Annotated in this window: 45 protein-coding genes (1 of these 45 running past the window's edge); 27 read left to right on the top strand and 18 right to left on the bottom strand. The window is 43.5% G+C overall.

The annotated features are described in order from the left end of the window. The first annotated feature begins 223 nt into the window (after positions 1 to 223). On the top strand, positions 224 to 2,239 hold the full coding sequence (locus D1614_RS20115; RefSeq protein WP_162304584.1) for a putative porin: 2,016 nt from the start codon (positions 224 to 226) through the stop codon (positions 2,237 to 2,239). Here D1614_RS20115 and D1614_RS20120 read toward each other — a convergent pair. The 3 genes from D1614_RS20120 to D1614_RS20130 all read right to left on the bottom strand — a co-directional run bounded on the left by D1614_RS20120 (position 2,236) and on the right by D1614_RS20130 (position 5,237). Beyond that, positions 2,236 to 2,865, bottom strand: coding sequence for an NUDIX hydrolase (locus D1614_RS20120; protein ID WP_119439785.1), 630 nt, complete (start codon positions 2,863 to 2,865; stop codon positions 2,236 to 2,238). The two genes, D1614_RS20115 and D1614_RS20120, sit on opposite strands and share 4 nt — an antisense overlap. A 65-nt stretch (positions 2,866 to 2,930) precedes the next feature. Then, a complete protein-coding gene (locus D1614_RS20125; protein WP_119439786.1) occupies positions 2,931 to 4,184 on the bottom strand; it encodes an ABC transporter permease in 1,254 nt (417 codons plus the stop codon). Positions 4,185 to 4,223: 39 nt separating this feature from the next. After that, positions 4,224 to 5,237: a lysylphosphatidylglycerol synthase transmembrane domain-containing protein gene (locus tag D1614_RS20130; RefSeq protein ID WP_162304585.1), complete on the bottom strand. Its 1,014-nt coding sequence runs from the start codon at positions 5,235 to 5,237 to the stop codon at positions 4,224 to 4,226. 184 nt (positions 5,238 to 5,421) lie between these two features. On the opposite strand from D1614_RS20130, the gene rsmA reads away from it, so the two are divergent. Further along, positions 5,422 to 6,195 carry a 16S rRNA (adenine(1518)-N(6)/adenine(1519)-N(6))-dimethyltransferase RsmA gene (rsmA, locus tag D1614_RS20135; protein WP_119439788.1) on the top strand — a complete coding sequence of 258 codons (774 nt, stop codon included), beginning with the start codon at positions 5,422 to 5,424 and terminating at the stop codon, positions 6,193 to 6,195. Next, the gene (mgtE, locus tag D1614_RS20140; protein ID WP_119439789.1) at positions 6,192 to 7,550 is read left to right on the top strand and encodes a magnesium transporter; all 1,359 of its coding nucleotides are present in this window, start codon (positions 6,192 to 6,194) and stop codon (positions 7,548 to 7,550) included. The genes rsmA and mgtE overlap by 4 nt, the downstream gene beginning before the upstream one ends. Here mgtE and D1614_RS20145 read toward each other — a convergent pair. Continuing rightward, entirely contained in the window at positions 7,547 to 8,800 is a 1,254-nt protein-coding gene (locus D1614_RS20145) for an ABC transporter permease (RefSeq protein ID WP_119439790.1), read from the bottom strand. The genes mgtE and D1614_RS20145 overlap by 4 nt on opposite strands. 217 nt (positions 8,801 to 9,017) lie before the next feature. Here D1614_RS20145 and purH point away from each other — a divergent pair, with 217 nt between their 5' ends. From purH to D1614_RS20180, 7 genes are all read left to right on the top strand, one after another. Continuing rightward, a complete protein-coding gene (gene purH, locus D1614_RS20150) occupies positions 9,018 to 10,610 on the top strand; it encodes a bifunctional phosphoribosylaminoimidazolecarboxamide formyltransferase/IMP cyclohydrolase (protein WP_119439791.1) in 1,593 nt (530 codons plus the stop codon). 51 nt (positions 10,611 to 10,661) lie between these two features. Then, on the top strand, positions 10,662 to 11,684 hold the full coding sequence (locus tag D1614_RS20155; protein ID WP_119439792.1) for a rod shape-determining protein: 1,023 nt from the start codon (positions 10,662 to 10,664) through the stop codon (positions 11,682 to 11,684). A 20-nt stretch (positions 11,685 to 11,704) separates the two neighbouring features. After that, on the top strand, positions 11,705 to 12,541 hold the full coding sequence (gene mreC / locus D1614_RS20160) for a rod shape-determining protein MreC (RefSeq protein WP_119439793.1): 837 nt from the start codon (positions 11,705 to 11,707) through the stop codon (positions 12,539 to 12,541). After that, positions 12,522 to 13,025, top strand: coding sequence for a rod shape-determining protein MreD (gene mreD / locus D1614_RS20165; RefSeq protein ID WP_119439794.1), 504 nt, complete (start codon positions 12,522 to 12,524; stop codon positions 13,023 to 13,025). The genes mreC and mreD overlap by 20 nt, the downstream gene beginning before the upstream one ends. Positions 13,026 to 13,035: 10 nt before the next feature. Further along, positions 13,036 to 14,859, top strand: coding sequence for a penicillin-binding protein 2 (gene mrdA / locus D1614_RS20170; RefSeq protein WP_119439795.1), 1,824 nt, complete (start codon positions 13,036 to 13,038; stop codon positions 14,857 to 14,859). Further along, positions 14,843 to 16,282 carry a rod shape-determining protein RodA gene (gene rodA / locus D1614_RS20175; protein WP_119439796.1) on the top strand — a complete coding sequence of 480 codons (1,440 nt, stop codon included), beginning with the start codon at positions 14,843 to 14,845 and terminating at the stop codon, positions 16,280 to 16,282. The genes mrdA and rodA overlap by 17 nt, the downstream gene beginning before the upstream one ends. A gap of 242 nt (positions 16,283 to 16,524) precedes the next feature. Continuing rightward, positions 16,525 to 17,820: a KamA family radical SAM protein gene (locus D1614_RS20180; RefSeq protein ID WP_119439873.1), complete on the top strand. Its 1,296-nt coding sequence runs from the start codon at positions 16,525 to 16,527 to the stop codon at positions 17,818 to 17,820. Here D1614_RS20180 and D1614_RS20185 read toward each other — a convergent pair. After that, positions 17,817 to 18,437, bottom strand: a complete 621-nt coding sequence (locus D1614_RS20185) for an acyl carrier protein phosphodiesterase (RefSeq protein WP_119439797.1) — start codon at positions 18,435 to 18,437, stop codon at positions 17,817 to 17,819. The two genes, D1614_RS20180 and D1614_RS20185, sit on opposite strands and share 4 nt — an antisense overlap. Positions 18,438 to 18,617: 180 nt before the next feature. On the opposite strand from D1614_RS20185, the gene D1614_RS20190 reads away from it, so the two are divergent. Then, the gene (locus D1614_RS20190) at positions 18,618 to 19,526 is read left to right on the top strand and encodes a PfkB family carbohydrate kinase (protein WP_119439798.1); all 909 of its coding nucleotides are present in this window, start codon (positions 18,618 to 18,620) and stop codon (positions 19,524 to 19,526) included. Positions 19,527 to 19,798: 272 nt separating this feature from the next. Next, positions 19,799 to 20,722 (top strand): DUF1338 domain-containing protein, encoded by a 924-nt coding sequence (locus D1614_RS20195; RefSeq protein WP_119439799.1) that lies wholly within the window; start codon positions 19,799 to 19,801, stop codon positions 20,720 to 20,722. A gap of 17 nt (positions 20,723 to 20,739) precedes the next feature. Here the strand turns inward: D1614_RS20195 and ppk2 are convergent, their stop codons facing one another. After that, positions 20,740 to 21,543 carry a polyphosphate kinase 2 gene (gene ppk2, locus D1614_RS20200; RefSeq protein WP_119439800.1) on the bottom strand — a complete coding sequence of 268 codons (804 nt, stop codon included), beginning with the start codon at positions 21,541 to 21,543 and terminating at the stop codon, positions 20,740 to 20,742. A 61-nt stretch (positions 21,544 to 21,604) separates the two neighbouring features. Beyond that, a complete protein-coding gene (locus D1614_RS20205) occupies positions 21,605 to 22,834 on the bottom strand; it encodes a hypothetical protein (protein ID WP_119439801.1) in 1,230 nt (409 codons plus the stop codon). Positions 22,835 to 23,174: 340 nt separating this feature from the next. Here D1614_RS20205 and D1614_RS20210 point away from each other — a divergent pair, with 340 nt between their 5' ends. Both D1614_RS20210 and D1614_RS20215 read left to right on the top strand, forming a co-directional pair. Continuing rightward, on the top strand, positions 23,175 to 26,303 hold the full coding sequence (locus D1614_RS20210; RefSeq protein WP_119439802.1) for a SusC/RagA family TonB-linked outer membrane protein: 3,129 nt from the start codon (positions 23,175 to 23,177) through the stop codon (positions 26,301 to 26,303). 31 nt (positions 26,304 to 26,334) lie between these two features. Next, the gene (locus D1614_RS20215) at positions 26,335 to 27,981 is read left to right on the top strand and encodes a RagB/SusD family nutrient uptake outer membrane protein (RefSeq protein ID WP_119439803.1); all 1,647 of its coding nucleotides are present in this window, start codon (positions 26,335 to 26,337) and stop codon (positions 27,979 to 27,981) included. A gap of 199 nt (positions 27,982 to 28,180) precedes the next feature. On the opposite strand, the gene D1614_RS20220 is transcribed toward D1614_RS20215, so the two are convergent. Further along, on the bottom strand, positions 28,181 to 29,086 hold the full coding sequence (locus D1614_RS20220; RefSeq protein WP_119439804.1) for a DMT family transporter: 906 nt from the start codon (positions 29,084 to 29,086) through the stop codon (positions 28,181 to 28,183). A gap of 395 nt (positions 29,087 to 29,481) precedes the next feature. On the opposite strand from D1614_RS20220, the gene pgi reads away from it, so the two are divergent. Beyond that, a complete protein-coding gene (gene pgi, locus D1614_RS20225) occupies positions 29,482 to 31,128 on the top strand; it encodes a glucose-6-phosphate isomerase (protein WP_119439805.1) in 1,647 nt (548 codons plus the stop codon). 87 nt (positions 31,129 to 31,215) lie between these two features. On the opposite strand, the gene D1614_RS20230 is transcribed toward pgi, so the two are convergent. Next, the gene (locus tag D1614_RS20230) at positions 31,216 to 32,214 is read right to left on the bottom strand and encodes an NAD(P)H-dependent glycerol-3-phosphate dehydrogenase (RefSeq protein WP_119439874.1); all 999 of its coding nucleotides are present in this window, start codon (positions 32,212 to 32,214) and stop codon (positions 31,216 to 31,218) included. Positions 32,215 to 32,400: 186 nt separating this feature from the next. On the opposite strand from D1614_RS20230, the gene glpK reads away from it, so the two are divergent. From glpK to D1614_RS20250, 4 genes are read left to right on the top strand one after another with little or no spacing between them, the layout of a single operon-like run. Next, positions 32,401 to 33,894 carry a glycerol kinase GlpK gene (gene glpK / locus D1614_RS20235; RefSeq protein ID WP_119439806.1) on the top strand — a complete coding sequence of 498 codons (1,494 nt, stop codon included), beginning with the start codon at positions 32,401 to 32,403 and terminating at the stop codon, positions 33,892 to 33,894. Positions 33,895 to 33,938: 44 nt separating this feature from the next. Continuing rightward, on the top strand, positions 33,939 to 34,691 hold the full coding sequence (locus D1614_RS20240; protein WP_119439807.1) for an MIP/aquaporin family protein: 753 nt from the start codon (positions 33,939 to 33,941) through the stop codon (positions 34,689 to 34,691). Between the two features lie 53 nt (positions 34,692 to 34,744). Then, positions 34,745 to 34,948: a hypothetical protein gene (locus tag D1614_RS20245; protein WP_119439808.1), complete on the top strand. Its 204-nt coding sequence runs from the start codon at positions 34,745 to 34,747 to the stop codon at positions 34,946 to 34,948. An 8-nt stretch (positions 34,949 to 34,956) separates the two neighbouring features. Further along, a complete protein-coding gene (locus D1614_RS20250; protein WP_119439809.1) occupies positions 34,957 to 36,201 on the top strand; it encodes a M14 family metallopeptidase in 1,245 nt (414 codons plus the stop codon). A gap of 12 nt (positions 36,202 to 36,213) precedes the next feature. On the opposite strand, the gene D1614_RS20255 is transcribed toward D1614_RS20250, so the two are convergent. The 3 genes from D1614_RS20255 to D1614_RS20265 all read right to left on the bottom strand — a co-directional run bounded on the left by D1614_RS20255 (position 36,214) and on the right by D1614_RS20265 (position 39,807). Continuing rightward, the gene (locus D1614_RS20255) at positions 36,214 to 37,479 is read right to left on the bottom strand and encodes a DUF819 family protein (RefSeq protein ID WP_119439810.1); all 1,266 of its coding nucleotides are present in this window, start codon (positions 37,477 to 37,479) and stop codon (positions 36,214 to 36,216) included. Between the two features lie 99 nt (positions 37,480 to 37,578). Then, the gene (locus tag D1614_RS20260; RefSeq protein ID WP_119439811.1) at positions 37,579 to 38,973 is read right to left on the bottom strand and encodes an alpha/beta hydrolase family protein; all 1,395 of its coding nucleotides are present in this window, start codon (positions 38,971 to 38,973) and stop codon (positions 37,579 to 37,581) included. A 15-nt stretch (positions 38,974 to 38,988) separates the two neighbouring features. Beyond that, on the bottom strand, positions 38,989 to 39,807 hold the full coding sequence (locus tag D1614_RS20265) for an alpha/beta hydrolase (RefSeq protein ID WP_119439812.1): 819 nt from the start codon (positions 39,805 to 39,807) through the stop codon (positions 38,989 to 38,991). Between the two features lie 183 nt (positions 39,808 to 39,990). Here D1614_RS20265 and D1614_RS20270 point away from each other — a divergent pair, with 183 nt between their 5' ends. Beyond that, positions 39,991 to 40,494: a response regulator gene (locus D1614_RS20270; RefSeq protein WP_162304586.1), complete on the top strand. Its 504-nt coding sequence runs from the start codon at positions 39,991 to 39,993 to the stop codon at positions 40,492 to 40,494. Positions 40,495 to 40,559: 65 nt separating this feature from the next. On the opposite strand, the gene D1614_RS20275 is transcribed toward D1614_RS20270, so the two are convergent. Beyond that, positions 40,560 to 42,341 carry a peptide MFS transporter gene (locus D1614_RS20275; protein WP_119439814.1) on the bottom strand — a complete coding sequence of 594 codons (1,782 nt, stop codon included), beginning with the start codon at positions 42,339 to 42,341 and terminating at the stop codon, positions 40,560 to 40,562. Between the two features lie 150 nt (positions 42,342 to 42,491). On the opposite strand from D1614_RS20275, the gene D1614_RS20280 reads away from it, so the two are divergent. Together D1614_RS20280 and D1614_RS20285 are read left to right on the top strand one after the other, a co-directional pair. Next, positions 42,492 to 44,000, top strand: coding sequence for an NAD(P)H-hydrate dehydratase (locus D1614_RS20280; RefSeq protein WP_119439875.1), 1,509 nt, complete (start codon positions 42,492 to 42,494; stop codon positions 43,998 to 44,000). An 80-nt stretch (positions 44,001 to 44,080) separates the two neighbouring features. Next, on the top strand, positions 44,081 to 44,737 hold the full coding sequence (locus D1614_RS20285; protein ID WP_119439815.1) for an HAD family hydrolase: 657 nt from the start codon (positions 44,081 to 44,083) through the stop codon (positions 44,735 to 44,737). Positions 44,738 to 44,936: 199 nt separating this feature from the next. Here the strand turns inward: D1614_RS20285 and D1614_RS20290 are convergent, their stop codons facing one another. Continuing rightward, positions 44,937 to 45,152, bottom strand: a complete 216-nt coding sequence (locus D1614_RS20290; RefSeq protein WP_119439816.1) for a hypothetical protein — start codon at positions 45,150 to 45,152, stop codon at positions 44,937 to 44,939. Positions 45,153 to 45,182: 30 nt separating this feature from the next. On the opposite strand from D1614_RS20290, the gene D1614_RS20295 reads away from it, so the two are divergent. After that, complete coding sequence (locus D1614_RS20295; protein ID WP_119439817.1) at positions 45,183 to 46,427, top strand: radical SAM protein; 1,245 nt, start codon at positions 45,183 to 45,185, stop codon at positions 46,425 to 46,427. Between the two features lie 145 nt (positions 46,428 to 46,572). Here the strand turns inward: D1614_RS20295 and aat are convergent, their stop codons facing one another. Beyond that, complete coding sequence (gene aat, locus D1614_RS20300) at positions 46,573 to 47,235, bottom strand: leucyl/phenylalanyl-tRNA--protein transferase (RefSeq protein WP_119439818.1); 663 nt, start codon at positions 47,233 to 47,235, stop codon at positions 46,573 to 46,575. 206 nt (positions 47,236 to 47,441) lie between these two features. On the opposite strand from aat, the gene D1614_RS20305 reads away from it, so the two are divergent. The 3 genes from D1614_RS20305 to D1614_RS20315 all read left to right on the top strand — a co-directional run bounded on the left by D1614_RS20305 (position 47,442) and on the right by D1614_RS20315 (position 51,573). Then, positions 47,442 to 48,569, top strand: a complete 1,128-nt coding sequence (locus D1614_RS20305) for a DUF4831 family protein (RefSeq protein WP_162304587.1) — start codon at positions 47,442 to 47,444, stop codon at positions 48,567 to 48,569. Positions 48,570 to 48,678: 109 nt separating this feature from the next. Continuing rightward, positions 48,679 to 50,067: an MFS transporter gene (locus D1614_RS20310; protein WP_119439820.1), complete on the top strand. Its 1,389-nt coding sequence runs from the start codon at positions 48,679 to 48,681 to the stop codon at positions 50,065 to 50,067. Positions 50,068 to 50,115: 48 nt separating this feature from the next. Continuing rightward, positions 50,116 to 51,573, top strand: a complete 1,458-nt coding sequence (locus D1614_RS20315) for an aminoacyl-histidine dipeptidase (protein WP_119439821.1) — start codon at positions 50,116 to 50,118, stop codon at positions 51,571 to 51,573. Between the two features lie 330 nt (positions 51,574 to 51,903). Here D1614_RS20315 and D1614_RS20320 read toward each other — a convergent pair whose 3' ends face one another. The 3 genes from D1614_RS20320 to dsr2 are packed head-to-tail and all read right to left on the bottom strand — an operon-like array spanning position 51,904 to position 57,255. Continuing rightward, on the bottom strand, positions 51,904 to 53,184 hold the full coding sequence (locus tag D1614_RS20320; RefSeq protein ID WP_119439822.1) for a haloacid dehalogenase-like hydrolase: 1,281 nt from the start codon (positions 53,182 to 53,184) through the stop codon (positions 51,904 to 51,906). A 20-nt stretch (positions 53,185 to 53,204) separates the two neighbouring features. Further along, on the bottom strand, positions 53,205 to 53,627 hold the full coding sequence (locus tag D1614_RS20325; protein ID WP_119439823.1) for a VOC family protein: 423 nt from the start codon (positions 53,625 to 53,627) through the stop codon (positions 53,205 to 53,207). A gap of 10 nt (positions 53,628 to 53,637) precedes the next feature. Beyond that, positions 53,638 to 57,255 (bottom strand): anti-phage defense-associated sirtuin Dsr2, encoded by a 3,618-nt coding sequence (dsr2, locus tag D1614_RS20330; protein WP_119439824.1) that lies wholly within the window; start codon positions 57,253 to 57,255, stop codon positions 53,638 to 53,640. Between the two features lie 294 nt (positions 57,256 to 57,549). Between dsr2 and D1614_RS20335 the strand changes: the two genes are divergently transcribed. Next, positions 57,550 to 57,671: the 5' portion of an ATP-binding protein gene (locus D1614_RS20335; protein ID WP_162304588.1), read on the top strand. It continues 598 nt past the right edge of the window; 122 of the gene's 720 nt are visible here — the first part of the coding sequence; it begins with the start codon at positions 57,550 to 57,552; its stop codon lies beyond the right edge, outside the window.

The raw sequence follows: 57,671 nt of genomic DNA on the forward strand, positions 1-57,671 counted from the left end.
GGTACTGCGTAACAGTGGGAGAGTAGGTCGCTGCCAACTTTATTAAAACCTGGTTCCATAAGGAGCCAGGTTTTTTTATGCAATAAACCCGTTAGAAAGAAGAGATACTTACGCACAGCTTCTAATTGTAATGTTAGGTTCGGTTAATAAATGCAAAAAGTGCCTGCTCAATGGCACTCGCTTCAATGCTTTTCTTAGTTTTGTGCAGTTAACGTTGAGTTATATGCAAAGGATACTTATAGCTTTTTTTATCGTATGTGTTTTCCTGTTAACGTCCGTAAGTACGTTTGCTCAGTCTGATTTGGATTTTCGCTCTGGCAGTGGAGCGCCGCAGGAAAGTAAGACCAAGACTGATTCGATCAAACCAGAAATCAGACTGTGGTATTTAAAGGGCTACGGAGCGTTTATTGACTCTACCAAGCTCGATACGCTGCAAGATTATGTACACATATTTCACCCGGTTTATAAAAACAATGTAATTACGGCTTCTTATGTGGGGAACTACGGAACGCCCGCATTAGACAACAATTTCTTTAATCGTAACTACCAAACAAATTTCTTTTTTGCTCAGAGCAGGGATGCCTACTTTTTGTCGCCATCAAAGCTGCAATACATCAATACCCATACTCCTTATACCCGGCTTGATTATACTCAGAGTGAGAATAAATCGAAGAACAATGAGACAAGGTTTAATGTGATTCATTCCCAAAACGTAAAACCGTGGTGGAATTTCACATTTAGGGTGGATCTTGCCAAATCAGACGGACAATACATCGCCCAAGAAGCTAAAAACAATTCGGTGGCATTGTATTCGAGTTATACCAAGGATAATGTATTTGTTCATGCGGGCTTTATTACCAACTCGATGAATAACAACGAAAATGGCGGTTTAACTTCCGATTCGTTGCTTTTGGATGAACAAGACGCAGAGTACTGGAATGTGAACTTAAATTCAACTCAATCTCATTTCGCCAGCAGCTATTTCTTTGCCAACGGTGAATATCGCCTGGGGAAGTTTATTGAAACCGAAGAAGATGGGGAAGAAGTATTTCGTCCGATATTGGGCGCCATGTACAATTTTGAATTGAATTTCAACCGGCAGGAGTTTGTGGATGACGAGAAACTCAGCAATACATTCTTCCCGGTTTCTTATTATCCCGACACTTATACAAAAGATTCGATTCGCTACAACCGGTTGACCAATATATTTCAACTGAAGCAATATGAAAATGCGAACAAAAAATACAGCTTTGGTAAGCGCGCCTTTTTGGGAGTTGAAATCAACAGAGGGTCAATGCCGGGGGTGTATGATTTTGTAGAGCGTAATTCACAATGGGAGTACCCGTCTCATCTGTTGGGAACACCTGTTCCTGATAGCATGGTTTACAGAAACGACATTAAATATTCAAACACTTTTGTGGGGGGTGGAATCTTTCGGGAAACCGGAAAATTTTGGAAGTGGAATGCGGAAGGACGTATCTACCTAACCGGAAGAAACGCCGGACAGACCGAATTGAGGGGGATTATTTATAAGCCGATGAATTTTATGGGCGATTCACTGGCTTCGATAAGTTTTTCCGGGGCGATCGAGAATTTGGAGCCCGATTACTTTCAGGAAAAGTTTTATTCGAACCATTACCGTTGGGACCAGAATCTGAAAACGGAGCAACGCTTAACTGCTGGTGGAACCTTTAAAATGCCCGGAAGAAAGCTGGAACTCGGCGCAAAATACGCCGTAATTAACAACTACATATACAACGATACGCTGGGGATTCCGAACCAGACCAGTAACGAAATCCTGGTTTTGTCGGCTTACATCGATAAAGACTTCAATTACCGGAATTTACATTTTCGTACGCGGGTGTTGTGGCAAAAGGCTTCGGAAGAAAGATACGTTCATTTGCCCGAATGGTCGGCCTTTGTTTCGGCGTATTACCAGTTTACTATTTCGAAGGTGTTGTTAACGCAAATCGGATCTGATGTTCGGTACAACACCAAATATTACGCAGATGCTTATGCTCCGTCAACCGGAATGTTTTACCTGCAAAATGAAAAGGAATACGGCAATTACCCTTACATTGATGTGTATGCAAGCCTTCGCTTAAAACGAACCCGTGTGTTCTTTAAATTTGTGAACATCGGAACAAGATTCCTGAATGGAGAATATATGACGGTGCCGCATTATCCAATGAATCAGTCTACATTCAGACTGGGCGTTTCGTGGGCATTTTACGATTAGATATGTTTTTCCTCGGCAATGTCCTGAAGTACATCGTAGAATTCCGAAAGAATCATGGCTGTGGCTCCCCAGATAATTTCATCTTTATAAATGATGCAGGGAACATCCAGTCTCCCGGTTAAAGTTTCCAGTTGAAGTTGCTGATAAGGAGGCCTGAAAAGTTCAATGGGGAAGTGAATGATCTTTTCCACTTCTTCGTTGCAGAGCTGACAGTCAGGCTTTTTGTGCAGCCAACCTACAATGGGCTTTATCTGAAAACGACTTACTTCCACATAAAACTCCGATAGCTCTCCCAGAATTTCAATGGCTTCCTTTTTTACCCCGATTTCTTCCCATGTTTCACGTAAAGCGGTATCAACAGCAGTTTCACCCGGTTCAATCCTTCCACCGGGAAGTGCCATCTGACCGGCATGGTGTTTCATGTGTTGCGGGCGTTTTATAAGCAGCACATTTAAACGGTTTTCTTCCTCAAAAAGCAGGAGCAAAACGCTACTGTGCTTTATTCTGCTTTTGTCTTCCGGAGCTGCCTTCAGCGTGCGGTGGGGAGGCAGCAATTTGTAATGCGATCCCAGGCCCGGAAGTTTCTTGTGCAGTGCATCCTTTATATTGTCTTTTAGGAAGTTCATAGAGCAAAAATAATCAAATCAGCTTCATTTCGGCAATTATAAGCGTGCTTCTTGCCTTCGTCTGCCTAATCAAAACGAATGGTCTTGTCGGGCGAAATACGGCTGATCAGCCAGCTCGGAATAATCAGAATTAGCGAAGTGATGGTAATGGTTCCCAGGTTCAGCAACACCAAATGCAGTACCGAGAAATTCATGGGAACATAATCAACATAATAAGCGGCAGGATCGAGTTTGATGATGCGAAAAATGCCCTGAAGCAGCACAATCGAAATCCCGATGACATTTCCCCACAACATGCCCCGGCTTGTCAGAAATACCGAGAGATAAATAAACACCTTCCGGATACTCCAGTTGGCGCTTCCCATGGCTTTTAACACCCCAATCATTGAGGCGCGTTCGAGGATCAGCACCAGCAAGCCGGAAACCATGTTAAACGAGGCAACGATTACCATTAATAAAAGGATGATCCACACATTCATATCAAGAACCGAGAGCCAGTCGAAGATTTGCGGATACAGCCGGGTGATGCTTTCGGTGCGCATAATATCGGCATCGGCATCGCGAAACTGGATAACGCTGTTGCGGATTTCCTGCTCAATATTATCAATCTGGTTGAAATTGTTGATGGCTACTTCAAAACCACTGATCTGGTCGTTTCGCCAGTCGTTAAGTCGTTGCACCTGTTTCAGATCGCCCAGGATAAATACTTTGTCGAATTCCTCAAAACCACTGCGGTAAACGCCGCAAACGGTGAGTTGCAGCAAGCGCGGAATAGCATCTTTTTCGTTGATGAAATAAACCACTACCCGATCGTTCAGTTTTATATTCAGGAGTTTGGAAAGATGCTCTGAAAGGATAATCTCGTTTACCCGGCTGCTGTCGTTAAGGAGGGGAACATGCCCCGCCACCAGGTTTTTGGCAAAAAAATCCCAGTTGTAATCTTTGGTTACCCCTTTGAAAATAATTCCCTGGTGATACTCATCGGTTTTGATCATTCCGGGCTTTGTGGCAAAAGGCTGAACATATTTTACTCCTGCAAGCGAACGAACCGTTTCAAGAAATGGCTGATCGGCTGATACCGGTCGCGTTTCGTACGAACTGTTCGAATCGTAATTAATGATTTGTATGTTGGAGCCAAAACCGATTACCCGGTCGCGTATTTCTTTTTTAAAACCGGTAACCACGGCTACCGAAACAATCATTACCGTCAGGCCAAGAGCAATTCCTATCAAGGCAATGCGAATAATACGCTGCGAAAGCAACTTACGTGTAGCCTTATCCGAAAAAAGGCGTTTTGCTATAAAAAGCTCGGTATTCATGGGGCTGAATTTACATTTTTATCAGCACAAAATCCTTGTTTATATCTGTACTTTCTGAATTTCCATCACATCCTTCCTACGGTTTATAAAGGGCAAAACCAGCAACGATATAATACCGATGAAAATGATCATAACCGTCATGGAAGTATGCGCAACAAAGGCGAAAATAATACCGTTTTCGTTGGCAACGCCATACAGCGACAGCGCTTCTTTGGCCATAAAATGCCAGGCTCCGATACCTCCCTGAACGGGCGCAACCATTCCGAAACTGGCCAGTACAAAGGTGGTCAGCCCGGCAATCGGAGTAAGGTTCGATGTAAAATCAAATGCAAAAAAGATAACATAAAGCATCAGGTAGTACATAAACCAGATAAAGGCCGAATGAAAAAAGAACCAGCCTTTCTGCTTGATGTTGCGTATGGAAATAAAGCCTTCCTTAAAGTTTTGGATCACTTCCATCATTTTCCGGAAGATAGTTGTGTGTTTAAATGCTTTTCGGAACACGATAAACAGAATAACGGCAACCGCCAGCGCGATAAGTAAAACAGGAGAACTGATCACCGCCATCAACTTATCTTTAATCTCCGGGTTTGACTCGATAAAATGGATCATTTTTCCAAATTGCGAGAAAATGACGACACCCAGTAAAATCAACAGCGAAATCATGTCGACCAATCGCTCTGCAACCACTGTCCCGATAAGTTTCGTAAAAGAAATCTTTTCATACCGTGCCAGCACTCCGCAACGCGACACTTCACCCATTCGCGGAAAAGCCATGTTCATCAGGTAGCCGACCATAACTGCCAGAAAGGTATTGATAAACCTGGGTTTATGCCCAACCGGCTCAATCATCAAGCCCCAGCGCAGGGTTCGGCTAATGTGGCTAAGCAATCCTATAAAAAGCGACAGCCAAACCCAGCCGTATTTAACATCGTTTTTTAACACCGATTTAATGTGTTCAATATCCTGATCTTTGTAGATGAGCCAGAAAATAAAAGCTCCCGCTGCGAAGAAGGCCAGAAACTGGAGAATCTTTACAATCGTTTTTTTCAAAATACAGATTTTTTAAGCTTTCTGTAGCTAACAACCCATACTCCCTAAATTTTTACTACTTTTGGGCTGCAAATTTACCGTCTGGTAATAGCTGTTTGTAGCGAACAAAAATAAAAATTTGTTTTATTAATCGACGTAAAAAAGAACAAGAAGTATCGAATAGAAATGGACGACACGGAAAGTAATGAGTTTTGTCAAACCCAAAAAAGGTCTGGGTCAGCACTTTTTGACGGATCAGAATATTGCCCGTAAAATTGTTGACAGCCTGGGGAGCGATGTTCCGGATATTTTGGAAATCGGCCCCGGAATGGGAGTACTGACTCAATACCTCTTACAGCGTCCCGAACTGAATGTTCATGTTATAGAGATCGACCGGGAATCGGTCGCCTATCTGCAGCAGCACTTTCCCACACTTCAACACATTTGGTCCGAAGACTTTCTGAAAGCGGATGTTGCCGGCAGGTTCGATGGGAAATTTAATGTGATCGGAAATTTTCCCTACAATATTTCATCGCAGATATTCTTTCGCGTTCTGGCCTGGCGAAACCGGATTCCGGAAACGGTTGGAATGGTGCAAAAAGAGGTGGCAGAACGAATTGCAGCTTCGAACGGCTCCAAAGTATATGGCATTTTAAGTGTTTTATTACAGGCATTTTTTGATATTGAGTACCTGTTTACGGTTTCTGAAAACGTATTTAACCCGCCGCCAAAAGTAAAATCAGCGGTTATTCGGTTACGGCGAAACCAGGTAGAAACACTCCCCTGCAACGAAAATTTATTCATTCAGGTAGTGAAAGCAGCTTTTAACCAGCGGCGAAAAATGTTGCGGAATTCATTAAAGGATTTGTGCGAAGCACTGCCTGCCGAATTTGCCGAAAAACGCCCCGAACAGCTTAGCGTGAGTGATTTTATCCGGCTGACCGGAATGATTGAGAACCTTAAAAACAATAAGGCATGAGCTTCGAAAATACAAGAGAATTTGTAGATCGGCTAAAGACTCTTATTGAAGAGGACAACCAACAAGGCGTAGCTGAATTATTGGAAGATCTTCACCCGGCTGACATTGCCGAGATGATGGAAGACCTGACAATGGAAGAGGCGAAGTTTATTTACCGTTTGCTGGATGGTGAAACTGCTTCTGACGTGTTGGTAGAGATGGATGAAGCCGACCGAAGACGCCTTCTTCGCGAACTGCCTTCTGAAATTATTGTTAGCAAGTTTATCGACTTCATGGATTCGGATGATGCCGCTGACGTGGTGGCCGACCTGGACGAAGATCAACAGCGCGAGGTTCTTAACGAAATCGGGGACATTGAGCAAGCCGGCGATATTGTCGACCTGCTGGAGTACGACGAAGATTCGGCCGGTGGTATTATGGCAAAAGAGCTTGTGAAGGTGAACGAAAACTGGAACGTTGCCACTTGCCTGAAAGAGATCAGCAAACAAGCCGAAGAGGTTGACGAGATATTTTACATTTATGTGACCGACGACGATGATAAACTAAAAGGAGTATTGTCGTTGAAAAAACTCATTCTGAGTAACACCAACACGAAGATTGCCAATTTATACAATCCCGAAATCAAAAAAGTGATTACGGATACACGCCAGGAAGAGGTGGCCGAAATTATGGACAAGTACGACTTGGTTGCGATTCCGGTAGTAGACGATATTGGCCGTTTGAAAGGACGGATTACCTGGGACGACGTGATCGACATTGTGCGTGAAGAAGCTGAACGCGACTACCAGATGGTGTCGGGTATTACCGGCGACGTGGAATCGAGCGACAAAGTTTGGCCGCTGATCCGCGCTCGTTTTCCCTGGCTGATGGTGGGCTTGTTGGGGGGAATTGTGAGTGCTACCATTTTGAAAACACATGGAGATTCGCTTTCAAAAGTTACCCAGCTTGCCTTTTTTATTCCCTTAATTGCCGCGATGGCCGGGAATGTGGGAGTTCAGTCGTCGTCGATTATTGTAAAGACAATCGCCAGCGGGGTGAAAGACATGGAGACACCCACGCGTAAATTACTGAAAGATATTTCGGTAGCCTTTCTTACTGCTACGGCTTTTTCGGTGCTTATTTTCATTTATAATTTTTTTACCGCAGGAGACTTACGTTTGACGTACGCTGTTTCCATTTCCCTTTTTATTGTGATTTTGTTTGCTTCGTTGTTTGGAACGATCATTCCTTTGGTTTTGCATAAGTTCAAGATTGACCCGGCTTTGGCAACGGGGCCCTTTATTACCACCATGAACGATATCCTGGGAATGTTTATTTACCTGGGGGTGGCAAGTCTGTTTTTTAATCTTGGTTAAAGCGAATTTATCGCGATTACCGGGTCGAGCCGGGCAGCCGAACGGGCGGGCATAAATCCGGCGAGAAATCCGATAACACTTGAGATTACAAGTCCTTTAATGATGTTCACCACTGTGAGTGTTATTTCAAATTCGGTGGAATAAGTAATGATCAGAGTGCCGATGTAAATCAGCAGCAATCCCACAAGTCCTCCGATTACGGATAAAACAATGGCTTCAAAAATAAATTCAAGCAAAATGAAGTAGCGCTTGGCGCCCAGCGATTTCTGGATGCCGATAATTTTGGTACGCTCTTTTACCGAAACAAACATAATATTGGCAATCCCAAAACCTCCCACCAGGATAGAAAAGCCACCAATGATCGCTCCCGCCAGATTGAACACTTTGAAAAACTGATCGAAACGGGACGAGATCAGGCTTACTTCATTCAGCGCAAAGTCGTTGTCTTCCACTGGTTTTAACCGGCGCAGCGTGCGCATAATGCCTTCTATTTCGGCTTTGAAGCGTTCGCTGTCGACATTGGGGCGGGCTTTAATACAAATGGTTTGCCCGATATCGCGGTTGCGAATGTCCACCATGTTCATGGATTTTATCACCGATATGTGAATGTTTTTGTCCATGGTATTTCCAAAGGCATCCTGTCCCTTTCTTCGGTAAACGCCAATCACCCGGAATTTATGTCCCTGGATTTTCATTACCCGGTCCAGCGCATTCATCCCTGCAAACAACTCTTTTTCAATATCGGCGCCAATGACGGCAACCGGTGCGCCGTTCCGCATTTCTGACTCAGTGAAATAGCGGCCTTTCTCCACATCCAGGTTCCATACGTCGTACATGGCATGTGTAGTAGCCATAACGGTGACGTTGTCCATGTTGTCGCTTCCGGCCTGGACGGTACGCGAAAAGCCAAACAAAAATGCGGCGTTTTCAACCGTATTGGCACGCCGTACAATTTCTTCGGCTTCTTCCAGTTCGGGAGAAGGGCGGTTCATGTATCGCCACCACGGGTACTCGGTTTCTCCTTCGGGCGGTGTCCATGGCCACTTGGCAACATAAATCATGTTACTCCCCAGGCCTGAAAGCGATTCGCGGATGCCGCGTTCCAGCGAGTCGATCACCGTAAAAACCGAAATAATAGCAAAAATACCGATGGTGATGCCCAGTAATGACAAAAGAGTACGAAGCTTGTTGGCCCGTAACGAATTAAAGGCAAACGATAAACTCTCATATGTGAGGCGAATCAGCAGCATCGGTTCAATTTATTTCTGTAAAAATAACACTAGTTTTTTGATAAAAACGTTTACACCTAAAATCCTTTGGCATGTTTTATTAGTGTCGAAATAAATAAATGATTACACTTTTCGTTCTAAATAAGAATTGCCGTATAATAATATTTTTAAAGTACTGTTATAATAGTAAATAAACGGTTTTTTTTATCTTTGCGAGCGAATCCGAAAAATCCAATAAATGGCTGATAATAAAAAAATTAAGACTGCGTTGGTTTCAGTCTTTCACAAGGAAAATTTAGATAAGATTATTTATAAACTAAACGACTTGGGTGTTAAGATTTTAAGTACCGGGGGGACAAAAAGTTTTATCGAGTCGTTAAATGTAGAGGTAACTTCGGTAGAAAGTTTAACAGGTTATCCGTCTATTTTGGGTGGAAGAGTAAAGACTTTGCATCCGAAAGTATTTGGGGGGATTTTGTCGCGCCGTGATAATCAGGGCGATGTGAGCCAGCTGAACGAATACGAGATTCCGGAGATTGACCTTGTAATTGTAGACCTTTATCCTTTTGAGGACACGGTTGCATCAGGAGCAGATGAACAGGACATTATTGAAAAAATAGATATAGGCGGGATTTCGTTGATCCGCGCCGCTGCCAAAAATTTCAAAGACGTGGTGATTGTTCCTTCGCAAAAGGAATACCAGCCGCTGTTGAATCTTTTGGAAGAGAAAAACGGAGCGTTTTCGCTGACGGATCGTAAATGGTTTGCCAGCCGGGCTTTCGGGGTTTCTTCGCATTACGATTCAGCGATTTTTGGATATTTCAATGCAGGAATTGGAGAAGCCACCGAGCGTGTTAGCCTGAACGGCGGACAGGTTTTGCGGTATGGCGAGAATCCGCACCAGGCGGCTTCGTTCTATAAATTCAACAATGGCGGAAATTCAGCAACTTTGGCCGATGCCGAAGTTTTGCAGGGAAAAGCACTTTCGTACAACAATATGTTAGATGCCGATGCTGCCTGGAAATCAGCCAGCGATGCTTACCATTCGGTAACACATCTCGAAAGCAAGGTGGCTGTTTCGGTGGTAAAACACCTGAACCCTTGCGGATTGGCAGTGACCAATAACATTATGGAGTCGCTGGAACTGGCTTGGGCCGGTGATCCGATCAGCGCTTTTGGCAGTATCATTTGTTTCACCGATACCGTAACGGGAGAAGTGGCCGAATGGTTGGGGAAAAAGTTTGTGGAGATTTTGATTGCTCCGACTTATACCGACGAGGCTTTGGAAGTTTTGGGTAAGAAAAAGAACCTGCGGGTATTGGTGACACCGATTCGTGAAGCTGTGCCGGGAGAAAAACTATACCGTTCGATCAGCGGAGGTATGCTGGTACAGGACGAAGACGAAGGTTTGGACCAGGAATTCAACACCGTTACTGAAAAGGAATTTGAAGGATCAAAAATGAACCTGGCTAAATTTGGAACTGTTGCTTGCAAACACCTGAAAAGTAATGCCATTGCAGTGGTTACTGAAAATGCTGACGGAGGATTCTGGTTGACCGGAGCAGGAATGGGACAACCCAACCGTTTGGATAGCTTGCGTTACCTGACCATGCCGCGCTTCGAGTTAAAAGGCGGGTTGGATATCTCCAATTCAGTGCTTATTTCGGATGCATTTTTCCCGTTCCGCGACAGCATTGAAGCAGCCAACGAATACGGTGTGAAATACATTGTTGAGCCGGGAGGAAGCATCCGGGACGAAGAAGTGATTGAGGCCTGCAACGAATTTGGCATTGCCATGGCATTTACAGGAAGAAGACATTTCAGACATTAATATTAATTATATCTTTATAACATCAAAACCACATAGATAAACAGCAAATTAATGGGTTTATTTTCATTTTTAACACAGGAAATTGCCATTGACCTTGGCACTGCAAATACCATTATCATACATAATGATAAAATTGTAGTGGACGAGCCCTCGATTGTTGCCATCGATCTGAAATCAGAAAAAATGGTTGCAATTGGTGAAAAGGCACGGCAAATGCAGGGGAAGACACACGCCAACCTGAAAACAATCCGGCCTTTACGCGACGGTGTAATTGCGGATTTTAACGCGGCGGAACAGATGATTCGGGGAATGATTAAAATGATTAACCCAAAACCGAGAATGTTCTCGCCGGCGCTGAAGATGGTGGTTTGTATTCCTTCCGGAAGTACAGAAGTGGAAATCCGTGCGGTGCGCGACTCTTCGGAGCATGCCGGCGGACGCGAAGTGTACATGATCTATGAACCTTTGGCAGCAGCCATCGGGATTGGTTTGGACGTGGAAGCCCCCGAAGGAAACATGGTGGTGGATATAGGTGGCGGTACCACTGAAATTGCGGTTATTTCGCTCGGAGGTATTGTTACCAATAAATCGATACGAATTGCAGGCGATGACCTGACGGCCGATATTATGGAGTACATGCGTCATCAACATAATATTAAAATCGGGGAACGTACAGCCGAGGAAATCAAAATTCACGTGGGATCAGCGCTTTCTCAGCTGCCAGAGCCTCCGCAGGATTTTGTAGTACAAGGCCCGAACCAGATGACGGCTTTACCGATCGAGGTGCCCGTGTCGTACCAGGAAATTGCACACTGTCTGGAGAAATCGATTTCAAAGATTGAAACAGCCGTGTTGAGTGCCCTGGAGCAAACGCCTCCCGAACTGTATGCCGACATTGTTACGAAAGGAATCTGGCTGGCAGGTGGCGGAGCTCTGTTAAAAGGTCTCGACAAACGTTTAACCGATAAAATAGGAATTCCGTTTCACATAGCCGAAGATCCGTTGCGTGCGGTGGTTCGCGGAACCGGTATTGCCTTGAAAAACGTAGATAAGTTCTCGTTCCTGATTCGATAAAAGCCTTCTTGATACTGTAAATGCGAAGTTTATTCAGACTACTGGTTAAAAACTATCCGTTTCTTCTATTTCTTTTTTTAGAAGTTGTGTCAGTAGTATTTATCGTAAACTACAACAGTTTTCAGCGGTCCAGGTTTCTGAATACATCCAATGCTGTAAGTGCATCGCTTTATAGTTCCTATAGCGCGGTTGTTCAGTATTTTGGATTGAAGAAAGTGAACAAGCACCTGATGGAGGAAAACTCATTCCTGCGGAACCGGCTTGATCGTTATGAAAATGTGTTGCCGGACTCAATCCCTGGATTCGTGGCCTCCGACAGTACCTTTCATTATATTTCAGCAAGGGTGATCAACAATTCAGTGAACCGGCAGCAAAATTATATTACGCTTAACCGGGGGCGAAAGCACGGTGTGAAACCCGACCAGGGCATTATCACCAGTACCGGTATTGTTGGTATTGTTACTTCGGTTTCCGAATCATATTCCATGGGCTTGTCGGTTTTGAACCCGCGCTGGAGTGTTTCTGCAAAGCTCAAAAAGAACGGTTACTACGGATCGTTGATCTGGGATGGGAAAGATCATAGGTTTGCCGATCTTAACGAAATCCCGTTTCATGTGGATGTTGCCGTTGGCGATACCATTGTAACCAGTGGCTACTCGTCGGTATTTCCCGAGGGAATTATGGTAGGTACGGTGAAGTCATTCACTCAACCTCCCGGCGAGAATTATTACGTGATCAATGTGGCGCTTTCAACTGATTTTAAATCGGTGACCTGGGTGGAAGTAATCGATGGCCTCAAATCGGAGGAATTGGAAAAATTAAAACAGGCAACATTAAATGGAGAGGCTGGGATTTAGATATTTTGTAATGTTTATTGTACTGCTGGCAGTTCAGGTGTTGTTTCTGAACCAGATTCAGTTCAGTGGTTACATAAATCCTTACATTTATGTGCTCTTCATTATGCTGCTTCCCGTGAATACGCCAAAGTATGCACTTATGCTGCTGGCGTTTGCACTCGGAATCAGTGTCGATATTTTTTCCAACAGCCTCGGAGTGCATTCGGCCGCTTCGGTTTTTGTAGCCTATTTGCGGCCGGTGATTATCCGGGTGATTACCAACCGCGAAGAAGATTTGAGTGAATATCCCGGATTGGCACAAACCGGTTTTCAGTGGTTCCTGGGTTATGCGGTCATTATGATCCTGTTGCATCACCTTGCTTTGTTCTACCTCGAAGTATTTACCTTCGCCAATTTCCTAAACACATTGTATCGTGCAATTTTAAGTTCTGTATTTTCGTTTTTTGTGATAGTTTTAAGTCAGTTTATCATTTTTAGAGAGTAGGGAACAAAAAGTGAACGATTATTCGAGAAGGAGTTATATAATCATTCTGGTTTTTATACTTGTAGCATTGGTATTCCTCATCAGGTTATTCAACTTACAGGTAATGGATTCCACGTATAAACAATACGCTACGAATAACGTATTGCGCGAAGTGGTGCAATATCCCGCGCGCGGGCTTATATACGACCGCAACGGCGAGTTGCTGGTGTACAACAAAACAGCTTACGATTTATTGGTGACTCCACGCGAGGTAAAGCCGTTTGATACCACCCTGTTTTGCCGTTTGCTCGACATTACCCGTGAAGATTTGGAGGCCGGGATTCAAAAAGCCCGGAAGTACTCGTCGTACAAACCTTCTATTCTGGTGAAACAAATATCACCTGAGAACTATGCCATACTTCAGGAACAACTGTATAAGTTTGAAGGGTTTCATTCGCAAACCAGAACCCTGCGCGAATATTCTGCACCGGCAGCAGCACATGCACTTGGTTACGTTAGCGAGGTGACACAGAGCGATATTAATAAAGATTCGTACTACAAATCAGGTGATTATATCGGAGCCAGCGGAATTGAAAAAACATACGAAGCACAGCTCCGCGGAACGAAGGGAGTGAAGAAAAATCTGGTGGATGTCCACAACCGGATTCAGGGCAGTTACCTGGAAGGAAGCGAAGATGTTCCGGCGCAAATAGGAAAAAACTTAGTAACTACGCTCGATCTCGACCTTCAGTTGTATGCCGAAAAATTATTCAAAAATAAGAAGGGCGCAGTGGTTGCGATTGAGCCGTCAACCGGCGAGGTTTTGGCCATGGTAAGTGCCCCGGTTTACGATCCGGGCTTGCTGGTGGGAAGGGTGCGTGGTGCCAATTACAAAGTGCTTGAGTCCGACTCTTTGATGCCATTGTTCAACCGGGCGCTTCAGGCAAAATATCCACCGGGCTCTACTTTTAAAACCATTAATGCTTTGATTGGCTTGCAGGAAGGCGCCATCACGCCAGAAACCCGTTTTTCCTGCGCCGGCAGAGGCTCCACTCCGATTCGTTGTACGCACGATCACATCAGTCCGGCCAATGTAGTGGAGGGAATTCGTGAATCGTGTAACCCTTTTATGTGGAACACTTTCCGAAGCATTATTGGTCGAGCAAAGACTGCTGCCGAAGGATTCAGAACATGGCGGCAGTATGTGCAGAACTTTGGACTCGGAACCATCCTTAGCGAGGATTTTGCCAATACGCTGAAAGGTGATTTACCCAGCGAAGAACTTTACAACAGAATATACGGAAAGGGGCGCTGGAATGCACTTACGGTGCGTTCGCTGTCAATCGGGCAGGGCGAGCTGGGAGCCACCCCGCTGCAAATGGCCAATGTGGCCGCCATTGTTGCCAACCATGGTTTTTACTACGAACCGCACATTGTAAAAGAAGTAGAAGGCGACACAATCCGGAGTTCGTACCGGAAAAAGCACGAGGTGGGAATCGACGAAAAATATTTTGCCCCGATTATTGAAGGGATGCGGCAATCCATTAAAAATTATTATTACATCCCGGGGTTGGAATATTGCGGCAAAACCGGAACGATACAAATTGGACGGGGACTGGAGCACGGAGCTTTTGAAGCTTTTGCACCCCGGGAAGAACCCAAAATTGCGGTTTTTACCTATGTTGAAAACAGCAAGTGGGGCTCGCAGTATGCAGCGCCCATTGCGAGTCTTATGATCGAAAAATACCTGAACGATACCATAGCCAGCAACCGGCTTCATATTGAGGAAAGAATGTTGAACTCCAATCTTTTGGACCCTAACAAAATTGTAATTACAGATGGTGCAGCGGAGTAAAATATGGGCAAACATCGACTGGGTGACCGTACTCTTGTACCTGGTGCTGGTTTTTATGGGCTGGTTCAATATTTACGCGGCTGTCTACGATTCTGATCATCAGAGCATATTTGATATTTCGCAACGATACGGTAAACAGCTTTTATGGATTGGTGCTGGCGCTGCACTGGCAATAATCATCATGTCGATAGAAACCAACTTTTATGTGTTTTTCTCTTATGTTATCTATGGTGTAATGGTTTTTTTGCTGCTGCTTGTACTGTTAATTGCCAATGAAGTAAATGGTGCCCGGTCTTGGCTTGAGATAGGCGGATTTAAAATACAACCCTCCGAGTTTGCCAAGTTTGCAACGGCCCTGGCATTGGCGCGGTACATGAGTACTTTCGACTTTAAATTAAAGGACTTTAAGTCGCTGGCAATAATGGCCCTGATAATTTTTACACCTGCCGCACTTATCCTTTTACAAAACGATACCGGCTCGGCGTTGGTATATTTTTCTTTTGTGCTGGTATTGTTTCGCGAGGGGCTTTCGGGGCTGGTATTGTTTCTCGGTACTTTGGTTGCCACTTTGTTTATCCTGGCATTGATCCTGTCCAACTTCACGTTGATATTGGTTTTGTTGGGAGCCGGCGTTCTGATGTACCTGATCCTGAACCCCAAGTTTAACCAATTTCTTCGGGTTCTTATGTTTTTTGCAGGTGGTGTTTTGTTGGCCTTTCTGCTAAATGCAATTATGGGGCGGAAGTACGAGAGTGCGGATGTAGTTATTTTCGGAACTGTTTTGGGAGCGCTGGGCACCCTGGTGTATTCGCTTCAAAAGAAATTTAAAAGCTATGTAGTTATATCGCTCTTTTTTATTGGTTCTGTGGCGTTTACCAATTCGGTTGGCTATGCTTTTGATAATATTCTCGAACCACACCATCAGGTCAGGATAAAAGAACTTTTGGGGATCGAATCCAATCCGTACGGAGCAGGCTACCACGTAAACCAAAGTAAAATAGCCATTGGTTCGGGTGGAATGTGGGGAAAAGGTTATTTGAACGGTACACAGACCAAGTTCAATTTTGTGCCCGAACAAAGTACCGACTTCATTTTCTGCACGGTTGGCGAAGAATGGGGCTTTGCCGGGACCTTTATCGTGATTGCCCTGTTTGTATTCTTTCTAAGCCGGCTGGTTTGGCTGGCCGAACGACAACGATCCGTTTTTTCGCGGATCTATGGGTACTCTGTGGCGGTAATTCTGTTTTTTCACTTCATGGTGAACATTGGGATGACCGTTGGCATCATGCCCGTTATCGGGATTCCCTTACCGTTTTTTAGCTATGGAGGTTCTTCTCTGTGGTCATTTACCATTCTGCTTTTCATTTTTATCCGGCTGGATGCAAGTCGTTTAGAAAACTTCCGCGACAGTCGAAATGCCTGATTCATTGTGAGTTCTTGGCCGTTTGCCTGTTTTTTGTTATATTCGCTGGGCTTTTTAAAAATCGAAAGATTTTTAATCTTATTAGGGTAATATAGACAAACAGATATTATAGAGTAGTTCTTCTTTGATCCTGAGGGAAATGCAGAACCACTTTTTTTCTAACTTTTTTGTGGATACTTTTTGAGTGTTCCGGATTTGAACGCTTGCAGGTGTGGTATCCCATTAAACTAAAATTTAATGCGATGATATACAAACCTTATTCTCTTCATAACTTCAGACAAATACCGCAAATGTCGTTTTTGACAGATGAGCAAAAGCTGGAAATTGAGGTGGTGGGAACAGTGCTCCCGTTTAAAACAGATAACTATGTGGTGGATGAACTGATCGATTGGTCGAATTTTGAGAAAGATCCGTTTTTCCATCTTACTTTTCCGCAGCGGGAAATGCTTCATGAAAAAGATTTTAGCCGGATTGCATCTCTGTTAAAAACGAATGCTTCAAAGGAGCTTGTTAAAGAAGAAGTAAACAGGATTCGGCTGAAATTGAATCCCAATCCGGCCGGGCAGGAAAACAATGTTCCTGTTTTTAATGGAAAGCGTTTAAACGGAATTCAGCATAAATACCGGGAGACCATGCTTTTCTTCCCAACCCAGGGACAGACTTGTCATGCCTATTGTACGTTTTGTTTTCGTTGGCCCCAGTTTGCCTTAAACGAGTTTAAGTTTGCGATGAAGGAGGCCGATCAAATGGTGGAATACCTAAAAGCGAATCCTCACATAAGCGATGTTTTGTTTACCGGGGGCGATCCGGCAGTAATGAAAACACGGTTTTTTGAAAGTTACTTCAACGCTTTGCTGGACGCCGATATTCCGCATTTGAAAAACATTCGGATCGGGACAAAATCACTGGCGTACTGGCCTTACCGTTATACTACCGATCCCGATGCTGATGATTTATTGCGTTTGTTTGAAAAGGTGAAAAAGCGTGGAATAAATGTGGCTCTGATGGCACATCTTAATCATCCGGGTGAGTTGAAAACAAAGGCCGTTCAGGAGGCCGTTCAGCGCTTGTTGAATGCCGGTGTGCAGATACGTTCGCAATCGCCGGTAATGCGCAACATCAACGACCGGGCCGACATTTGGGCCGAAAACTGGAAAGAACAGGTTCGGCAGGGAATTGTACCGTACTATATGTTTGTGGCACGCGATACAGGGGCACAGGATTATTTTGCGGTTTCGTTGAACCGGGCCTGGCAAATATTCAGAGGCGCCTACAACCAGGTAAGCGGAATTTGCCGGACGGTGAAGGGGCCAAGCATGTCGTGTAGTCCGGGCAAGGTGCAGATTGTGGGAGTTTCCGAAATCAAAGGACAAAAAGTGTTTGTGCTGAACTTCCTGCAAGGGCGCGATCCGTCGTGGGTTGGAAAGCCATTTTTTGCGAAGTTTGATCCCAAAGCAGTTTGGTTTGATGACCTGGAGCCTGCATTGGGCGAATCGGGATTCTTTTTTGAAGAGGCTTACCTCGAAATGTTGGCTTAGGGAGTTGGCTGTCCCGAAGCCAGGGGCAGTTCCAAAGTCACATCAAATTCTGTTGTTACATAGTGCATCAGTTCCTGCATAAAAGTCTTGAAATTGAGGCCAAGTGTTTCATAATTCGCACGTAAAATGCTTTCGGCAACGGGAGCTTTTGACGGAAGCGATGAATACTTGCCCATGATGTGCATCGACTGTATGATTCCTTCAATGGTAGCGTACGATTCCAGTCTCCGGTTTTGAATCAGAAAAGGTAAAAAGCCTTGTACCCGAAGCGGAAGGTGCTTGAAGTTCGACAACAGGACAGAATGCGATCGTTTGGCAAACCAGCGGAGGGATGTGTCGGAGTAGTTGTTCCAGTTGACGGCCAGAAAATGGTCGTAAATAAAATCAACTACAATTCCGGCATAATGCCCAAAATCTTCACGAAACAAAACTTTTGCTTCCTTGTGCAGGGGGTGAATATCGGTAAAATGATCGATATGGCGATGTAAAAGAATCCCGGCAGCAATTTCGTCCGGATAGCTTTTGTATTGCCTGCCTTTTACGTAATCGCCGATGAAATTGCCAACCAGCATTTTTTCTGATTCGCCCGATAAATACAGATGTGCCAGATAATTCATATGCAATAACTCTCAAACGAATACCTTCCCGAAAAGTTTTTGACGATCGCGTCTACTTTGGGTGTGTAAAGAAAGAAAAATTGTTTTTGGACGGGGCTGAAAATCCTTTAAAATTATGTTGTGTCCGAACTTTGATGCCGATTTATTAATCGTTATTTTAGCGGCCGAATTACAAAAGCTATGGCAAAACGGATTGTGGCATTTGGTGAGATCGTTTGGGATTTGCTGCCTCACGATCGGGTTTTGGGAGGAACTCCTCTGAACCTTGTTTTCCGTTGCAATTCGTTTGGGGAAGAAGGGCATTTGCTTTCGCGCGTTGGTGACGACGAACTGGGAGAGGCCGCATTGGATAAGCTTGTTGAGCTTAAAATATCCGATAAAAATGTACAGGTCGATTCTGAGTTTCCGACCGGAGTAGTTCGCGTTACCTTCGACAAAAACGGGGAAAGCCGTTACGAAGTGAAGGAAGACGTAGCTTTTGACCACATTGAATTCACCGCCGAAGCATTGATACTGGCCCGGCAGGCCGATTGTCTGTTTTTCGGCCTTCTGCCTCAGCGGTACGGCCTTTCCAAAAATACCATTCGCGAACTGATCAAGGAAGCACCCGATTCGCTTCGTTTTTTCGACCTGAAATTGTTTGAGCACTTTTTCAACGTGGAAGTGGTGGAGCGTTTGCTTAACTGTGCACACATTGTCCGAATCAAAGAAAAGGAGATGGAGTTTCTGGCGGGCAAATTGAAAATGAACTACACCGGCCTGGATGATTTTGCCGAACAGCTGTCAGTAAAATACAAGATCGACCTGGTGATTATTACCCGTGGTAACAACGGAATTTCGGCCTTTCATACAAAAAAAGGGCGGTTTTATGATCCGGGATATGTTGTTGAAATGGAAGACAATATTGGTTCCGGAATGGCTTTTTCTGCCGGTTTTCTGCATTATTACCTCAACGGAAAGTCGATGGAAGAGTCGATTCACTTTGGGAATGCAGCGGGGGCGCTGAATACCACCAAGCGAGGTGCCACCGAGTTTTTTGATAAAAATGAGGTGCTGGAGTTCATGAAAGCCACTTCTCAGCAAGCCTGATTATTTACAAAGTTTTTCTTAACAAAACAATACTTTTAAACATCTGCTTAAAAGTAACTTAAATGCCTGTTTAGGTGTTTAATATTTAAAATGAACAATTCAACGGAGCCTGGTTGCCGTAGATAAGAATCATACTGTTCAATGAATGTTTTGCCTGGAGACAGAACTTTATTGGTACTTAACAAATGATGAAATCGAAAAGAATCAGGTGCCGGGGATTGTTGCCGAGATGTAAAAGGTTAAAAGTGAGTAAACAATAAAAGCTGGTAGTGATGAAAATGAAAACACATGAAATTACAGCCATGTTGCTGGAAAGTCTTTGGAACAGTTACATTTCCAGGGTTTCATATGCGAAAAAGTATGTGGACATGGTGCTGGAAAAAGGAGGGAAAGTGGTAAACGACCACATTGCCTTAAGGACTTTTAATACACACACGGGAGAACAACCCGAAGGTATCAGGGCCATTAAACACATCCTGAACTATTTGGGTTACGTTCCGGTAGGGAAATACGAATTTAAAAAGAAGAAACTGACTGCCATTCACTTTGAGCATCCGAGCGAGGCATTTCCCAAGATTTTTGTGAGCCAGCTGGAGGTGGAGCAGTTACCGCTGTGGGCACAGCAGATCATTAACCGGACAGTGGTTGATACGCCTTATCTTATTTCTGACCGAAGCCTTGAATTACTGGCAGTACTGAAAGAAGAAGGTGAGATACCCAAGGTGGCGGCCGAGGCTTTGGTACTCGATCTGGCGCAATATTTCAGGCGTCCCTGGAACGCACCGGTCAAAGAAGATGTGTTAAAGATCAACGACGTTTCGCAATATGCAGCCTGGACGCTTCTGCATGGGAACTCGGTGAATCATTTTACGGCTTTTATAAATCAACAGGAAGTAAAAGAATGGCCTGATCTGGAAGCAACCTGCAAGGCTTTGGAGGCCGCCGGCATTCCGATGAAAGACAGCATTGAAGGTGAAAAAGGCAGCAAGTTGCGGCAATCGGCAACACAAGCTGTAAAAGAAGATGTGGACGTGATGGGCGAGGATGGTCCTGAAAAAATTACCTGGACCTACGCTTATTATGAGCTGGCCGAGCGAAATTACGTGGAGGAGGAGGGAGTGCGAAAACTCTTTTCGGGTTTCCTGGGAGAACAGGCTGCTCATTTGTTTGACATGACAAGAACCCGGGATAACTGATTTTTCCAACTATTTCTTTAATATACCGAAGGAACAAAGGTCATTTCTGAAATGGGGGGGCGGACATAGCCCTTGTTGTCTTTTCGTGGCGGAAGTTCGATTGGTTTGTATTCAAGCTCTTTGTAGGGAACCATTGAAAGTAAATGATGAATGCAGTTCAGCCGGGCGCGTTTTTTATCATCGGCATCTACCACGTACCAAGGGCTGATCTTGGTATCGGTGTAAGCAAACATGTCGTCTTTTGCTTTTGAGTACTCCACAAAAAGCTGCATCGATTTTATGTCCATTGGGCTGATCTTCCATCGCTTGGTGGGGTCTTCAATACGCGACCGGAAACGTTTTTCCTGTTCGTCTTCACTAACCGAAAACCAGTATTTTACGAGTATGATCCCGGATCGGATCAGCATTCGTTCGAAATTGGGGCACGAGCGCAGAAATTCCCAGTACTCGTCGGTGGTGCAAAAGCCCATTACTTTCTCCACCCCGGCGCGGTTGTACCAGCTACGGTCGAAAAGAACCATCTCTCCGGCTGCCGGCAAATGGGGGACGTACCGTTGGAAGTACCATTGTGTTTTTTCGCGTTCGGTGGGAGTCCCCAGCGCTACTACCCTGCAAATTCTGGGATTCAGGTACTGTGTAATACGCGCAATGGTTCCGCCTTTTCCGGCTGCATCGCGGCCCTCAAAAATAACTACTACTTTAAGGCCTTTGGCTTTGATCCATTCCTGAAGTTTTACCAGTTCAATTTGCAGTTTGTTTAGTTCTTTTTCGTAGAACCGGGTGTTGATCTTCTTCCTTTTTGGTTTTTCGTTTGATTCCATTTTTTAGCGTTTGCAAACATTTAAAGGTAAGAAAAATCAAGTAAATCCGGATTGGCTGACTTTAGGGGGCAATAATGTAAGCGCCAAATTTACTGTCGTTGCCGGCATCGGTAAGCGCCAAAAAGCCAGAAGCAATTTTATTGTTTTTTAAAACAAGCGGATGTTTTCTCTCCATTTCAGACTGAAACTTCAGGAAGCTTTTTCCGCCACCATACCAGGTTTGGTACAATGCTTTTTGCCCGGGAAACAGAAACTTTTCGAGATGAAGCGAAAGTAAACCCATGTTTTGCCGTAAATTAATTTCGAGACAGGGATTAACGGCCAGTTGATTATTGGCTGTTTTAAAAATCAGGGCATCCACCCCGAAATTTCCTTCGTATGCTAAAGCCAGTTCGCTGTTTTCCAGTATGTGGATGAGCGGAGAAATGATTCTGTCGGGAAGGCTTTCTGCAAACCGTTTTAGTTCCGGATTCATATCATCGGGAAGGCCGTTCAGGCGGTTGCCAGTGTATTGGCCTTTGTTATCGGTCATGAAATTGCTGATTCCCAGGAAGGAAACTTTGCGGTTTCTTAACTCAAACTGAAAGGCGATATCCAGTTGCTTGTCGAGAAGTGGCTCAACAATTACGTAGCCCTGGTCTTTGATAATTCCCAGAATCTTCTCCCATACTTTCGGGTGAACAGGTGTTTTGGTGATGGGTTGCAGTCCTCGTCCGGAACTGCTCCACGGAGCTTTTATCATCAGCTTTCCCCAACTGCTGAGCAGGGACTCAATGTGTTGCTGCCCGTAACAAACTTGTCCTGTAATTTCTTTCGGAATAAAAATCGTGTCCGGAAATTCCACGATTATTTGTTGCAGAATGCTGAGGGCAAATTTTTTGGAATACAAATCTCGTGTCTCAGCTGACCAGTTAAAAACAGGGGATTTTTGAAATGCCTCCGAACATTTTGTTTTTAAAGGAGTCAGCAATTTATGTGTCGCCGGACTCCAGCCCCAGGGCTTTAGTGAATTTATGTCCTTGAAAGGACATGCTTCTGCATTCAAAGCTTTCTGAAGCTTCATAAAAACGGGAATGTTTATCCCTAACTCCTCAATCGATTTCAGAAATTTCTCCGAAGGAAGTTGCTCCACTAAAACAATACCATTGGAAGTTCCCAAAAACAGAGGGAGTATACTTAAATCGGCCTCCATCTTTTTTAGCAGCTTATTGGGTTGCCAGTTGGGACTTCCGTTACCAATTGCCAGGTCGCAAGTGGGGTTGAAAAGGTATATGTCGGGAAAGCAGTGCACGCACAAAAATAGTTATTTTTTGACGTTCGCTCAGGCAGGTACACATGGTGGGATTTAATCAATCGGGGAATAAATTAGTTCGACTAGTTTGTATAAAAAATCGATTAACAATACCTAAACTTTAAGGAACTTTAGTTGTTTAATGTAGAAATGTTAAAATAATTAATAATTTTTTAATACAATGTTTTATATTAACGCCTTCAAATTATCCATATTTTTTAAAAACTAAATCCTGATTATAAAATTGAGAGTATAAGATTAAGGAAATCTATAGATCAAAACTATCAAAAACCAACTTAAAGAGAGTGTATTTTTAATTTTTCACTTAAACTATTCTTTTATGAAAAAACTTGCAATGTTGCTTGTATGTATTCTTATTCTGGGAGTACATTTTGGGAACGCACAGGTCCGATCCATCAGTGGGACAGTTACGAGCTCCGAAGATGGAACTTCCATTCCGGGAGTTTCTGTGCAACTTAAAGGAACAACCATCGGTACGATTACCAATATCGATGGTCAGTACGAACTTCAGGTTCCGGAAGATGCCAAAACGCTTATTTTTTCTTTTGTAGGCTTACAAACCATTGAAATGCCCATTTCGGGAGCTGTTATTAACGTGCAGATGAAGCCTGACATTTTGGGGCTTGATGAAGTGATTGTAACTGCTTATGGTACAACGACTAAGCAGGCATTTACTGGTTCTGCTGATGTCGTGGGGGCTGAAGAATTATCATCTCGAAATGTTACTTCTCCGATTGCAGCAATTGAGGGTAGAGCAACAGGGGTACAATTTACTTCTGCATCCGGACAACCAGGTTCTTCACCTGGTATTGTTATTCGCGGAGTAGGAACACTTAATGGTAGTTCAACTCCATTATACATTGTAGATGGTATACAGTATGAAGGTTCGTTAAGTACAATTAATCAGGAAGATATAGAATCCTTTACGATCCTTAAAGATGCCGCTTCAACGTCATTATACGGGTCAAGAGCTGCTAACGGAGTAGTTTTAATTACCACTAAGAATGGTACTAAAGGAACTATAAAAACCTCTGTGTCTGCTCAAGTCGGCTTGGTTAGCAGAAGTATCCCAAATTATGATGCAATATCTCCTGGTCAATATTATGAAATGATGTGGCAAGCTTTAAAAAACTCAAGTGCAGGTGGTGGAGATCCTGCCTATGCTACCGCAAATATTTACAATAATTTGGGCTATAACCCATTTAATGTGGCAAATGATCAAATTGTAGGAACTGACGGAAAGCTAAACCCAAGTGCAAGAGTAATTTATAAAAGCTTAGACTGGTACGATGAAATGAATCAAACCGGATTGAGAACAAACTACAATGTTAATGTAGCAGGTGGAGGTGAAAAACATAAAATATTTTTTTCTGCTTCTTACCTGGATGAAGAAGGATATGTGGTTACAACCAATTTTAATCGTATTACTTCACGTTTAAATGCCGAATTTGATGCCACAGATTGGTTGAAAGTTGGAGGTAGTGCAAACATTACTATTACTGAATCTGCCGGACCAACTTCAGCAGGAGAAAGCAGTATCGTGAACCCTTTCGGATTTGCTAAAAACATGGGCTCAATTTACCCTGTGTATGTAAATGACTTAAGTGGGAACTTAGTATTGGATGCCGGAGGAAAGCCTGTTTTTGATAACGGTGAAGGTTATTCTGAATACAATATCGGTTCAAGGCCAATATCTCAAGGTCGTCATGCCCTCCAGGAATTGCTGCTAAATGACGAAACGAAAAGAAATAATACCTACGGAGTTAGATTCTTTGCTGACTTTGAAATAATTGATGGTCTTAACTTTAGATTAAATTACGGTAGAGATATAAATGAAGGCCTTCATAAAGAATATGAAAACCATATTATTGGTGATGCTCAACCAACCGGAAGATATGGAGAAGATAGATATCGGAGAGATGTTGAAAACTTTAATCAAATCTTAACATTCAGAAAAATCTTTAATGATGTTCACAGTGTCGATGTAACTGCAGGCCATGAAAGCTTCCAAAGAATTTATTCCGGTATGGATGCATCAGCAATTAAGCAAGTTGCCACAGGTATCTATGAATTTGACAACTTTGCTGAACCAATTGGTTTAGGGGGAGCTACAACTGAAAAAACTATTGAAGGTTACTTTTTTAGAGCAAATTATAATTTTGACGGTAAATATTATATCAGTGCTTCAGCAAGGAGAGATGCTTCATCTGTTTTTGATGAAAAATCAAGATGGGGTAACTTCTATTCGGTAGGTGCTTCCTGGAGAATGGATCAGGAAAACTTCATGCAGGGAGTAGGTTGGGTTAATCATTTGAAACTACGTGCTTCATATGGTCAGGTAGGTAACGATGATTTGGGTGACTTCTTCTTATCTCAACCAAGATATGGCTTAACATCAAACGCTGGTAATCCTGCTATTTATTGGTCAGAAATTGGTAATGCCGACCTGCAATGGGAAACGGTTGGTAGTTTTGATGTAGCCCTGGAATTTGGTTTATTCAATAATCTTATTGATGGTAGTATTGAATATTATAAGAAAAATTCAACAGATCTACTTTATGATTTACCAATTCCTTTAAGTAATGGTTTAAATACTGTGCCTTCAAACATTGCCGATCTGTATAATTCAGGAATTGAATTAGGTTTAACCGGACATATCATTAAAAAGGGTGAATTTGAATGGGATATGACAGTACAGGCATCGACATTTAAAAATGAAATAACGAGTATTCCTGATCCGTTTATAACTGGTTCAAAAAGATGGGCAGAGGGTAGATCAATCTATGATTTTTATATTCTTCAAACCGCAGGTGTAGACCCTGAAACAGGAGATCAGCTATTCTGGATGTTTGAAATTGATGAAGATGGTAATAGTGTACCGGTTTTAGACGAGAACGGAAAGCAGGAAACCACAAATGACTGGGAAGAAACCGAAAGAGCATACACTGGAAGCAGTGCTATACCTGATGTTTTAGGTTCAGTATCTAATTCATTTAGTTTTAAAGGATTCGACTTAAATGTTTTATTCACCTTTGGTATCGGTGGAGAATACTTAGACTATGGATATGCTGCTATGATGCACAGTGGAACTTATGGTAGATCACTCCATCCGGATATCCTAAATGCTTGGAGTAAACCAGGCGATGTAACGAGTGTGCCTAGAATGGAAAATGGAAATGTTGATTTAGTACAATCACAATCTTCCAGATTTTTAACAGATGCGTCTTTCTGGGCATTAAAGAATGTAAACATAGGCTATTCTTTTAACAGTTCTATTACGAATAAATTAGGAGTTGATGATTTAAGGTTATCGCTTACCGGAGAGAATTTATTTCTAAAAAGTAAGAGGACAGGGCTCGATCCTCAGTACAGTATGTCAGGAACAACTGATGGTAATGACTTTAACCCATCGAGAGTATTCTCGATAGGATTAAATGTTTCATTTTAAATAATAAAGAAATAATTAAAACATAATAATTATGTTTAAAAAGATAATTTTGTTATTTGTAATAGTAGCTATTGCAACAACATCGTGTAACAAAGACTTTTTGGAAACAAAACCAACAGATGCTATTTCTTCTGGAGATGCATTAGCATCTGCCGAGAATATGGCACTAATTCTAAATGGCCTACATCGTTTATTATATGCTCAGCCTCAAACTATGCTTTCTGGGGGAGATAGTTACAGATCAGGAAATCATTATTGGGTTCCTTTAGAAGATAATTTGGCAGGAGGCGTAATTCACAGTGCTAGGGCAAACAATTTGGGTTGGCAAGACGAAACACAATGGATTTCTCATAACCAGGAAACATCTTTGACAACTGAACAGTTGTGGTATCAACGTTACCATATCATTGCCAGTGCCAATGCCATTATAAATAAAGCAGCTGAAGGCATTATCCCTGAAGATGAAAAATTTAAAGAAATTTTAGGACAAGCTTATACTTACAGAGCATATGCCTACCTTTCATTGGTTCAGCATTACGCTAAAGGCTATCTAATTGGCAACCCGGCTTCAGATCCTGGTGTCCCTTTGTTATTAGCTTCTGAAGCTCCTTTTACGAGTGAGCCCAGATCTACTGTTAAAGCAATATATGATCAGTGTATGGCAGATGTTAATAGTGCGATTGATTATTTCAAAGGTGCGACTCCAAGGCCAACGGGTAATGCATATGACAAATCTCAGCTAAACATTGACGTTGCGTATGGTTTAAAAGCTCGTATTGCATTAAATATGGGAGAATGGAGAACTGCAGCCGATGCAGCGGTGTTAGCACGTAAAGATTATCCTATTATGGATCAAGATGATTATTATTCAGGGTTTAATTCAACCTTACTTCCTGAAGTTATGTGGGGAAGTAACGTAATTTCTACTGAAACGACTTATTTCCGTTCTTATTTTTATTTAATGAGTAATACATTTGCTGGAAGCCAAAACCGAAGTAATCCTAAGATAATGGATAAGAGGTTATACGATCAAATTCCAGATACCGACTATAGAAAAGGATTGTTCTTAAAAGATGCTCCAAACTCAAATACTTCTGCGTCTAATGGCGAGGGTGGCTGGAAAAACAACACAAACCCATTATACACAACTGAAGCTGAATTTAAAGCAGAGATTAAGAGACTTACAAGTGTTTACGGGTGGGCTTCCAACCAAAATACGCACCCATATATGCACGTAAAAATGAGAAATAAAGCACCTGGAACTACTGATCCGGATGATATTATTCTAATGCGTTCTTCTGAAATGTATTTGATTGAAGCAGAAGCAGAAGCAATGTTAGATAATGTTGACGCTGCACAAGATGCGTTAAAAACATTAGGCGAAGAACGCGATAGTGCTTATGATGTTACTATGTACGATACGAAAGAAAAATTAATGGAACACATTAAGTTCCAGAGAGCATTGGAATTATGGGGAGAAGGATTCCTTTACGTTGATAAGATACGTTGGGATGAAGGAATTGACCATGCTGCAAACGGTGGTTCCGGAGCATCTCAGGACTTGTATCAAAGCGGGTTTCAACAAGCTAAACCATCAACTAATAAAGAGTGGATATTTAAAATTCCTCAGAAAGAAATTGATGCGAATCCAAATTTAGGTCCTGGAGATCAAAATTAAAGTTATATTTTAATAGACGTTTGAATATTAGATAAGAAGGCTGTCCTAATTGATTAGGGCAGCTTTTTTAGTTAGAACGGATACAAAGTCCCGGTATTTGCACCTATTGGGCGTTCCTACGAATTGTTAAATCCCGGGCAAGCTAGCGTTTATCTCAGACCTTGGTTGGTTGGTAGGATGGATACATACCGCAAATGTGTCAAGCCTTTTGTCTTCTTCTGAAAACCCCTGCCTGAGCCAAAGCCATAATCAGAACTCCCAGAACCGTTATAAATCCGCCAATCAGCTGATGGCGAAGCGGTAGCGTTCCAAAAAACAGGAAGGCTCCGAGTAGCACAAAAACACCCTTTGTGCTTTGTACGATGGACGAACGAGATGCTTCAATGTAGCGGAACGAGTAATAAACGGTTAAAATGGCGGTAAATTCAAGAACGGCTCCAATCAATGTATTTTTGACGGCCGTTGCTGAAAAGACAGTCGATTCTCCCATCACAAAAAACATAATAACTGAGAAGGTAAGGAGCCACACCGAACGGTTTAGGTTCAGTAGCTCGGGACTAAGCTTTTGCACGTGGGCTTTCACCACCAGGGTTGTGATAGTTGCAAAAATGGCATTGAAGAAAACCACTCCTGTCCCTTTGATAAAAATGGTTTCGAGTGTGGTGCCACCACTGTAACTGATCACAAAAGCACCGGCCAGCGCCAGAAAACCACCCATTATTTCGATAGGTCCAAAACGTTCGTGTAAAATAAAAATGCCGCCCAACATCACCATCACCGGGTAAAGATTCCCGAGAAAAGAGGTGACCGAAGGATCGGGGATGATATGAATGGACAGGAAAAACAGAGTGGTAGTGGCAATCTCGAGCAGGCCGAGCGTTAGCAGGGTAACTACCTGTTTGCGGGATAAGTGTGCTACTTGTTTTAGCTTTTTGTTGAAAAGGGCAAACACAAAACAGGAGAGCGCAACCACCAGGTACCACAAACTTCCAAATTGTGCCAGCGGTATCTCATTCAGCGCCGCTTTGCTAAAAATGTAAACATTTGAAAAAGCCAGGGTGGCTACCAGTGCAAAGAAATAGCCCTTAAAAGTATTCGACTTCATTTGTTCAGATTGAGGAGATAAAGATAGGAAAAATGAATTCGGAGTGATACCGGAAGTTCTGATTGGGGGGCGTGACGGATTTTCCTTTTTTATTTCAGAAAAAGAATAGAAGAACTCCGCGTCCTCTGTGGTTAAAAAATCAAAGAAACCGCAGAGTAAAACAGAGAGAAAAGTACAGAGTGCCACAGAGATTCAGCAGGGAGTAAGATTTGCATGCTCTTCCAATTGTAGTCGGTGAGCTTAACTTGGCCTGCTGATTTTAAACTGATTTTTAAACCTTCAGTAAGCCGGGGCCTGTATGTAGCAGTAATTTTCAGATTACATTATCTTTGTTGGTAATTAGAAGTGGGAGCACTTTCGTTAATGATTCCATAAAACCTGATAAATAAATAATTATGTTGCCAAAAATTAATCCGATAGAAACAAAAGCCTGGCAGAAACTCGAAGAAATGTATTTCGATTTCGAAGGCACACATATGAAAGACCTGTTTGCCAAAGACGCCGGCAGGTTTGAAAAATATTCACTCAAATTTGAAGACATCCTGGTGGATTTCTCCAAAAACATTTTGGATGAGGATGTAAAAGCAACATTGCTCGAACTGGCAGAAGAGTGTGGTTTGAAAGGTGCCATTGAAAGCATGTTTACCGGAGAAAAAATCAATGCAACAGAAGATCGTTCGGTGTTGCATGTTGCTTTGCGTAACCGGAGCAACACTCCTGTTTTGGTTGATGGAAAAGATGTGATGCCCGAAGTAAATGCCGTGCTCGACCAAATGAAAGCTTTCTCTGAAAAAGTAATTTCGGGAGAGTGGAAAGGGTATACCGGCAAAACAATTACGGATATCGTAAACATTGGTATCGGCGGTTCAGACCTGGGACCGTTGATGGTAACCGAAGCGTTGAAGCCCTACAAAAACCATCTGAAACTGCATTTTGTGTCGAACGTGGACGGTACGCACATTGCTGAAACCCTAAAAGCGGTTGACCCGGAAACTACCTTGTTTATTGTGGCTTCCAAAACCTTTACCACACAGGAAACCATGACCAACGCCAATTCGGCCAAAGACTGGTTCCTGGCATCAGCAAAAGATATTTCCGAGGTGGCAAAACATTTCGTAGCGGTTTCTACCAACGCGGAAGCTGTTGCTGCTTTTGGAATTGACACTGCCAACATGTTCCGTTTCTGGAACTGGGTGGGTGGCCGTTATTCGTTGTGGTCGGCCATTGGTTTGTCGATCGTACTGGGCATTGGATTTGATAATTATGTGGCTTTGCTCGAAGGCGCTCATGCCATGGATAATCATTTCCGTGAAAGTGATTTTGATAAAAACATCCCGGTAATCCTGGCTTTGATTGGCATTTGGTACAATAATTTTTACGGTGCCGAAACCGAAGCGATTTTGCCTTACGATCAGTACATGCACCGTTTTTCAGCCTACTTCCAGCAGGGGAATATGGAAAGTAACGGAAAATATGTTGACCGCAACGGAGAACAGGTGGACTATCAAACCGGACCAATCATTTGGGGAGAACCCGGAACAAACGGTCAGCATGCTTTTTACCAGTTGATTCATCAGGGAACCAAATTGATTCCTTGTGATTTTATTGCTTCGGCTATCAATCACAACCAGTTGGGCGATCATCATAAGAAATTGCTGGCAAACTTCTTTGCACAAACCGAGGCGATGATGGTGGGTAAAACCGAAGAACAGGTAACAGCCGAATTAAAAGCTGCCGGGAAATCGGATGCCGAAATCGCTGCTTTGTTACCATTCAAAGTATTCCTGGGGAACATCCCAACCAACTCGATTTTGGTGAAAAAACTGACCCCGCATGTGTTGGGTGCTTTGATTGCCATGTACGAACATAAAATATTTGTACAGGGTGTTATCTGGAACATTTACAGTTTTGATCAGTGGGGAGTGGAGCTTGGCAAGCAGTTGGCCAACGCTATTTTACCGGAACTCGACGGTGATGGTAAAGTTACAGGACACGACGCTTCCACCAACGGTTTGATCAATGCCTGGAAAGCGATGAAATAATTTTCTGAACAGAAACGTTTCAAAACATACAAAGACTGGCTAAGATTTTTAGTCAGTCTTTTTTATTTTTTACAAAAGAGTTGTTGTTTAAGCAAGCTTTGTGGTCAGCTTTTCAAATGTTTTTTTACAGGACGCGCCCTCGTATAAAATTTCATAAACCGTTTCTGAAATCGGCATATCTACCTTGTATTTCTGATTGATTTTATGAATGGAAGCAGCTCCATAATAACCTTCTGCAATCATGTTCATTTCCCACTGCGCCGCTTTTACCGAATAACCTTTCCCGATCATGGTTCCAAACATACGGTTGCGGCTAAACTGAGAGTAGGCGGTTACCAGCAGGTCGCCCAGATAAGCCGGGCTTTTAATGTCGCGGTTAATGGGATGAACGGCGTCTACAAAGCGCTTGATCTCCTGAATGGCACGCGAAATAAGTACCGCATGGAAATTATCGCCATAGCGCAGTCCGTGGGCAATTCCGGCAGCAATGGAAACCACATTTTTTAGTACCGACGAATATTCGGTTCCCCAAATGTCGTCGGAAAGGGTCGTGAAAATGTATTCACTCTGAACCAGCTGCGCAAATTTCTCGATGCGTTCGTCATCGGTTCCGGCAATGGTCAGATAAGATAGTTTTTCAAGCGCAACCTCCTCGGCATGGCATGGGCCGGTTATCACGCCCATCATGTCGAAAGGCACGCTAAAGTGCTTGTTCAGGTACTCAACAACCAGCAGGTTCTCTTCCGAAACAATTCCTTTTATACCCGAAAGAATATACTTATCGCTGAGGTCGGTTTTTAGTCCTTCTAAAATAACGGGTAAGAAGGCCGAAGGAATGGCCAGTACCAGGATATCAGATTCGTCGGTGATTTTATTGATGTCGCTGTAAAAGGTAATCCTTGAAGTGTCGAATTCCACGTCTCTTAAATAACGCGGATTGTGACTGTATTTTTGAAAGGCTTCGATGGTTTCTTCTTTTCGGATAAACCAGTTTATCTCCCCCACATTTTCCAAGAGTATTTTTGCTATGGCAGTAGCCCAGCTGCCGCTCCCAATAACGGCAACCTTGTCTGTTTTAATATTCATCTCTTTTCCCCTTTGGCGCAAAAATACAATTTGTAAAGCCAAATCAAGAATGATTGCAGGGAAACAAGCTCGTTTTATTGAATAATAAACCATAAGTTGTTAAGAAAGAAATTCTGCCGGATGGCTTGAATTACCTCATAAAATGTATATTAACGGTCCGAAAATAACGCCAATAAATAATCACCTATGGAGAAATATATTTTGTCGCTCGATGCGGGTACTACCAGCAGCCGCGCCATCCTTTTTAATCATTCCGGAGAAATAATAGAAGTCGCGCAACAGGAGTTCGAACAGATTTACCCAAAGCCGGGCTGGGTAGAACACAATCCTGAAACTATTTGGGAAACGCAGCTGAAAGTGATGCAGGAAGTCATTCGGAAAGCTGCGATAAAAGCAGAGCAGGTGGAGGCCATCGGGATAACCAACCAGCGCGAAACAGCCATCGTTTGGAACCGCGAAACCGGGAAGCCGGTGTGCAATGCGATTGTTTGGCAAGACCGCCGTACGGCTGAATTCTGTGATGAACTAAAAGCGAAAGGATGGGAGAAAAGCGTTGCCGAAAAAACGGGGCTGGTAATCGATGCCTATTTCTCAGGAACAAAAATAAAGTGGATACTTGACAACGTAGAAGGAGCACGTGAACTGGCAGCCAGCGGAAAACTGGCTTTTGGAACCGTTGATACCTGGCTGATCTGGAAACTGACAGGCGGTAAGCAGCATATTACCGATGTGAGCAACGCCAGCCGTACCATGATTTACAATATCCACGACCTGAAATGGGACACCGAATTACTGGAATTGTTAAACATTCCTGAGAGTGTTTTACCCGAAGTAAAACCAAGTAGCCAGGTTTACGGGAAAACGTCGGTGGATTGTTTAGGGATTGAAATTCCGATTGCAGGGATTGCCGGCGACCAGCAGGCGGCCATGTTCGGGCAAATGTGTATGAACGAAGGGATGGTGAAAAATACTTATGGTACCGGTTGTTTTGTGATGATGAATACCGGGGAAAAGCCCATCGCTTCCAAAAACAAACTGCTGACAACCATCGGCTGGCAAATAGGCGATAAAGTTACTTATGCACTTGAAGGCAGTATTTTTATTGGTGGGGCCGTGGTTCAGTGGTTGCGCGATCAGTTGGGAATTATTAAATCTTCGTCGGAAATTGAAGCGCTTGCCCGTGAGGTGGACGATAACGGCGGAGTTGTATTTGTGCAGGGATTTGTCGGACTTGGAGCACCGCACTGGGACCAGTATGCCACCGGAGCTATTATTGGGCTGACACGCGGTACCGGAAAAGCGCACATTGCGAGGGCGGCGCTCGAAGCCATTGCTTTCCGCTCCATGGAAGTAATCAATACCATGGTGCTCGATTCAGGGATTGCCCTGAACGAACTGCGTGTGGATGGCGGCGCAGCGGTTAACGACCTGCTGATGCAAATTCAGGCCGATTCAATTTCAACCACGGTGGTGCGCCCAAAAGTAACTGAAACAACAGCCTTGGGAGCTGCTTACCTGGCAGGTCTGGCCACGGGATACTGGAGCAATGTCGAGGAGTTGAAAAATCAATGGCAGGTGGATAAAAAGTTTGCCCCTTCCAACGATACGCGTTTTATGGAAAAGACCATAAAAAACTGGAACAAAGCTGTGGAGCGCAGCAAATCGTGGAGCATGGAATAATGACCTTTGACAATTAAATTTGAAAACTATTAGAACCGATTTATATGTTAACTGAACTTTTTGGCGAGTTTCTAGGAACAGCCATTCTTATTCTGCTCGGAAACGGAGTGGTAGCCAATGTTAATCTGAAAAATACAATTGGAAACAGCAGTGGCTGGATTGTTATTACTACAGGATGGGCGCTGGCCGTTTTTACCGCCGTTTTTATGACTGCCGGTTTAAGCGGCGCACATCTGAATCCGGCTGTGACGATAGGTTTGGCTGCCGCCAGCCAGTTTGCGTGGATAAAGGTGCTTCCTTTTATTCTTGCGCAAATAGCCGGAGCCATGTTTGGAGCACTTATGGTGTATTTGTTTTACATCGATCATTTTAAAATAACCACTGCTCCCGGAATGAAAAGGGCCTGTTTCTGCACGGCGCCTGCCATTGCCAACACCAAAAGCAATTTCTTCTCGGAAGCTATCGGAACTTTTGTGCTGGTGCTTGGTGTATTGCTGATTACTGTGCCAGAATTTCAATTGGAAGGAATGAACTCCACGAAAGTAGGGTTGGGATCGTTGGGAGCCATGCCGGTTGCCCTGGTGGTTTTTGTTATTGGCCTTAGTTTGGGAGGAACCACGGGGTATGCCATTAACCCTGCCCGTGATCTCGGTCCGCGGATCGTTCACGCCTTATTGCCTTTGAATGCAAAAGACGATAATGGCTGGAAATATGCATGGGTACCGGTAATGGGACCGGTTGCAGGATGTTTTCTGGCCGCTTTTACACATATGTTGATAGTATATTTGCTGCGGTAGTGAGCTTTTTTCACCCATGGTTGTTACTGTAGTTAAACTTAGAGTAAAATAATATGCCACACAATTTAAGCGACAGTTCGATTCGTTTGAGAGAAATGATCGAAAAAGCGATTGAAGACCACAAAATCACCCGCGATGAGTACGACAAGATCCTCAACATTGCCACGGAAGATGGTTTTATTGATGCGCACGAACAAGCCCTGCTCAACGAACTCCAACAGATGATCGAAGACAAGGTAGTGCGTTTCGTAATCTGACAAAAAGTATGAAGCGCTTTCTGAAAAGAATTGGAATTTTGCTGACATTGCTGATGTTGGGTGTATTGGCTTATACCTACATCAGCTTTAACTTTTATGCTCCCAAAGATCCAAACGTGGAAGTTGACACGCAAAGTCTGGCTTATTTTCAGGATTCGTGGGTTGAATGCCGCGATGCGTTTCGTCAGCAGGCAGAAAATATGAAAAGCCGCTTCGACAGTGTCGAGGTTTTTTCTGTTTCGTTGGAAAGCGCAACCGACGACGATCTAACGATTGATTTTTGCTATGTTCCGCCCCGCGATACCACCGAAAAACTGGTGGTGCTAGTTTCAGGCACACACGGTATTGAAGGTTATGTGGGCAGTGCCGTTCAGCAAATGTTAATGGCCGATTTTTTTCAGCCTGAAATGTTCTCAAACACAGGTGTTTTACTTGTGCACGGGCTGAATGCCTGGGGATTTAAACACCAACGTCGCTTTTCGGAAAACAACGTAGATCTGAACCGGAATTTTAGCCTCGATCGTTCGTTATTCGAAACGCAAAACGATGGCTTTGTGGCGCTTTACGATATGCTGACCCCAAAAGGGGAATTGAATATGAACAGCATCGGCAATCGCTTTTTTATGTTGAAAGCCATTCGCAAGATTGCGCAAAAAGGGATGCCGGCATTGTTGCAGGCTTTTGCCCAGGGGCAATACCAGTATCCTGAAGGGATTTATTTTGGCGGGCAAAACTTTGAACAACAGGTGGAAATTCTGACCCGGGTTTTAAGTGAAAAAGCAAGTCCTTACCATATGCTTCTGAATCTTGACCTTCATACCGGTTTTGGCGAGCGCGGAGAGTTACATCTTTTCCCAAATCCGGTGGATGATTCGGTGCTCAAACACAGCATGGAGAAAGTGTTTGATGGTTACCGCATTGATTGGGGAGATTCCGATGATTTTTACACGGTTCACGGACAGATGGTGGAATACATCAGCAGTTTGTTTCCCGGGAAATTATCGATGCCGATGCTGATGGAGTTTGGAACGCTGAATACGGGAAGTACCGTGGGAGCTGTTAAATCGGCACATATTTCGATTGTCGAAAACCAGGGGGCACATTATGGTTACAAAACTCAGCAAGACAGTTTAAAGGCAAAAGCCGGTTATTACGAAATGTTTTACCCGCCGTCGGAAGAATGGCGCACCAATGCACTCCACGTTTCCAAAGCAATGATGGGAAATATCTGGAAAAACTTCCAGGAATTATAATGCTTCTGATTTCTACTTGAGAATATATGCCACAATCACACCCAGGTAGTTTCCAACGGCGTACCCTGCAATTCCCACAAACATACCGGTTAAAATCACTTCCCTGTTTTTAAGAGCCGAAGCTACTACCGGTACAAACGGAGGCGAGCAGATCAGCGCACTTCCGGATATGATAACCGTGTCGGCATCGATCTTAAAAATACGGGCAATGGCTGCGTGAAGGAAATGAGAACCAAACATGGCAATTCCCACATAGTAAAACAAGGAGATGGAAATATCGGCCAGTTTGCTAATATCGGCCATGGATGCAACCGCCACACAGAAAATGAGGATGAGGTACATGCCCAGCTGAAAGGTTTTTTTGATCTTGCGGATACGCGGAACAAACGACAGGGCAATCCCAAAAGTGGTGACAAAAATAACCACGGCGGCATTGGCAAAATCGTCGGAGAAAAGCTTGCTGAGCAAAAAACTTACGCCTAAAATAGCGACCGAAATTCCAAAGGCACCCAGCAAAGGCCAGAAAACGTCTTTCTTAAAAAATCCGTCGTACGATTCATAATCTTCTGCGAGATCAATTTCCTCGACATCAGCTTTTCCTGTATTCTGCGATTTATACGGTGGCAGAAACCACAAAAACACCTTTTGTCCAATGGTGAAGATGAATATCAGGTAAATGGCTCCAAGCGTCATTTCGTAGGTATGCGTGAGGATGTAAATTTCCTGCGAAACATTAAGGGCGGTTTTTATGGCCGCCATATTGGGCGTTCCACCGGTATACACGCCTACGAGCATTCCCGAAACTTTCCAGATTTCTTCAATACTTCCCCTGAACATCCAGAACCCGACAAAAACCATCAGCAAAACCGTGAACAAACCGATAATCAGCGAGCCTACCGCATCTTTTGCCTGACGCATCCATTTTTTTACATCCAGCGAAAACAGGATCAACGGCAGGCAAAGCATAATGGGGATACTCGAAAACAGGTCCTGTAAAAACGAGATCGTATTTCTCGACATATCCTGCTGGGTCACCAATCCTTCGGCCAGGTATTCGCGCATTTTGCCGAAGGGGATGTAAATCGATCCTTCCACCAGCGCATGATAGGCCGGGGAAACTTCGGGGAGTACGCCCACATTCCCGATAAAAATACCGAGCCCGTAGCAAATCAGAACGGCTCCGATTTTTTTGGCCAGCGAATAGTTGTTTTCCAAATAAATAATAATGACAGGGGCTATAACAAACAGAAAGATGATCAGAAAGAAATGTGTATCCATCCTAAAACGTTCAGTTTAATGGGGTGTAAAGATATTAGAAAGAGTGATTCGGACAAACTTTTATAATAGAGTGCACGGCTACTACTTGTTTGAAAAACATTAATTATTCACGGTTTTCAATATCCAGTCACTTATCGATTTTAAAACTTCGGGATCGATGGTTTCTTCAATCTGTGCATACTCAGACGTTGCTCCACTTGTACAAGGCTGAAACAAGTGATTGTGCGCTTCAAAACGAAGCGTATCCACCTGTGCGTTTCCGCCCGAAGCGATTGCCTCGTAGATTTTGGAAAGGTTGGAAGCCGGCACCTGCACATCTTTGGCTCCGTTAAGCGCCAGCACGGGGCATTTAACTTTGGCAAGGGTTGGCTGTGGATCGTAGGTCAGAAAATAACGGAACCAGCGGGAATTTACATAGGCAATCTGATCATCCACTTGTTTTTTCATGCCATCATTCATTCCGGCATACATTCCCTGGGTGAGCTTTGTGCGCAATTGTTCGGCGGCTTTGTCCGCATCCGGTTCATTTCTGAGCACATCGAACATAAGTTTCTGCACCATTTTGTTTTGCTGAATCGAAAAATCGGGCAAGCCTTCCGCTTTTAGCGAGAGGTCATTTTGTTCGTACAGAACTTGTTCTCCCGCGATTCCCGGTGCTGCCAGCAGAACAATAAAAGCTACATCGCTGGAAGATGTTGCCGCCATGGGGGCGATCAATCCTCCTTCGCTGTGTCCGATCAGCCCGATTTCTTTTGGATTGATTTCTTTCCGGTTTTTCAGGAAATCAACACCTGCCAGGGCATCGGTGGCAAGCTCCTGACTGGTGGAAGAAAGGATATCTCCTTCTGAACCGCCCACTCCCCGGTCATCTACCCGCAAAACGGCAATTCCGTGCCGGGTGAGGTAATCGGCAATTACCGCAAAGGGCTTGTGCCCAAGAATCGTTTCATCGCGGTCCTGCGCCCCTGTTCCGGTGATCAGCACTACTGCCGGACAATTTTTTCCATTCAGGGGCAGCGTGAGAGTCCCGGCCAGTTTTAACCCCGTTCCCGGATGCGTGTATTCAACTTCTTCCGAAAGATATGGGTACGGCGGAAGGGGTGTTTGCGGCCGCTTTGGTTCTGCTACTTCCCCTGCTTTTTTCAGGTTCAGGTTGAGCGATAGCCCGTTTTGTTGCCACTTGCCGGTTATGGAATCTGAAGACACAAACTTCCCTGTGTAATTACCCCGAATAGTGGGGATGTTCATTTCAATGCTGTCGCCTTTGGTGGTGATTTCACCCTCAATATTGGCTGCCCCCTGAAGTGGAACATCCATCTTAACATCGTACTTTCCGTCGGCCTGGCTTATCTTGAAAATAAGTTCTAGTTTTCCGGTTGGGAATGACAGTTTCCCCGACCAGTTTCCGGAAACATCAGCATTCTGTGCTTGAATTTTTCCAACAGAAAAAACAAGGAGGATGAGAAAAGAAAACGGACAGAGCAGACTTTTCATCGGAGTTTATTTTGATTATTGTTTTTTCAATGGTTTAATCTCTTTTAACAGGAGTTCCAGCGCCGGAGAAGCCATGCCTCCGTGATCAAATCCATCCAATTCCAAAAGCTTGGTGTGCTGATGTCCGGCCACCTTCATCATGCGGTACATGTAAGCATTTTCTTCGTAACGGCCAAGCATTTCCAGTTCGCGGTCGCCGGTGATTAACACAAGCGGCGGAGCGTCGGCACGAACAAAATAAAGCGGTGCCAGTTCGTCAACAACGGGTTGGGTTCCCTCAATGCCTCTTTCTTTGCGCACCGTAAAATGCGTGATGGTATGCCCGCTAAAAGGTACCAGCAAAGCAATATCATCGGCATCTACGTTGAACTTCGCCAGGTAGTGTTTGTCCAGTCCAATCATCGAGGAGAGGTAACCTCCGGCCGAGTGCCCCGAAACAACGATCTTCTCTTTACTGCCACCGTATTTCTCAATATTGTTGAAAGTCCAGGCAACGGCGGCCGCAGCGTCCTCAATGTAAACCGGGCTTTTTACTTTGGGCGACAAACGGTAATTCACGGCTACCACCGCAATGCCTTTTTCTTTTAATGTTGCGGGAATCGATTTCTCGCCGCCTGTTAATCCGCCGCCGTGAAACCACACCACGGTAACAAAATCCGTAGTATTTTCGGGGTAATAGAGATCAAGTTTACAACGTTCATTTGCATACTCCGAGGTTTCACTTTCAGGAATGTATGAAATATTTTTAACTAAAGTATAGGTAATCTCCTGTGCAATTGAAGATTGGAAGCTAATTGTCAGGAAAATAAATAATAGGAGCAGGTTCTTTTGCATATTAATCGTTTTGATTCTTAACTAAAGTACAAAAGTATTTGTAACATGGGAATGATAATATTCTAAACGCTGAAAGTTTAATCCGGACAGTAATCCACTTTCTAAAAAAAAAATTGTTCCCCGTTTGAAAAGATGTGATAAATTGTAATTTTATGAGTTATAATACATCATAAATATTGGCACGTGAATAAAAACCTTTTGATCTACGTTGTTGAAGATAACAAGCTATTCAATAAGATAGTAGTTGATTATCTACAAAAACAGGGTTTTAGAAGAATCAAATTCTTTTATAACGGACAAGATTGTTTAAATGCAGTAAAAAGTGGAGAACATCCTGATATTGTGATCCAGGATTACCATTTGGAGGATTCGACAGGAATAGCTGTATTGCAGGCGGTAAAAAAGAGAAGCAAATGTTCGGAGTTTATCTTTTTAACAGCGAATGAAGATATGGAAGTGGCTGTGAATTCGATAAAATACGGAGCTTTTGACTATATCATTAAGGACAACGATCTGGCTTTGAAAAAGGTGTACAATAAAATTGAAAAAATATCAAAAATGCTGGAATTAGAGAAGCGTAACCAGCTTATTCAGAGGATGATGGTTGTAATTCTGATTGTTCTTGTTACCATCACAATTCTAATGGTATTACATGGCGTTTTCGATTTGTTTGGTTTAAAGAGATAACAGTTATAATAAAAAATGCGGTAAGTTTTTACCGCATTTTTTATTTGCTATCAATACTGAAGCTTTTATTGTGTAAGTCTTTCCAGACGTTTCATAATCGTAAAAATGAAAGCAGCCGAGAGCAGACAGCAAACCACAAAAATGGCCCACAATTGCCAGATCTCGATCTTGTCCCAGAAGAAACTTCCGATTCCAAGCAGTTTGTTCCCAACGGCTGTGGCAAGCAACCAGCCACCCTGCATCAATCCCTGGAAGCGTGGAGGAGAAACTTTCGATACAAATGAAAGTCCCATCGGGCTCAGGAATAATTCTGCCACGGTAAGGATTAGGTAACTGTTCATCAACCAGTAGGGCGATATTCTTGAAGAATCCGGAACCGGGCTTCCACTCAGTTCAAATGGCGAAACGATATCAAGCGATCCAACTACCATTAACAGGAATCCGAAGGCAGCAATGATCATCCCGATACCAATTTTGCGTGGCGTGGATGGCTCTTTGCCACGGTCAGACAGCCAGGTGAAAATACCCGAAACCAGGAAGGTCAGCGAAACAATAAATAGCGGGTTAAACGATTGGAATACTTCGGGTTGAATGTCGTTGTTTCCTGCTGCTTTGTTGTAGAGGAAAAAAGCCAGAATGCCGAACGCAATGGTCATTGCCAGCCCGATCACACGTTGTTTGGAAGTTCCTTTACGAACCAGCAACACAATACCGGCAATTAAGCCAATAACTGACAATATATTTTCGAGTTCGAAAAACAAATAAGTAAACGGACCAACTGCTTTAACGGTATAGTCGCGGGCAAAGAAGGTCATCGTAAGTCCGTTCTGGTGGAACGACATCCAGAAGAAGATTACCACCCCGAAAACCAGCAATAACGCTGTAATTCGTGGTCTTTCTTCTTTGGTCGAAATACTTACGATCCAGGTAATAAAGGCTGCAAATAAACCCACGGCAAAGCCAATTCCGGTGTCGATTCCCAGGATAAAGAATAACGAAGTTACCGCTGCCATAACTGTCAGTGAAAGGAAGATCTTCAGCAGGCTAACATTGGGCTCGTTTTTGTTTTCTGATTTAACCACTTGCTTGTTCGGAAGAAGACGGTTAAAGAAAATATAAACCGCCAGCGAAATAAGCATGGCACCGGCAGCGACTCCAAAGGCATAATTATACCCTTTCGAGAAAACATCGATGTAGTTTTGGGCAAAAGCCGCAAGATCGGTAACCGGTCCGTTCATATTGGCCGCGTTGGCAAGCTGCTGAAAGGTTTCGGTATCTTTAATCGTACCGTTCAGCATTTGGTGACACATGGCCGGTAAACTTCCATCGTGATGAAGACCGTTTGTTTTTAACCACCAGTTACGGGCTGCATTGGCTGCAAAGGGGGCAAAAAAGGCACCCACGTTAATACCCATGTAGAACAACAAATAGGCTTTGTCTCGTAATTTTTCGTACTGCGGGTTATCGTACATCTGGCCTACAACAGCCTGCAGGTTGCCTTTAAAAAGGCCGTTCCCCAAAGCTATGGTAAACAGAAAGATTACTGTAGTGGTCAGGCTCATTCCCGGAATCGCCATCATAATGTAGCCCAGGAACATAATGACAATTCCCACCATAATAACCAACTTGTAACGTTTGGTTGCGTCGGCAATAATACCTCCCAGCAACGCCAGTGCATAAATGGCAAAATAGAACCAGCTGTAAATACTGCCGGCTGTTTCTGCATTTACATCGTACTTAGCCTGGAGGAAAAGGACCAGGATGGCCATCATGGTGTAAAAGCCAAAGCGTTCTCCCATGTTGGCAAAAAAGGCTACAATAAGCCCTTTAGGATGATTTTTGAACATATAGGTATGGTTTTTGATTTTTATTACAACTTTTCAAAATCGAACAAATATAAAATACTTTTTAAGTTGATACACTGGGTAAAGGTCAGCTTCCACAAATTTCCTGAACCTGATGCCTATATTTTTGTAATTTTGATAAAAAAGCCGTCGATGAAACTTTTCTCCACACAACAAATTGCCCAACTGGATCAATACACCATCCAACACGAACCCATTGCTGATATCGATCTGATGGAACGTGCCTCGCTGCAAATTACGAACTGGATCGTTCAGCACTTTTCTGCCGAACAAAGGATGATGCTTTTTGCCGGGCCGGGAAACAACGGAGGCGACGCACTGGCCATAGCTCGTCAGCTGGCCGGGTTGGATTACCTCTGTGAAGTTTATTTGCTCGATTTTGAAAAGGAACTCAAAGGTTCTCCATCCATTAACTGGCAACGTCTGGAGGAACAGGGCCTGGTAAAACTGTCGCGCATCCGGAAAGTGGAAGACTTTCCCGTGTTACAGGAAGGAGATGTGGTCTTGGACGGTTTGTTTGGTTCCGGATTGAGCCGTCCACTGGAAGGTTTTCCGGCTGAAGTAGTTGATTTTTTGAACCAGGCCACCAACAGCATTATTGCCATCGATATTCCCAGTGGATTGATGGGAGAAGACAATACCGGCAACACCGAGCACATTATCCGGGCCGATTTTACGCTGACCTTTCAGTTTCCGAAAATCAGTTTTTTGCTGGCCGAGAATGAGCAATACCTTGGGCGTTGGAAAGTGCTGCCCATTGGTTTGCATCCCGATGGAATTGAAAAGGAAAAATCCCTTTTCCATTGGCTGGAAAAAGAGGAGGTGCAGAAAATGATCCCGGTGCGATCAAAGTTTGAGCACAAGGGAACCTTGGGGCATGCTTTGCTGATTGCCGGAAGTTTTGGCAAAATGGGGGCGGCTGTGCTGGCTTCAAAAGCTTGTTTGCGGGGGGGAGTTGGTTTGCTGACCACGCATATTCCACGGTTGGGCTATTCCATTTTGCAAACAGCGGTGCCCGAGGCAATGGCCAGTGTCGATCAGCACGATTCGGTTTTTACCGAGTTCCCCAAACTGGAACCTTATTCTGCCATTGGAGTGGGGCCCGGTCTCGATCAGAAGCAAAACACGCGGAAAGCTTTGTGTGCCTTGCTCGAAAGTGCAAAAGTTCCCCTGGTGATAGATGCCGATGCTTTGAACATCCTTTCCCTGCAAAAGGAGTGGTTGGAGAAACTTCCCGAAGGTTCAGTTCTGACGCCGCATCCGGGAGAGTTTCGGAGATTGGTGGGAGAAACCGAAAACTCATACCAGAATATTCAAAAGCAGCTGGAGTTTTCAAAGAAGTACCGTTGCGTGGTGGTTTTAAAAGGTGCCTGCACATCGATTTCGCTGCCCGACGGTCGGCTGTTTTTTAATTCAACGGGTAATCCCGGTATGGCAACTGCTGGCAGCGGCGATGTACTTACTGGTGTGATCCTTGGCTTGCTGGCGCAGCGAATGTCGCCGGAAGATGCTGCACTAACGGGCGTTTTTCTTCACGGTCTTGCAGGAGATATGGCTGCCAAAAAGCGAAGCGAATTTTCGTTGATTGCCGGAGACCTTGTTGAAGAAATGGGGAAGGCTTTCCGAAAAATAATAAATTGAGAACATATTATTTCTTTCCCCTTCGCGTTTAACAATAAAATTGCTGATTATATTTGTTGGCACATCTAAAACTTCTAAAAATGCAAATACAAGGCGTTGTATTCGACTTTAACGGGACACTCTTCTGGGACACCGAACTTCAGAACCGTTCGTGGGATGAATTTCTGGTAAATTACGGTTTGGAACTCAGTGCGGAAGAAAAAGATACCTGGATGCACGGGGTGAATGCAAAAGATACTTTCGAGTACCTGTTTAAACGTCCTTGCAGCGAAGAAGAAGTGGATCGTTTGACGGAAGAAAAAGAGGTGATTTACCGCAGAATGTGCCTGGAGCAGGGCATGGAATGGGCGCCAGGAGCATTGGAACTGATTCACTTTCTGAGAGAAAACAATGTGCCGGTAGCCATTGCCACGGCATCGGCCAAAAACAATGTCGAGTTTTTTATTCAGCACATGGGTTTGCTGGATTATTTCAGCCGCGACCGTATTATTTTCAACGACGGGACCAGCCGCGGAAAACCGCATCCCGATCTTTTTAACAAAGCCATTCTTGCGCTGGGACTCTCTGCTTCCGGTGTAACCATTTTCGAAGATTCAATATCGGGTGTGGAAGCTGCCCGCAATGCCGGGGCTGCCAATGTGGTGGTGGTAAACGGCACGCCCGAACGATTCGGTAAATACAATTATTCCATCATCACGCACTTTGAGCAGGTTGACCGGAATGTTTTTCTGAATTAGGGCTGATCGCAAACTTTCCTGATAGCGGTTTGGATTTTCTGCAGCTTCGTTTCATGCAGAAAAAATGAAAACAACTGAAAATAATGCACCCTTCGACTCCGCTCAGGATGACTGTCAGACTGAGCGGAGTCGAAGTCTGACAACGTTTTTCAATCTGCAATCGTTAATCGATATTCATCATTCATCGCTCCTTTCTGATTCAACCGATTTCGATGGTTTCATTCATCTTTTTCGAAGGTGATTTTTGTATGCTGCTTTTGCGTACATTTGCCTCACTGTTAAGCAGAACATGAACGATAAAAATTACATAGCCAAAACCCGGACTGCCTGTTTCTACAGGGAGAAGATGCTCATGTTCATGTTTATCTTTTCCGAACTCTGATTTCCCGGTTCCACTTCTAACCCCGTTTTTCATTCGTTCATTGTTAAATGCTGAACTGTTTTTATGGAACCTTATTACAACTGGTTGAATTCGCTGGTGAACAGGAACAAAACCGAATTTGCTGCGTGGAGCGATCTGAAATGGCTGAATACCTACAACGCCCGCGAAGCCCAGGAAAGAAGAGACGAACTTACCGCCAAGCTAAACGGTAACCTGCTTTTTAAAGACACAAAACCTTACTACAACCGGATTTCGGGCGGGTGCAAATTGTGCGGTCTGGGGCAGTGGAGTTGTTTGTTTATAACCGGCAAGTGCAATGCTTCGTGTTTTTACTGTCCGGCCTCGCAGCTTTCTGACGATGTGCCCACCACCCAGAACCTGACATTTGCAAATTCGCAGGCTTATGCTGAATACATCAATCATTTCAATTTTAAGGGAGTGAGTTTTAGCGGGGGAGAGCCTCTTCTGTTTTTCGACCGCACGCTGGAGTATTTAAAGCAGGTAAGAAAGAGGTGCAAACCCGAAGTTTATACGTGGATGTACACCAACGGAATTCTGGGTGAAACGCAGAAATTTCGGAAACTGGCGGCAGCCGGGATCAACGAGGTGCGTTTTGATATCGGAGCTACCGGATTCAGCCTCGATAAGTTAAAGCTAGCCAAAGGGATCATTCCCAATATTACCATCGAAATTCCGGCGGTACCGGAGCGAAAAGACCAGCTGATAAAGTTGCTTCCGCAAATGATCGAAGCCGGGGTGACTAACCTGAACCTTCATCAGCTGCGCTTAACTACGCACAATGTGAAACATTTGAGCAAAAGAAACTACACTTACATTCATGCAGAACATCCGATTGTGCTGGAATCGGAATTAGCCGCGCTTGAAATACTAAATGCCGCCCGTGAAAAGAGCCTGGATATCGGCATCAACTATTGCTCGTTCTATTTCAAAAACCGCTTTCAGAAAGCCGGTTTCAGAACCCGATTGGCACATGCTTTGGCCGGCCCCGATGAGGTGCTCACCCCAAACGGCTACATTCGCGAATACGATGGAAAAGCTCTTTCCTACAAAGCTTTCAGAATATTTGATGTGAAGCCTGAAACAAATACCGTGAATGAATTTGAACTGGCAGGGAAGAAATATTTCTACTTAAAAGAGCAAGTGTTGAAACCTACTTTGATTGACGATGAAGACCGAAAGCCGGTGGAGGATTTACTGGCCCGCGAGCCGGAGCAAATTCCAACTGATCCCTTGTTATTCCGGATTTGGCAGCTGGAGTATGTGGAAAGAGGTTTGCGTGAGTATTGATATCGTTGTCAAGGATTAGCTTTCACGCAAAGAGTGCAAAGAGTTTTTGAGATCGCAAAGGAAATTCCAGTAATCGATGTTTTGCGTGCTTTGCGCTTCTTTCTTTGCTTTGCGAGAACCTGTTTTAGATACAATTTTTGAAGTCTTAAATAAGATTGGTCCATTTCCCCTGAAGCGTTGTTTTCTGACTGGCTTTTTCCAGCATCTCAAGGAAGTTTTTTCGGGGAATGGGTTTGGCTCCCAGGCTTGCTAAGTGGCCGGTGGGCTGTTGTGCATCGATAAATGCAAACTGATGTTTCAGCGCAAATTGAACCAGGTGATAAAAGGCTGCTTTGCTGGCATCGGTTTTGGTAAAAAACATCGATTCTCCAAAAAAGCAGTTGCCAAATGAAAGACCGTATAAACCACCCACCAGCTTTCCTTCAAAATAGCTTTCAAACGAATGGGCGTATCCAAGCTCGTGCAGTTTCACATAGGCTTCAATAATATCGTTTGTGATCCACGTTTCATCCTCATGACTTCTTTTGATCTTGCTGCAGCTGGTAATCACTTCGCGGAATGCGGTATCAACCCGCAATTCAAAAGTTCCTTTATTGATCACCTGCCGTAGACTTTTGTTGAGCTTAAACTCCTGGGGCAGCAGCACCATTCGGGGATTGGGCGACCACCACAGAATGGGTTCGTCTTCGCAAAACCACGGAAAAATCCCCTGGAGGTAGGCGGATAACAGGAACTCGGGCGTGAGTTCTCCGCCCATGGCTATCAGTCCTTCATCATCGGCTAAATTCGGATCGGGAAATTCTATCATCAGGCGCAAATATAGGAAATCGGGTTGCCAGTTGGTAGCTCAAGCGCTTTGTTTTTGCTTTTAACCTGTGTCGCATTGAATTTTCGTGGCCGCATCAAAATAATTTTGATATTTTTGATGTTCTACTAAAAATATCTTGTTTTACTATTGAATTGGATAAAGTAAGGTAGCGTAAACCGAAGTTCAGATAACAAAAAATGACAGAGATGTACAGAATGAATGCAAAGAAATACCTGGTGCTCGCACTGGCACTGCTGATTGTTATTCCGTCTTTTGGACAGAAAAAAAAGAAAGAAGATGAAACAGGTGTAACCCCTTATTTTGTGGAAGGAATTACCTACGCTTTGCCGCGTACCGGTATAAAACTGCACATTGAGGCTGTTCGTGAAAAGTTCGAGCCGGGGCCTTATGCCGCTTATGCCGAACAACTGTTGGGAATTAAAGATGCCCAAACGCGTCCTTCTTCCAAATGGGTGGTTTCGGAAGTGAAAATCAAAACCTTTTCAGAACCCGATCCCGAGCAGGTCCACAAAGCATTGGGTGACGGCGCTTTGTTAGTGAGCTTGGCAGCCAATGGTTGCATTGCCGGTATTAATTCGGCTGGCACAGAAGCGCTTCCCGAGATCTGCATGTCGAACAAAGCGGCTCAAAAGCCCGATCGTGAAGATGGTTTTTCTTTTGATTATTTTTCCGATACACCTTTTGTGATCCAGGGAGATTCTTCAAATAATTTCAGACCCACAAAGGTGAGTGTGGAGCAGAAAGCTACCGAAGCTGCCCGACGTATCCTGAATGCCCGCATGAACCAGTACGACCTGGCAGCATTGCGGATCGACGGTGAATACCCGGACGGAAAAGCTTACGAGGTAAGTCTGAAAGAACTGAAAAGAACAGAACAAAACTACATTACGCTGTTTGTGGGAAGAACCACGTATAAAAAAGAAAGCTTTAGCGTTGACTATGTTCCCGGGGCAAAAGATAAAAATCCGGCGGTGGTTTTCCGCATTTCGGATGAAAACGGGGTAGTTCCTGCCACCGATTTATCCGGAAAACCGGTGATGATCGAGTTGGAAGCTGTGCCCGGTTTGGCCGAACAGTATACAAGCAATGCAAAATCAGATAATCCGGAATCCGGAAGCAGTGGTGTTTATTACCGGATGCCGGGTGTGGCCAACATCAAAGTTTCTTACGAAATGAATACGCTGGCAACCGCGCGCGAAACCATCGCACAATTGGGCGTGGTGGCGCCTTTGCCTGAAGAACTGCTAAACGGTGCTTATGCAGTCAGTTTTCACCCCGAAACAGGAGCGATCAAATCAGTTGAAAAGAAATAAGAACAACAAAGGGTAGTCGGAAGGCTGCCCTTTTCTGTATCGTCATTTTGGCGGTATTTAATTTTTCTTATTTTTATCTGCTCAGAAAAATTCATTTAAAATTATAGGTATGACAAATGCGATTAAGCAGACTCTTCGCGATTCGAAGAAGGCAAGATGGACTGCCCTGGTAATATTGTCCTTTACAATGTTCGCCGGGTACATGTTCACCGAGGTAATTTCGCCTCTTAAACCAATAATGGAGCGCACGCTGGCCATGAACAGTTCCGACTTTGGTTTTATAACCAGCGCTTATGGTTTATTCAACGTATTTCTGATGATGTTGGTGATCGTCGGTATTTTACTCGACAAATTCGGAATTCGTTTTAGTACCATTAGCTCGGCATTGATCATGATTATTGGTGGGGCCATTAAATTTGCCGCCTTTAAAGGATTGATCGGAAGTCCGGATGCGACTATTCATATTCCGCTTGTGGATCTGGATTTAACCACCCAGGTTTTCTGGGCCGGATTTGGTTTCGCCGTTTTCGGTGTAGGTGTGGAATATGCCGGAATCACCGTTTCGAAAGCTGTGGCCAAGTGGTTTAAAGGAAAAGAAATTGCCCTTGCGATGGGTATGCAGGTGGCCATTGCCCGTGTAGGTTCGTTTGCTCCGCTCGCATTTGGTGCCAAAATCGCCAATACATACGATGTGCCTACTACCATTCTTATTGTGGTGGTGTTCCTGATTTTGGGTCTTGTCGGCTTCTTCTATTACAACATCATGGATCGAAAACTTGATGCAGAAATTGTAGTGGAAGACGGCGCGCACGGCGATGACTTTAAATTCTCTGATTTGCTGGTAATTGTTGGAAACTGGGGATTCTGGCTGATTGCACTGTTGTGCGTGTTCTTTTATTCCACCGTTTTCCCGTTTTACAAATACGGCCCCGATTTAATGGTGAACAAGTTTGGCGTTAGCGAAGACTGGGCAGGATTCTTGCCAAGTTTGGTGCCTTTCGGAACCATGTTGCTCACACCCATCTTCGGAAGTATTTACGACAAAAAAGGGAAAGGTGCTTCGATCATGATCCTGGGAGCTGTTTTGCTGATCATCGTTCACGGTATTTTCTACCTGCCTTTTATTACCAGCGTAGTTGCTGCTTTCTTTAACGTAATTCTGTTGGGTATTGCATTTTCGCTGGTGCCATCAGCCATGTGGCCATCGGTTCCGAAAATTATTCCTGAAAGACAATTGGGAAGTGCTTATGCCTTTATATTCTGGGTACAAAACTTTGGCTTGTGGGGAATTCCGCTCGCAGTAGGTATCGTGCTCGATAAAACCAACCCGGGAGTAGCCGAAGCAAAAGCTGCAGGCGAAGCTATCAATTACGATTACCAGACAACCTGGACCATTTTTGTGGTGCTGACCGTTCTGGCATTAATTACCGCCCTTCTGCTGAAATTGGAAGATAAACGCAAAGGCTACGGATTAGAATTGCCCAACATCAAACAATAATGAATGTTGGAGGTTTTAGATAGACAAACAATTTAAATTACAGTTTACATGACACAAATTAAAGATATACAACCCACCGAGGTTTGGAGTGTTTTTGACCAGATGCTGCAAATCCCTCGTCCGTCGAGGCACGAAGAGAAAATTCAGGAATGGGCGGTAAAATTTGGTGAAGACCTGGGACTGGAGACCATCAAGGATGCAGTCGGTAATGTGATCATCAAGAAACCCGCAACGCCGGGAATGGAAAACCGGAAAACAGTCGTGATTCAGGGACACCTGGACATGGTTCCGCAAAAAAACAGCGACAAGGAACATGATTTTGTGAACGACCCCATTGAAGCATATGTTGATGGCGACTGGGTAACCGCCAACGGAACCACTTTGGGTGCCGATAACGGAATCGGTGTTTCATCGGCGATGGCGGTGCTGGCCTCGACTACGATCAAGCACGGGCCCGTTGAAGTGTTGCTGACTGCGACCGAAGAAACCGGCATGGACGGAGCCAACGGTTTAAAAGCCGGCTTGCTGGATGCCGATATTCTGATTAATACCGATACCGAAGACGAAGGCGTTTTTAGTGTTGGATGTGCCGGTGGTATCGATGTAACCGCTACGTTCAAAAACAAAACAAAAAAGGCCGATAAAAAATACGCAGCCTATAAACTGAGCATTACCGGTTTAAAAGGCGGACACTCGGGAGTGGACATTCACCTGGGGCGCGGAAATGCCAACAAGGTGTTCTTCCGTATTTTGAAAGCTGCCGGTGAGCAGTTGGGGGTAAAACTGGCCGATATTCAGGGCGGAAGCCTGCGCAACGCCATCCCGCGCGAAGCCTTTGGTGTGGTGCTGGTTAAACCGAAAAAGGCCGAAGCACTGGCTGCTTTGGTGGCCGAAATCGGTGAAGCGGTAAAAGCCGAACTGATCAATGTGGAGCCGGGCTTGTCGGTAACGTTGGAAGAAACCGAATTGCCAAAAACAAGAATGGCCGGATCGTTGCAGAAAAAGCTGACCAACGCTGTATGGGCCGCTCCTAACGATGTGGTTCGGATGAGCGACTCTATGCCCGGAACCGTGGAAACATCCACCAACCTGGCCATTGTGAAGTCGGATGATCAGAAAGTGGTGGCTTCCTGTCTGGTTCGCAGTTTCTCTGAAACCGCAAAACTGGCGCTGGCTACCCGTTTGGAAGCTGTATTCTCGCTGGCAGGTGCCAAGGTAGAGCTGACAGGCAGCTATCCGGGATGGCAACCCAATGTGAACTCGGAAATCCTGGAAGAAATGAAAGGCCTGTACGAAAAACGCTTTGGCAAACAACCACAGCTGCTGGCGATGCACGCCGGACTGGAATGCGGTATTCTGGGGGCTACTTACACCAACTGGGACATGATTTCGGTGGGGCCAACCATCAAGTACCCGCACTCGCCCGATGAAAAAGTAAACATCGAAACGGTACAGAAATACTGGGATTTTCTGGTGGACACACTGGAGAACGTTCCTGTAAAATAAGGAGATGCGATTTTCATTCGCATCGGGTTTGGTGACTTAAAACCGCCAAATCATTAAAAAAGATGTCATTCGTCAAGCGATGAATGACATCTTTTTTGTTTGCCTACCCGCTTCTCATGCACAGCGACGAGTCATTTTTGCGTTCCTACGAGTCGATTATGTGTTCCTACCGGCTCCCATGCGTTCCTACCTTCCTCCCATGCGTTCCTACCTCCCTCCCATGCATTCCTACCGCTTCCCATGCGCTCCTTCGGGCCGTTCGTCCATTCCTTCGGGGCGCTTTTGTATTTTTTGCCGTCGATTGTGTGTTTTTTCTTGCTTCATCCAGTTTTAGGGAAGCGTTTGCCCGCTTGATTCCCCGAAAAGTACGGTGCCCTGCGAAGGAATCAGCACTCCCTGGTTTTCGTCGCGCCCCTGCAAAAGGTACGTGGCGTTGTTGTGCTGGTAGCTGTCAACCGCATTTTCCGACAGTTTGCCCAACAGTTTTTCTTTTCCTTTCAGCCGGTTAAAAATCAGGCCGGCTTTCAGTTCTTCAAAGTCAGCCAGCATATCCTGGTCGCCTTCGCTGTCACCGGCAATAAGCACCGGACCGTAGCCGTACCTGCCGTTTTCCCCTGCGAGAAAACGCGTAATGGCAGCTGTTTTTCCGCGCCCCTGTGTTTGAAAATAGTCCTTGCGGAATTCCGGCAAAATGACCCCGGCCGGGTCGCGCTCCAGTTCCATGGCAATCACATGCGAGGCATCGAGGTTGTACCCGAATTCAGGAAAAGACGCAATTCCTTTTACCACATCTACAAACGAAGCCGAGCACACCCAAACATCAAAACCCGCATTCCGCAACTGGTGATAGAGCTCCTGCATTTCGGGTACCAGCCGCAACCCGTTTTTCCAGGTTATTTTTACCTGTCCGGCCGATTGCCCGGCAAGTTCTTCCGCTCCGGGACTTACCCAACTTATTTTTTCGATGGGCTGGTTTTGCTGCCACTTAACGGTTTCAATGGTCATGTTGGTAACACGTGCCGAATCGAGCCCGGAAAACAGGTAGGTCACCCACGGGTAGGAAACATCGGCGCTGAAAGTATTGTAGATGGCATCGTACAGAAAACGTAGCTTGGTGGTGAAATTCGCATAGTGCGGGTTTTCTTTTACTTCTTCGAGCGAAAGCGAACCGTTTCCTCCCAACTCCGCGTAATTGGCAAAAAGCCAGTTGTAGCTGGCAAGAATATCCGTAATAACCTGCTCGGCTGTGATGGTTTCTCCCGCCTCGTTCTGGTCGGCAAGTGCCACTTTGGTGTCAATACCGGTGCGCAATGCTTTTTCAAGAACTTCCGGCGTGCAGCCAAAGTGAAGGTGCTCAAGTTGATAAATCAGCGTTGCCTCCTGTATGTCAAGAAAGATGGAAGTATTGTCCCAGTCAAAAACCGCATAAGGCGGTTGGTCGGGGTTGTAGTCACCGGAGTTTTTCCCGTATTGATTGATCAGGTTTTCCAGTTGTTGCCGGTTAAAGGCATCCCAGTTACCGCCGAGTTTGGCCGATTGTTTTGCTGGCTGCGAACAGCCAAAGTTGATCGCCAATGCGGCAAGTAAAAGATAGAATGTCAAAGTTCTCATTCGATTCGTATTTTTTTGGTTTAAAGTTTCAGACTGCCTTGTTCATCAAATTCCCAGAAAGGTGCCCAGGCTATTTCCCACGAATGCCCGTCGGGATCGGCAAAGTAGGCATCGTAGCCACCCCAGAACGTCTCGCGGGGAGCCACCAGCGCTTTGGCCCCGTTTTTTACGGCTTGCTCAAACACCGACTTAACAGCTTCTTTCGAATCCTGGTTAATGGCCAGCGTAACACCCGAGAAACCGGATCTTTCAGCCGGAACTTCAGCATCTTCGGCCAGTCTGTCGAGCGGGTAAAGTGCCAGAACGATTCCGCCGTGGTTGAAAAAAACGATGTTTTCATCACTCCCCGCAGCCGGCTCCCAACCCAGTGCATTTTTGTAAAACAACCGGGATTCGGGCAGATTTTTCACCCCCAGTGTTACGATGTTTAAGCGTGGTTTCATAGTTGATGATTTATATTTTCCATTGTTTTCGAATCTCTATAAATTCTTCAGAATCTTTACATATGTTTTCCCATTCGTTTATTACTTCTGGAATTCCTTTTTGATTATTAGAATAATATTGATTTAGCTCAAAAGACAAAGCCGCTGAAAATTCTCTAATTAATATTCTTTCCTCTAGGGGAGAGATAAATGAATTTTCATTTTTTATATCTGTATCTGAAATCAAAAACCTTAGTCCAATAGCTATATTCTCAAGCATTTTTTTGTTTAATAACTCGGGATAATTTCTAAGTATTGCACCAAATAAATCTAACGCATAAAAAAGTCCTGGTTGACTTCGCCATTTGATGATTTCAGATGCTGCTTCGAATATGGTATTGGATAATAAGATCGATTTCCCAAATTTATGAGCAAGGACATTGAAGAATATACCCTGAAACGTATTTTTAGCTTGAGAACTGTCAGATTCCGAAATTTTTTCAAGAATTTGTATTTCAACATTATTAATATCTTCAGGAAAGAGAATTAGAGATGCTACTTTAGCTTTCATCGATGGGAGTTTGTATTCTTCCATGTCGGCTAGAAGCTCTTTTATAAGAATTATGAGAGCATTATCAATTTCAGTTACTGAAAGATTGGGAAAGATAATTTCTGCAAGAATTGATACCAGTTTACTAAATCGCCTATGTATTTCTTTTGATTGGCTAAAAAAATTGTCTTTGTCTTCAATTAGAAGATAATTTTTGTCTTGGTTCCACCAGACGTTCAATTTATTCAAGAATGTGATTATTTCATTAGTTGTCCATTTAATCCCATCTTTTCTGCCTATTGTCTTGGTGCTATTTAATAGAACATTACACCATTCGATATCGCCATTTGTATGCTCGAAAGATTCTTTCCCATTTTGAATTACAGGAGAGGAAGAATTGATATATTTCTTTACTTTGGAAGCAGGAGAAATATTTTTGGGATGAGGTAAACTAAGATATGCATTTTTGTAAAAGATCGGGAAATGCGGGAATCCATTTTCTGGATTGATTTTAGTCCAAATATCCTTGCCAAGGATTTCAGTCTGCTCTTTAGTTACCAATCCCCATCTTAATAATACTCTAATTCTAAGCAAAGCATTAGTCCTTTCAGTGATATCTTCAGATCTAACTAAACTTATTAGGTTATCTAGTTTCAGTTCATTATTCTTTAGTTTGATGGGGGTAAGGCTTGAAAAATATTCTATACTGAATGGCTCTGGGAATTCTTCATCACTTTGATTTAACTCTTGTTTTATTATTGGGAATTTCAGAAAAACGGATATTCTGTCAATTAATTCATCTTGCTTGTAGCTATTAATTAGACGCTTAATGGGCATTTTAAGATTACAGACCCATTTTTTATCAGAGTTGTAAATGTTTAAAATTTGGTTTAGAAATTCATCCTTTATCTCGGTAGAAACTTTTGACAATAATCTTGAAATAATCTCGGGTAAGATCTTACATAGTTTCTCTGGATTAACAGATGGGTTGGATTTTGAATTTAGTCTTCTGAATGAGTAATTAAGTATTTCGAGATATTGTTTGGCAAGATTATCTATGTCTTGATTACTTATCTTAGAAATTGATATGCGATTAAAGATTTGCTTTCCTAGTTCAATGTCTCCTGTTCTAATTAAAGTGACAAAAGCCCAGTGAGAAGATATTGACGAAACTATTTGGATGGCAGAATTAATCGCCTTTTTTCCTGGGATATTAACACTGGGTAATCCCATTGGTATCCCGACTTCTTCATAAAACCTAAGCGCGCATGTCGCATTTATGAATTCAGTTTTTGGTCCCCAAAAAACTGTTTTTGTTTTGCTACCTAATTCAAAGCCATATTTTTCAATCTGGTCTTTGTGTCCGCTATTCCCATTTAATAATTTCAGTTCAAAAAGCTTTATTTCATCCCAAGGGGCACACTTGTATAATTTTAATACATCTAGCCTTTCGAATTCTTCTTTTCGATTATCGCCAATATTATCATAATTCTTTTCAATTACACCTTTTGAGATTGATATATAACTAGACAAGAGTATAGAATAGGACTCCAGAGAAACCAACTCAAAATCATTTTTAATTGGCATCAGATTTAGTCTTTTTCTAATTTCCTTTATCGAGTTTTCTATTATGTTATACGAATCTGATATGTTGCCTAATTCAGCAAGAAGACATCCCTTCTTTATTTCCCAATAAGATAAATTCTCAAGTCTGGGCCATTCCTGCAATATTTCTAGACATTTTTCGAAGTCGAATTTAAATAAATGGTATAAGACTTTTTCATATTGCCATCTAGCAGAAAGTTCTGGCGTAAATAGCTCTTTTATGTCTTCGCATGATTTGTTTGCATCTTCCCATTTATTAAATTGTGCCTCTTCTCTGTAATATCTTAGTAGCGAAAGTCTAAGTTCTATGCATTTGGATGCATATTCGCTTTCCCCAGGTGAATATCTTTCCAAAACTTTTTCATAAAATTTGATCATTGGATCTTCGATCGGATACAAGCATTTTTCCAGTCTCCAATTCATTTCATAAACGAAATTAAAGTCATCAGGAGAATTAAGAGTTTCGATTTCTTTAATTTGTGAAAGCCAATGTTGAGTATGATTCCATAGTCTTTCTCTATTTGCCTCTGGAACAATTAACCATTTCGGATAATTTTTTCTAATTTTAGTCCATTCTATAATGATTTCCTTGACTTGGGATTTGAAACTTGCATTAATTTGAGGAGTAACCCTGCTTTTTCCGGGCCAGTTTATTTTGTTCTTTTCTTTGAGGTAATTATCTAAAAACTCAACAAATGATATAAGACATTTTTTGTGAGATGTGCTCTTATCATTTGTATAATTCAAGTCAACAAGGTTTATATATCTTCTTTCCAGCCATTTCTTTTGATGCTCGTTTATTTCCAATTTTCCAATCAAATATATTTTCGGAGAATTTTTAGTTCCAAGATTGTTCAAGATCCAATTTATCCAGTTGAGAAAATTAGGATCTTCTCCCGAAAAGCCAATTAAACAAAGAGTATTTTCAAGTAGTGATTGAAGAACTGTATTAACGAAAGGAGCAAACTTTTGGGGATATTCTCGATAGTCATCATCAGTAATAGTCAGTTCTTTCTGTTGGTCGAGACAACCATGAAGCTTTATAATTCGAGGATTATTTGAAAATGGAATCTCAGTTTTTGTTCTTACAATGTCAAAACGGTAATCAATTACCTGTTCACTCGCTCTTTCTAAAAGTGTATCATAATTTGTCGTAAAGATATCTTTCCATGGGAGTTTAAGAAGCTTCAAATGTAAATCAGATGGTTTATACTCCTTGTCTGGAATATTAGATTTAATAATCTCGAATAGCGTTTGATAACCAAAGCCTTCCTTTATTTCTCCAGCCAATTTCATTGGGTTCAGAAAATGTTCGTTATCGCGAGGAACAGTGCTGTGTAATTTTTTGTAAAAAGCAATACCTAAATCGTTCCACAAAGGGAACTTTTCACTTGCATTCTTGCTGAAGCCTGCTCCAACCATTACAGAGGCATGCCCAGATTCAAGCTTCTCAGCTATTTCTTGTATGTATGTTAAAACGGTTTGAGAGTTCATTGTTTTTGGTTTCAGTTAAATAATTATTTAAAACTTCAAATTATGGTTTTTCAGTTTTTCAAATTTAGTAAATCAACTTAATTAATAGAATCAGGATAGACTCTAAATATGAGTGAAATACTATTTAATGTACTGTGATTCTAAATACATCTCTGTAGCTTGCTTTTCTGCATCATACATTTTTGTTTTGCCTAAATTTTTGGTTATTTAGTCTGGTTGACCAAAGTGAGTATGGAAAGAAAAACATGCGTGCTTTTTTGCCGCTGCAAGGCGGGTGTGATAAGCGCCGATTCGATGGATAAAATCGCGGAAGGGTTGAAGAATTTCGATACCGATGTTTTTGAACTGCAGGACCTCTGCGCGATGACCATTCATGAAAAAGATGTGCTGAATACGATCGGAAAAGCGTTTCAGCA

Origin of the sequence: Maribellus luteus (assembly GCF_003576475.1) — a bacterium.
Classification (GTDB): Bacteria; Bacteroidota; Bacteroidia; order Bacteroidales; family Prolixibacteraceae; genus Draconibacterium; species Draconibacterium luteum.

Coding starts and splice junctions, on each gene's coding strand:
- D1614_RS20125 (WP_119439786.1), bottom strand. CDS start 4,184: ATGAATACCGAGCTTTTTATAGCAAAACGCCTTTTTTCGGATAAGGCT.
- rsmA (WP_119439788.1), top strand. CDS start 5,422: ATGAGTTTTGTCAAACCCAAAAAAGGTCTGGGTCAGCACTTTTTGACG.
- rodA (WP_119439796.1), top strand. CDS start 14,843: ATGGTGCAGCGGAGTAAAATATGGGCAAACATCGACTGGGTGACCGTA.
- mgtE (WP_119439789.1), top strand. CDS start 6,192: ATGAGCTTCGAAAATACAAGAGAATTTGTAGATCGGCTAAAGACTCTT.
- purH (WP_119439791.1), top strand. CDS start 9,018: ATGGCTGATAATAAAAAAATTAAGACTGCGTTGGTTTCAGTCTTTCAC.
- D1614_RS20320 (WP_119439822.1), bottom strand. CDS start 53,184: ATGAGAACTTTGACATTCTATCTTTTACTTGCCGCATTGGCGATCAAC.
- D1614_RS20325 (WP_119439823.1), bottom strand. CDS start 53,627: ATGAAACCACGCTTAAACATCGTAACACTGGGGGTGAAAAATCTGCCC.
- D1614_RS20295 (WP_119439817.1), top strand. CDS start 45,183: ATGGAACCTTATTACAACTGGTTGAATTCGCTGGTGAACAGGAACAAA.
- D1614_RS20215 (WP_119439803.1), top strand. CDS start 26,335: ATGTTTAAAAAGATAATTTTGTTATTTGTAATAGTAGCTATTGCAACA.
- pgi (WP_119439805.1), top strand. CDS start 29,482: ATGTTGCCAAAAATTAATCCGATAGAAACAAAAGCCTGGCAGAAACTC.
- D1614_RS20210 (WP_119439802.1), top strand. CDS start 23,175: ATGAAAAAACTTGCAATGTTGCTTGTATGTATTCTTATTCTGGGAGTA.
- dsr2 (WP_119439824.1), bottom strand. CDS start 57,255: ATGAACTCTCAAACCGTTTTAACATACATACAAGAAATAGCTGAGAAG.
- D1614_RS20230 (WP_119439874.1), bottom strand. CDS start 32,214: ATGAATATTAAAACAGACAAGGTTGCCGTTATTGGGAGCGGCAGCTGG.
- aat (WP_119439818.1), bottom strand. CDS start 47,235: ATGATAGAATTTCCCGATCCGAATTTAGCCGATGATGAAGGACTGATA.
- mreD (WP_119439794.1), top strand. CDS start 12,522: ATGGAGAGGCTGGGATTTAGATATTTTGTAATGTTTATTGTACTGCTG.
- D1614_RS20185 (WP_119439797.1), bottom strand. CDS start 18,437: ATGAATTATCTGGCACATCTGTATTTATCGGGCGAATCAGAAAAAATG.
- glpK (WP_119439806.1), top strand. CDS start 32,401: ATGGAGAAATATATTTTGTCGCTCGATGCGGGTACTACCAGCAGCCGC.
- D1614_RS20220 (WP_119439804.1), bottom strand. CDS start 29,086: ATGAAGTCGAATACTTTTAAGGGCTATTTCTTTGCACTGGTAGCCACC.
- D1614_RS20260 (WP_119439811.1), bottom strand. CDS start 38,973: ATGAAAAGTCTGCTCTGTCCGTTTTCTTTTCTCATCCTCCTTGTTTTT.
- D1614_RS20305 (WP_162304587.1), top strand. CDS start 47,442: ATGTACAGAATGAATGCAAAGAAATACCTGGTGCTCGCACTGGCACTG.
- D1614_RS20180 (WP_119439873.1), top strand. CDS start 16,525: ATGATATACAAACCTTATTCTCTTCATAACTTCAGACAAATACCGCAA.
- D1614_RS20255 (WP_119439810.1), bottom strand. CDS start 37,479: ATGGATACACATTTCTTTCTGATCATCTTTCTGTTTGTTATAGCCCCT.
- D1614_RS20280 (WP_119439875.1), top strand. CDS start 42,492: ATGAAACTTTTCTCCACACAACAAATTGCCCAACTGGATCAATACACC.
- ppk2 (WP_119439800.1), bottom strand. CDS start 21,543: ATGGAATCAAACGAAAAACCAAAAAGGAAGAAGATCAACACCCGGTTC.
- D1614_RS20250 (WP_119439809.1), top strand. CDS start 34,957: ATGAAGCGCTTTCTGAAAAGAATTGGAATTTTGCTGACATTGCTGATG.
- D1614_RS20190 (WP_119439798.1), top strand. CDS start 18,618: ATGGCAAAACGGATTGTGGCATTTGGTGAGATCGTTTGGGATTTGCTG.
- D1614_RS20195 (WP_119439799.1), top strand. CDS start 19,799: ATGAAAATGAAAACACATGAAATTACAGCCATGTTGCTGGAAAGTCTT.
- mreC (WP_119439793.1), top strand. CDS start 11,705: ATGCGAAGTTTATTCAGACTACTGGTTAAAAACTATCCGTTTCTTCTA.
- D1614_RS20310 (WP_119439820.1), top strand. CDS start 48,679: ATGACAAATGCGATTAAGCAGACTCTTCGCGATTCGAAGAAGGCAAGA.
- D1614_RS20120 (WP_119439785.1), bottom strand. CDS start 2,865: ATGAACTTCCTAAAAGACAATATAAAGGATGCACTGCACAAGAAACTT.
- D1614_RS20115 (WP_162304584.1), top strand. CDS start 224: ATGCAAAGGATACTTATAGCTTTTTTTATCGTATGTGTTTTCCTGTTA.
- D1614_RS20290 (WP_119439816.1), bottom strand. CDS start 45,152: ATGAAAAACGGGGTTAGAAGTGGAACCGGGAAATCAGAGTTCGGAAAA.
- D1614_RS20285 (WP_119439815.1), top strand. CDS start 44,081: ATGCAAATACAAGGCGTTGTATTCGACTTTAACGGGACACTCTTCTGG.
- D1614_RS20240 (WP_119439807.1), top strand. CDS start 33,939: ATGTTAACTGAACTTTTTGGCGAGTTTCTAGGAACAGCCATTCTTATT.
- D1614_RS20245 (WP_119439808.1), top strand. CDS start 34,745: ATGCCACACAATTTAAGCGACAGTTCGATTCGTTTGAGAGAAATGATC.
- D1614_RS20315 (WP_119439821.1), top strand. CDS start 50,116: ATGACACAAATTAAAGATATACAACCCACCGAGGTTTGGAGTGTTTTT.
- D1614_RS20155 (WP_119439792.1), top strand. CDS start 10,662: ATGGGTTTATTTTCATTTTTAACACAGGAAATTGCCATTGACCTTGGC.
- D1614_RS20145 (WP_119439790.1), bottom strand. CDS start 8,800: ATGCTGCTGATTCGCCTCACATATGAGAGTTTATCGTTTGCCTTTAAT.
- D1614_RS20275 (WP_119439814.1), bottom strand. CDS start 42,341: ATGTTCAAAAATCATCCTAAAGGGCTTATTGTAGCCTTTTTTGCCAAC.
- D1614_RS20265 (WP_119439812.1), bottom strand. CDS start 39,807: ATGCAAAAGAACCTGCTCCTATTATTTATTTTCCTGACAATTAGCTTC.